The organism is Anaerocaecibacter muris (genome assembly GCF_943192945.1).
GTDB lineage: Bacteria > Bacillota > Clostridia > Christensenellales > Pumilibacteraceae > Anaerocaecibacter > Anaerocaecibacter muris.
Window position 1 is genome coordinate 288,357 of the sequence record NZ_CALPCE010000002.1, and the last position, 57,671, is coordinate 346,027.

The following is a 57,671-nucleotide window of genomic DNA, read 5'->3' on the forward strand; positions in this document are numbered from 1 at the left end:
GCGGCGGGCGCGCAAAAGATGCGGGAAGTTTTGGCAAGCGTGCGCAATAATCCGCCTGCCGAGATAGACGGCTCGGCGGTTGTCGAAAGTATCGACTATCTTACGCAGACCAAATTCGACCTGCCAAAGTCCAATGTTTTGTCGTTCAAGGCGGCGGACGGAAGCAAACTTATCGTTCGTCCGTCGGGCACCGAACCGCTTATCAAAGTGTATATCACCGCGGCGAGCGGCGGCGAACAACGTATCGACGCCATACTCGATCAAGTTAAAAAGTTTATGTGACAATCCGCAACCGCGGAATTTTCGGCAAGGCGACGGATCGGAGTAAATCCGTTCGAGGAGAAAAAATGAACTATTCCAAAAGCGAATTTTTTGATTTTTTAGTCGAGAACGACGTTAAGTTCGTTAAACTTACGTTCTGCGACTTTTTGGGCAGACAGCGCAATATTTCGGTGCTGTCCTCCCAACTCGAAGACGCGTTCGAGCACGGCGTTGCTATTGACAGCGCGGCTATAACGGGCGTTGGCGGCGTTGACTTAAAGTTAAAGCCCGTCAGTTCGTTGCTTTCGGTACTGCCTTGGCGACCGCACGCGGGCAGGGTTGTGAGCGTGTTTTGCAATATCGCCAACATGGACGGAACGCCGTATGTTTGCGATCCTATGGTTTTGCTCGCCGACCAAGTCCAAAAGCTGGGTGCGCTCGGACTCAAAGCGCAGGTCGCAACGGAGTGCGAATTTTATGTGTTTAAGGACGACGGCACGGAGGGGCTTGTGCCGTTCGACACGGCGGACTACTGCGCGTGCTCGCCTTACGACAAGTGCGAAAACCTTCGCCGCGACGTTATTTTGAGTTTGGAGGATATGGGGCTTAAACCCATTTCGTCGCACCACGAACGCGGCAACGGGCAAAACGAAATCGACTTCGAGAGTGCGGATCCGTCGGCGGCGGCGCGCAATTTTATGATGTTTAAAAGTGCGGTCAAAAACGTGTGCGCGCTTAACGGTACGTTCGCTTCGTTTATGCCGCGTCCGCTCGACGGCTCGCCGGGTAGCGGCTTGCACTTGTCTATAACGCTGTCCGGCGACAACTCTGCGGCGGCGTCTGCGGCGTTTGCGGAGGGCGTGTTGCGCAGATACAAGGAAATTACCTGCTTTGCCAATCCCACGCTAAACAGCTATAAGCGGCTTAAAAAGAACTATAAAATTTCGTACAGCGTCAATCGCGGCGCGGCGATGCGCATATTCGGCGATAACGTCGTGCAACTGCGCACGCCCGATTCGACTTGTAATATCTTTAACGTGCTTGCGCTTGTTTTCGCGGCAGGACGCGAGGGCATAGAAAACAAATTCAAACTTCGCGCGGCGGACAGTTCGACCGACTGCCTGTTCGCCTCGATAGAGGAAGCGATAGACTTTGCGGACAAGAGCGAGTGGTTGCGCGCCAACTTTGCGGGCGTGTACGACGACGTTTTGGATTCGATGCGCAAGCGTTACGTTGCGGAAGGTAAGATAAGCTCCGAGCGCGAGCGGTTCGACTTCCACATGGATATATAATCGACGATATAGCCAACATGCGCGGGATTATCTCTCGCGCACACGACGAACGAATTTTTAAAGGAGGCATATTTGGACGCACTGATTGTAGCGAGCACACCCAACCGCCAGCACGCGCTGACGGATGTGTTGCACCACGTAAAGATAAATTGCGTGGTTTGCTCGACTGCCGCCGAAGCGCGGCGTGCGTCGCTATGCCGTCCGTTCGATTTGTTCGTTATATACAGCGGGTTGTCCGACGAACACGGCAACGAACTCGCTATGGCAATTGCCGACGGCAACGACTGCGGCGGCGTGTTTATAGACGACTATATGCGCACCGAGCAGATAGAGAGCGAGCTAAACGACTGCGGAATAATAACGCTTACGCGACCCGTTACAAAGTCCGCGTTGCTCGAAGCGGTCAAGCTGATTTCGGTGTCCAACGCGCGCGTGCGTGCGCTTAAAGCGAAAAACGACGAGCTTACGGCAAAGCTCGAGGACATGAAATACATTTCACGCGCGAAAATAGTGCTCATGCGGTCGCTCGGCTATTCGGAGGAGCAGGCGCACAAGTACATCGAAAAGAAGTCCATGGAAATGCGCGTTTCGCGCGGAAAGGTTGCTATGGATATACTCAAAACTTACGAGGCGATTTAGGGTGATTTATCGAAAACTCAAAGAAGAATGCGGCGTGTTCGGAATAATATCGCCGCGCCCCATACCCGCAGTACCGTTTACGGCAAGCGCATTGATTGCGCTTCAACACCGCGGCGAGGAGAGCGCGGGGATAGCGACGTTTGCGGACGGTGCGCTAAAATGCAAAAAGGGCATGGGGCTGGTGTCGGAAGTGTTTTCGTCCGACTATCTCGAATTTGCGGCGAGCGCCAAGGTTGCGGTCGGGCACGTTCGATATTCGACGACCGGGTCGTGCAATATCGAAAACGCGCAACCGATAGAAACCGTGCACTCCAAAATTTCGCTCGCGCTCGCGCACAACGGCAATCTTACCAATTCCGCGCAAATTCGGCGCGATCTCGTGCAGTCGGGCATGATAATGCACACGACCAACGACACCGAAATTCTTAACATACTTATCGTGCGCAACATGATAGAAACGGGCGACCTCGAACGCGCGATAGTAAACGCAATGAACTTTGTCGAGGGCGCGTTTTCCATAGTAATCGCCACCAAGGACAAACTTATTGCTGTGCGCGATCGCAACGGGTTTAAACCGCTGTGCATGGGCAAGCTGGACGACGCGGTTATATTCGCGTCCGAAACGTGCGCGCTGGACGCGCTCGGCGCGGAGTTCGTGCGCGACGTAAAGGCGGGCGAAGTGGTCAGTTGCGACCTAAAAGGCAACGTCAATACATACATGCTTAACAACGCGTCGCAGAGCGGACTTTGCGCGTTTGAGTTTATATATTTCTCGCGACCCGATTCTGTAATCGACGGGATAAGCGTGTACAAAGCGCGCGAGGCAATGGGCAAGGCGTTGTACGAACAGCGTCCGACCGAAGCCGATTACGTTTGCGGCGTGCCCGATTCGGGCTTGGCGGCGGCGCAGGGCTATTCGCAGGCATCGGGAATACCGCTCGCACCCGCGTTTGTCAAAAACAAATACGTCGGGCGTTCGTTCATACTGCCCGACCAGGTTAAGCGCGAAAACGCGGTTAATATCAAGCTAAACCCCATACGCTCGACGGTGGAGGGCAAGCGGATTATACTTATAGACGATTCGATCGTGCGTTCGACGACAAGCACGCGGATTATTAAAATGTTGCGCAAGGCGGGCGCAAAGGAAGTGCACATGCGCATAAGTTCGCCGCCGTTTAAGTACGAGTGTTATTTCGGCACGGACATAGACGACCGCGACAAACTTGTAGCCAATCATTACGATGTGGACGGCATTTGCAAAAAGATAGGCGCGGACAGTCTGGAATATCTGTCTATCGACAATCTTAAAGCGGTCGCGCCCAAAACGTCGTTCTGCCTGGGTTGTTTTACGGGCGACTATCCCGCGCCCGTCACGCCCATGCTCAAACATACTTTCGACGAAACGAGAACAAACGATTAAGAGGTGGTTATGGAAAGATACCTGATTATGAAAGACGGAACCGTTTTTACCGGTCAAGCCATAGGCGCAAGCGGCACGGTTATGGGCGAGGCGGTTTTTACGACCGCAATGTGCGGATATTTATTGACATTGAGCGATCCCAGCTATTACGGTCAAATAATAACGCAGACTTTTCCGCTTATAGGCAATTACGGCGCAATCGAATCGGATGCGGAAAGCGACAGACCCTATTTGTTCGGCTATATCGTGCGCGAGCTGTGCGAAGTCGGATCCAATTACCGCAAGGAGAGCGAACTCGACGATTATCTTAAAAAGCACAATATCGTCGGCATATCGGGCGTGGACACGCGCGCGCTTACGCGCAAAATACGCAATATGGGCGTTATGAACGCCATGATCACCGACAGTCTTAAAGACCTGCCGCAAAAGATAGCCGCGCTTAAAAAGTACAAGGTTGCGGGCGCGGTGGAAAAAACGTCGTGCACGGAAGCGGAAGAACTCAACCCGATAGACGAAACGCACAAGTACAGGGTTGTGCTGTACGACTTCGGCGCAAAGCGCAATATCGAGCGCATGCTTATAAAGTACGGTTGCAGCGTCGTGCGCGTGCCGTACAACACCACGGCGGAACAGGCGCTCTCTTACAAGCCCGACGGCATTATGCTGTCCAACGGCGGCGGCGACCCTGCGGACAACGTCGAGGTTATAAATCAGCTTAAAAAGCTCAACGAAAAACGTTTGCCCACGTTCGGAATTTGCCTCGGGCATCAGCTTTTGGCGCTGTCGTTCGGCGCGAAAACCACCAAGCTCAAATACGGACACCGCGGCGGCAATCAACCCGTCAAGGATTTGGAAACGGGCAAGACCTACATAACAAGTCAAAATCATGGCTATGCGGTCAAGGCGGACAGCCTCGACCCGTCGGTCGGCAAAGTCAGGTTTATAAACGCAAACGACAAAACGGTCGAGGGTATAGATTATACGTGCGCGCCCGCATTCTCGGTGCAGTTCCACCCCGAAGCGTGCGGCGGACCAAAGGACACGGAGCTTTTGTTCGCTCGGTTTGTCAAGCTCATGGAGGAAAACGGAAATGCCCAAAGATAAAAGCATTAAGAAAGTTCTCGTAATCGGTTCGGGACCTATAACCATAGGTCAAGCGGCGGAGTTCGACTATGCGGGTACGCAGGCGTGCCGAACGCTAAAAAGCCGCAAGATAGAAGTCGTGCTGGTCAACTCCAACCCCGCCACGATAATGACGGATAAGGCAATGGCGGACGCGATCTATATCGAGCCGTTGACGTTGCCCACGCTCGAACGCATAATTCTGCAAGAAAAGCCGGACAGCATACTGCCGAGCTTGGGCGGGCAAACGGGCTTGACGCTGTCCATGGAACTTGCCAAGTCGGGCTTCCTCGCGGAGCACGGCGTGCGGCTTTTGGGCGTCAGACCCGAAACCATAGACAAAGCCGAAGACCGCGAACTGTTTAAACAGGCGATGCTCGAAATCAATCAGCCGTGCGTTCCGTCCGACGTAGTTACCGACGTGGAAGCGGCTGTGACCTTTGCCAATTCGATAGGCTATCCCGTTATAGTGCGTCCCGCGTTCACGCTGGGCGGCGCGGGCGGCGGTATTGCCGCCAACGAAAAGGAGTTGCGCGAAATAGCGCGCGGCGGGTTGGAACTTTCGCCCATACATCAAACGTTGATTGAAAAGAGCATTTACGGCTGGAAAGAAATAGAGTTCGAGGTAATGCGCGACAAACTGGGCAACGTTATTACGGTTTGCTCGATGGAAAACCTCGACCCCGTCGGCATACACACGGGCGACAGTATTGTCGTCGCGCCGACCATGACGTTGTCCGACAAGGACTATCAAATGTTGCGCACCGCCGCGCTCGATATTATATCGCATCTTAAAATCGAGGGCGGTTGCAACTGTCAGTTCGCCCTCGACCCCAATTCCGCCGATTACGCCGTTATAGAGGTCAACCCGCGCGTGTCGCGTTCGTCCGCGCTCGCGTCCAAAGCGACGGGTTATCCGATAGCCAAGGTCACGACGCTCATTGCGCTCGGCTACACGCTCGACGAAATACAAAACGCCGTGACGGGCAAGACCTGCGCTTGCTTCGAGCCTGCAATCGACTACTGCGTCGTCAAGCTCCCCAAATGGCCGTTCGATAAATTCGTGTACGCCAAGCGCACGCTCGGCACGCAAATGAAAGCGACGGGCGAGGTTATGGCGATCGCGCCGAGCTTCGAGGCGGGATTGCTCAAAGCAGTGCGCGGCGCGCTCGGCATGAGCACGCTCGAAAACCCGCACTATGCGGAACTGTCCGACGAGCAGATAGAGAGCATGCTTATGCCCGCAACCGACTACCGTCTGTTTATACTGTACGAAGCGGTCAAGCGCGGAACGAGTGTCGAGCATATCGCGGAAGTCACCAAAATCGATCCGTGGTTCCTCAATAAAATCAAAAACCTTGTCAACTACGAAAACTCGATACGCGGTCGCGCCATTACCAAAGACGAATATATGCGCGGCAAAAAGCTGGGCTACCTCGACGCGTCTATAGAAAAACTTTCGGGCAACAAACTGCCCATGCGCCGTAAAGCCGTGTTTAAAACGGTTGACACTTGCGCGGCGGAGTTCAAAGCGGAAACGCCTTATTTCTATTCGACATACGACGACGAAAACGAAGCGCGCGAATACATTGACGATAAGCGCAGCGATGCCAAGCGCGTTATAGTTTTCGGTTCGGGTCCTATCCGTATCGGACAGGGTATCGAGTTCGACTATGCGTCGGTGCATTGCGTTTGGGAGCTTAAAGAACTCGGTTACGACGTCGCTATCGTAAACAACAATCCCGAAACCGTTTCGACCGACTTTGACACTGCGGACAGGCTGTATTTCGAGCCGCTAACCGAAGAGGACGTGGACAACGTAATAGCTACCGAACGTCCTTACGGCGTAGTCGTTGCGTTCGGCGGACAGACGGCAATCAAACTTACCAAGCACCTGTCCGAAAAAGGCGTGAGAATACTCGGCACGCCCGCGGACTCTATCGACGCGGCGGAGGACAGAGAACGGTTTGACGCACTGCTCGAAAAGTTGGGCATTGCTCGCCCGCAGGGTCACACCGTCAAGACGACGGAGCAAGCGCTCGCGGCGGGCAACGCGCTCGGCTATCCCGTATTGTTGCGCCCGTCCTATGTGCTCGGCGGACAAAACATGATAATAGCGTTCTCGGACGAGGACGTAAAAGAATACATGTCCATCATACTCGACGGCAATCCCGATAATATCGTGCTTATAGACAAGTACGTCATGGGCACGGAAATCGAGGTGGACGCGATATGCGACGGCGAGGATATACTCATTCCCGGCATTATGGAGCATATCGAGCGCGCGGGCATACACAGCGGCGACTCGATTGCGGTGTATCCGTCGCAAAACATTTCCGACAAGAACAAAGAGGAAATTATAGAGTACACGCGTCAGCTCGCGACCGCGCTCAACACCAAAGGGCTTGTCAATATTCAGTACATCATAAGCGACGGCAAGATTTACGTAATAGAAGTAAATCCCCGTTCGTCGCGCACAATCCCGTACATTTCCAAGGTTACGGGCGTGCCCATGATAAAACTCGCGACGGAGTGCATGGTCGGCAAAAAGCTCAAAAAACTGGGCTTCGGCACGGGACTTTATCCGTCCGCGCCATACGTCGCCGTCAAAGTCCCCATTTTCTCTTTTGAAAAACTTACCGACCTCGATACTCACCTCGGACCGGAAATGAAATCCACGGGCGAAGTTTTGGGCATAGGCAAGACGTTGGACGAAGCGTTGTACAAAGGTCTTGTCGCGGCGGGCTACAAGATGAAGCGGAGCGGCGGCATACTCATGACCGTGCGCGACAGCGACAAACCCGAAATAGTCAACGTCGCAAAGAACTATTACGAACTGGGCTTCGAGCTTTACGCGACGCAAGGCACTGCGGAAGTAATCCGTCGCGCGGGCATGCCCGTCACGGTCGCGGAAAAGATAAACGAATCGTCGGGCTACAACACTATGAGCCTGTTGAATTCGGGCAAGATCGACTACCTCGTATCCACGTCCACGCGCGGGCGCATACCTACGCACGACGACGTGCGGTTGCGGTGCAGAGCCGTCACGCGCGGCATACCGTGCCTTACGGCAATCGACACGGCAAACGCCGTTGCTCGCGCGCTCAAAAGCAGATACAGCCAGTATAATACCGAGCTTGTAAACATCAACAATATGCGCACCGAGCGGCAACGACTCAACTTTATAAAAATGCACGGTTGCGGCAACGATTATATATACGTCGATTGTCTTACCAAACCCATTACAAATATGGAATCTGTCGCGGTCAACCTTTCGGACAGACATTTCAGCGTGGGCGGCGACGGCGTTATATTCATCTATCCGTCCGACAAGTGCGACGCCAAAATGCGCATGTTCAATTCCGACGGGTCGGAAGGGAGAATGTGCGGCAACGGCATACGTTGCGTGGGCAAGTACCTGTACGACAACGGCAAGACCGATAAACTCGATATTACCGTCGATACGATATCGGGCGAGCGCAGGCTTAAACTGTTTGCGCGCGACGGCAAGGTCAATTCGGTAAAGGTGGATATGGGCGCGGTCATACTCGACCCGCAAAAAGTGCCCGTCAACCTCGACGGCGACAGAATAGTCGCGCGCGAGATAGAAACGCCGCTCGGCAAAGTGCAAATAACCTGTTCGTCCATGGGCAATCCGCACTGCACGGTTATCGTGCCCGACGTTATGAACTGCGACGTAGAGGCATGGGGCAAGGCGATAGGCGAAAATAAAGCGTTGTTCCCCGACGGCGTGAACGTCGGATTTATGCAGATTATCGACCGTTCGCACGTCAAACTGCGCGTGTACGAACGCGGCACGGGCGAAACCATGGCGTGCGGAAGCGGCGCGTGCGCGGCGGCGGTCGCGGCGGTGCTCAACGGCAAGTGCGACAAGGACGCGGATATTTTCGTCCGACTGCTCGGCGGCGAGCTTACTATACGCTACACCGACGAGACGGTTTACCTCACGGGCGAAGCGTGCGAAGTGTTTCGCGGCACGGTACGACTGTAAGCGTTTTACAATCGAATTCTTACGCAAAAATATAACGGCGGTTTAGATAGTTCCGCATCAGATAAAACATTGGAGAAAATCATGGAAAAATATATTTTCGTTACGGGCGGCGTCGTGTCGGGCTTGGGCAAGGGCATAACGGCGGCGAGCCTCGGACTTATTCTCAAATCCAAAGGGCTTAAAGTAATAGCGCAAAAGCTCGATCCGTACATCAACGTTGACCCCGGGACAATGAGTCCCTATCAGCACGGCGAAGTTTTCGTCACGGAGGACGGCGCGGAAACCGACCTCGACCTCGGACATTACGAGCGGTTTATCGACGAAAATCTTAACAAGTTTTCCAACCTTACCACGGGCAAGGTTTATTCGACCGTGCTTCAAAACGAGCGCGACGGCGTGTATAACGGCGAAACAGTGCAGGTTATTCCGCACATCACCAACCAGATAAAAAAGTTTATCTATTCGGTCGGCAAAAAGATAGAAGCGGACGTTGTAATAACGGAAATAGGCGGCACGGTGGGCGATATAGAGAGCTTGCCGTTTATCGAGGCGATACGTCAGGTGAGCAACGACGTGGGCAGGGAGAACTGTCTGTTCGTGCACGTCACGCTCGCGCCGACGCTCACGTCCAACGGCGAGGTTAAAACCAAGCCCACGCAACACTCCGTCAAGACGTTGCGCTCGCTCGGCATTTCGCCCAATCTTGTGGTGTTGCGCACGAGCAAACCCATTGACGACAAGCTCAAAGAAAAACTTGCCATGTCGTGCAATGTAGAGCCCGACTGCGTTATAGAAAACCGAGACGCGGATTTGCTGTACGAAGTTCCGCTGTTGCTGTTGGACAGCGGCATAGGCGATATTGTAACGCGCGAACTCAACCTGCCCGACAATCCGCCGCAGCTCGACGACTGGCGCGCCATGGTGGAAATGGCGAAGAAGCGCGAGGGCGTTGTGACTATCGCGCTTGTCGGAAAATACGTTCAAATGTTCGACGCGTATTTGTCTGTCGTGGAAGCGCTCACGCACGGCGGAATACACAACGGCGTTAAGATCGACTTAAAGTGGATAGACGCGGAACGGTTGACGGACAGCACCGTTGCGAGCTATCTCGACGGCGCGGACGGCGTTATAGTTCCCGGCGGGTTCGGCGACAGGGGTATCGAGGGCATGGTTACCGCCGCCAAGTATTGCAGGGAAAACAACAAGCCGTATTTCGGCATTTGCTTGGGCATGCAGATAGCGGTTATAGAGTTTGCGCGCAACGTTTTGGGTTATGCCGACGCGACTTCGCGCGAGTTCGACCCCGCGTCCGCGCACAAAGTAATAGACATCATGGAAGACCAAATCGGGTGCGAAAACACGGGCGGCACAATGCGGCTGGGCGCATATGAGTGTATGATTACGCCGAACAGTACGCTCGCTCGGTGTTACGGCGAGGGCGTTACGTCGGTATGGGAACGGCACCGCCACCGTTACGAGTTTAACAACGCGATACGCGAAGACGCGCAAAACGCGGGGCTTACGCTGTGCGGCATTTCGCCCGACGGCAATCTTGTGGAAGCGGTGGAAGTCACCGATAATCTTTTCCATCTCGGCGTGCAGTATCACCCCGAATTCAAATCGCGCCCCGCGCGTCCGCAGCCCATATTCCGCGAATTTATAGCGGCGGCAAAAAAGTACGCGACAGCGCGTAAACCCGCCAAAAAATCAAAGTAACGAATATAAACTCCGCGTCGGCAAACGGTAACGCTCCGCCGACGGGCGGCGTATATTAAAGTGCGTCGCATGCGCAAAAAACGGGAGAATGTCGCAATGAAACTTAACAAGAATTTTAAAAACCTCAAAGAAAACTACCTGTTCGCGGAAGTATCGCGACGTGTGGAAGCGTACTCTTCGGCGTTTCCCAATTCGGATATTATAAGCCTCGGCATAGGCGACGTAACTATTCCGCTGTCGCTTAAAGCGGTGGACGCGTGCAAGGACGCGGCGATCGGGTTGAGCACGAAATCGGGCTTCCGCGGTTACGGACCTTACGACGGCTATGCGTTTTTGAAAAACGCGGTTGTCGATTATTACAAAATGCGCGGCGTGGAAATTCACGCCGACGAGGTGTTTGTTACCGACGGCGCGAAAAACGGAATAGGCAATTTCCTCGACCTTTTCGATTCGGATAATACGGTCATGATCCCCGATCCCGTTTATCCCGCATACGTCGACGCGAATATACTCGCGGGCAACAAGATTGTTTACGTAAACGCTACTGAGGAAAACGAGTTTTTGGCAATGCCGCCCAAAAAGGGCAAGGCGGACATTATATACCTATGCTCGCCCAACAATCCGACGGGCGCGGCGTATAACAAGGAACAGTTAAAACAGTGGGTGGATTTCGCGCTCGAAAACGACGCGGTTATTCTGTACGACGCCGCTTACGAAGCGTATATCGACGACAAGTCGGCGGTGCGTTCCATATTTGAAATTACGGGCGCGCGCGACTGCGCCGTCGAGTTCTGTTCGTTCTCCAAAATGGCGGGGTTCACGGGCGTCAGGTGCGGCTGGACGGTTATACCCATGGCGTCGCCGCTCAACCGTATGTGGTTGCACCGTCAAGCAATCAAGTTTAACGGCACGTCTTACGTCGTGCAAAAAATGGCGGAAAGCATGTTGCGCGGCGGTTACGAGGACTCCAAAAAGATGGTCGCGGCGTACAAAAAGAACGCGAAAATAATAACCGATAAGTTCGACGCGCTCGGCATTAAGTACACGGGCGGAATACACGCGCCGTATATTTGGTTTAACTGCGGCGTGGATTCGTGGGAGTTTTTTGACTACCTGCTCAAAAAAGCGCGCATAGTTTGCACCCCCGGCAGCGGGTTCGGCAAAAACGGAAACGGCTGGGTGCGCCTGACCTCGTTCAATTCGCAGGAGCGCACGGAAGAAGCGATTAAACGGTTCGAGCCGTTCTGGAAGGAATTTATAGACGTGCGTGACAAGCTGTTCACGGCCGTGCGTTGAAAACTACCGTAAAAATCCCCAAAAGCCGCATGATCGCGCCCATAGATTTCGGCGAGGTTTTAACCGCGCATTGCGCGTGCGGCGTCAAGCTGTCGTACACGGAGTACGCGTTTATGCAGTTTGAGAGCAAGCGGGTAACGCTGTTCGACGCATACGCGTCCGCGCACAGATACAGACCGTTAGACGTGGAATGCGGCGTTGTCGCGTTCCCGTTTTATTGCGGGTGCATGACCGACAGCGGCGAGCGCGTGGCGTACTGCGGTCTGCGATTTTGCGAGGAGCGCGCCGCAAGCTGGAAGCTGTTGGGCTTGGAGAGCGCGTTGGGTTTGCTCAATGTGGACGCGACGGCGGCGGGCGTTTCCATAACTTCGGGCGTGTGCTGTATCGCCGACGAACAGGCTTACGACGTTTATCGCAAGCATTTACAGGACGAAGTGCATCCGCTCGCGGGGCTTATCGTGCTAAACGGACAAACGCACACCGCGGTCGAGCTGTACGGCAAAAAGTACGCGGTATTTTCCACGGGCTGGGGCGACGGCAAGTATAACTGTTATGCGGGGTTCACCGCCGACGGAAGGCTCACTGCCGTAATAGCCGATTTCGGCATGATAGACTATCCCGCGACGGACGACGGGATTGCGGAAGTGGAAGTGGAAACCGACGCGGCGGATTTGTACGTTTACGATCCGACCAAAACGGAAAGCGAAAACAACATCATGCGCTGGACGGCGGCGCTCGAAAAAGCGTCCGATCCAGCGGCGCGCTTGCGCGCGTATTCGCGGCGCGGATACGCATATCACTCGGCAAAGAACACCGACGCCGCGCTTGCCGATTACATTTCGGCGGTCAAGTGCAGTAAGCAGGTGACGGACAGGGGCGAGCTGTCGCGCGCGTGGTCGGTGTACGACAACGCCGCGGAGATTTACTGCGAGCGCAGTGATTACGAATCGGCTATCAGGCTGATGAACGACGCGCTCGAAGTAAACGACAGTCTGTATTCGGGTGCGTTCGTAAGGCTGATTGATTTATACAGGCTGACCAAGCGCACGGACAAGGCGACGGAAATTGCGGAGCGCATGCAGAGCCGCCGACCCGACGACCCTGTGGCTAATATGAAATACGCCGAGTGTTGCGTTGATGCGGCGGACTACAAGACCGCGGCGGACATGTACGAGCGGCTCGCGTCCAAATTCATGCTTTACGAAAACTTGTTCGACGAAGCGTCTTGTTATATCGAGCTGGGCGATTACGCGCAGGCGGAGAACGCGCTCGAACGTCATCCGGCAAAAGAAAATTACGAGCAGTATTGGTACTACAAGGCGTATATAGCATATAAAAAACGCGATTTTCGCGCGGCGTTGGACAATGCGGAAATGTCGCACGAACTCGATAAAGAATACATGCCAGCACTGTATTTGCTCATCGATATTGAATCGTTGTTGCAGGAATATCACGCTGTGGCGCGGTACGCGGAGGAGTACAAGCGACTGCGCCCCGAAAACGAATACGGTTACAACGTTTGCGCCGAAGCGCACTTGATGCTGGGCAATTTTTCGGAGTGCGCGCGCAACTACTGCTATCTGTACGACAAAATCAAGCAGGACGATAAGTATGCCGCGCTCGCCGCGCTCGCTTGTTCCAAGTCGGGCGACAAAAAGCGCAGGACGGAAATGTTGCGCACGCTCAAACGCAAACGCAGTATGTATTATTACGGCGCTATGTACGGCGTGTATATATTAAAGTTCAGAGAATTGGACAGCGCGCTCGACAAAGTGGTGTACAACCTGCAATCGGATAAAGACTTTATACTGTTGCTCGCCGTCTACCTGTTTCAGATTAACGTGATATTGCCCGCAACGCATTTGGTGGGCGAGTTGAGCAAGGATAATTATAGGTCGTTCGAGGTGGTCGCGCAACAGATACGCATTGCCGAGAAGATAGGCGACAAGAAACAGTTTTTCAAGTTTTTGGATTACTATGTCGATCATTATATCGCGGAGGACATGCCCGCGCAGGACAAGCGCATTATTGCCGAACGGTTCATGTCGCCCGCGCGCAAACATAGCGGGTGGTTGAGCGAAATAAAATAACCGTCGCGAAAGGCTTTGCGCGACGGGCTTATATCACAAACGCGTTTACTTGTCAATAGGATAGACAAAAATATTGTGCGGAAAATTTTTGCGCGCCCATTGATTTTAATGCGCGAATTGTATATAATATAGGTACATCCTGCGGTGTACGAGATAAAGCCTTATTTATAACCTCACTCAATAAAAGGGATGGCGCGTACTCGGTGCTATGTCGGGCCCCAGTAATTTTGACGCAAGTCAAGCAGGGGAAGACAGAATATCGTGTCAGCCGACCCACCTGCCATAAGGCGGGTTTGAATATGGCTTATTATTATCTGCGGCACAGGCGGGATTTTTTTGTGTATTCATCGGCGGATACGGGCTACGTTCGGCTTGTCGGCTCGGTCGTGTAGGTGGGTCTACACTCCCTTCGCCGTCGCGCCGACAGTTGCCCGTCTGCGCCGCGACTACGCAAAAAAATGCTTTGCGGCGTGTAGTTGGTGTCGCGCCTACGCGCAAAAAGATTTGCGGCGAAAATACACCGTCGCGCCGACAGTTGCCCGTCTGCGCCGCGACTACGCAAAAAAAATGCTTTGCGGCGTGTAGTTGGTGTCGCGCCTCCGCGCAAAAAAGGCTTTACGTCGGTTATTAAATATCGATTTAAAAATCAAATTTTATTTGTTTAAACCGTTTGTAATCAGCAATTTTATTGCGTCGGTAACGGCTTCGGGGTCGGGGCGAGATCCTGCGTTTCGGAAGTCGAAGCAGTCGGCAAACGCGCGCAGTTCGGTTTCGGCGCGGCGCAGGTCGCGCGTCAATCCCGCGGTCAATGCGCCGAGATACGCGCTTGCGCTTTTGCCCGCGTACTGTGCGGCGGCATAAAGATATTGAGCGTGCTTGACGCAATGGCGCGCGGCGGCAAACAATTGGGGAAATTCTTTTTCGTTTTCGTACATTTCGGCGACAGTCATATAATACCGCGACATAGGTTCGCGGAGCGCGTCGCATATTACGCAACCGATATGCGCGTCCAGTTTTTCGGCGTGCTTTTTTGCCGATTTTTTATCGGTCGGGGCTTTTTGCACAAGCTCGCGCAAAGCCGCGGCGCGCGTTTCCAACTGCAATGCAAGCCCGAGCTTGTTTTGACCTTTGTACATTGCGCGGATATGTTCGGGACAAAAACCCACGCTGTTGGACGCTACTCGGAAATCGGGGTCCATTACGTTCTCGTCGAGGTACTGTGCGACGATCCGCTTTTCGCGCGCGGCGAAAATCTTGCACAGCGGACAGCCGTCCGTTTCGCGGTACGCTTCCCATATAGGCGCGGTCTGGATTTGGTATTGCATAATGTCGCTCCCGAAATAATATAATGTCGTATGTTTGCGCGCGCCGGTTCTGTTGTATTCGGCACGCGGCGCATAACGCAATTATAGCACTTTTTTCCCGTAAAGGCAAGGCGAATATGAAGGAATACGAATCGGGCGCTTATCTTGTGTCGCGGCGATACCGCAATCGCAAGCCCGAAAGATACAAATCGCGCCGCCCGCGCAAAGCCGCGGGCGTGCTTATAGCCGTGTTGCTGTTGCTTACGGCGGGGATTTGCGTGCTTGTCGTGTTTTTGCCCAAGCTGTCCGTGCCGACTTCGGGCGCGCCGAGTTTTAAGGGCAAGACGTATTACTTGCTCGCAACGGCGAAAGCGACCGACAGAGCGCAAGCGTCCGTCGCGGCGCAGTACGCGGCGGAGCGGGGCGGCGCGGGCTATATCTATAACGACGGAAACTATCACATAATAGCGGCGGTGTACGAGCGTGAAGCAGACGCAAAAACTCTCGCGTCGATGAACGCCGATTCGCACTATTTTGCATTGACTATTCCGCCGTCGGCGTGCGGTGCGGGCGATAAGCGCGCGCTCGAATATCTGACGGGCGAGTGGTTTCAAACTGTGTCGGCGGCGGCGACCGAGCTTGACCGCGGCAATATTACGGAGTCCGCCGCGGAGCATGCGTTATCGGTTGCGTGTCGGCGACTGTACGACTGTGCGGACGGCGCGGAGTCCGCGCGGTTTAAGCGCGCCGTAACCGCCGTATGCGAATACGTCATGCCGCAGTCGGTCACCGTTCTGTCGTATATCCGTTACGTGCAGACTTATGCCGTGGTGGCGGCGCATATAGCTTTTGCATAAACAATCGCTTGATCGTCGCGCGCGGTTGTGTTATACTGTACGCAGAGGTCAAACGGCATGTATAAAATTCTCGAAAAAACGTCGCTCAATCCCACGGTGTCGCGCATGGTGATTCAGGCTCCGCGCGTCGCGCAAAAGGCGCAGGCGGGCATGTTTATCATACTGCGCGCGGACGCGGACGGCGAGCGTATTCCGCTGACGATAGCCGATTACGACAGAGAACGCGGCACGGTCACTATAATCTATCAGATTGTCGGCGCAACCACGCGCAGGCTGGACAGGCTGGGCGTCGGCGAGTGCGTTTGCGATTTTGTCGGACCTCTCGGCAGACCCACGGAACTGGACGGGCTGAAAACCGTCGCCGTTGTGGGTGGCGGAGTAGGCTGTGCTATTGCTCTGCCCACGGCAAAGCGATTGCACGAATTGGGCGCGACGGTACATTCCGTTATAGGTTTTCGTAACAAGGATTTGGTGATATTGCAGGACGAATTCGCCGCGGCGTCCGACGTGTGCGAGCTTGTGACCGACGACGGTTCTGCGGGCAAAAAAGGGCTTGTGACCGACGCGCTCGAAGCGTTGATTAAAGCGGGCAATGTTTACGACGAAGTTATCGCGATAGGTCCTCTCGTAATGATGAAGTTTGTGTGCAAGCTGACAGAAAAGTACGGCATTAAAACAGTTGTGTCCATGAACCCCATTATGATAGACGGCACGGGCATGTGCGGCGGCTGTCGGTTGACGGTGGGCGGCGAAATGAAATTCGCGTGTGTGGACGGACCCGATTTCGACGGGCACAAAGTGGACTTCGACGAGGCTATCGAGCGCGGGCGCATGTACGCCGAGTTCGAGAAGCACGCTTACGAAAAAGACTGTAATCTGTTTGGCAAAGGGGACAACGCGTAATGAACATGTCAAAAGAAAAAAACGCCATGCCCGTTCAGGACCCGCAAGCGCGCGCTAAAAACTTTGACGAGGTCGCGCTCGGTTACACCGAGGAACAGGCGAAAAGCGAGGCGGATCGGTGCTTGAACTGCAAGACCAAGCCGTGTAAATGCGGTTGTCCCGTCGGCATCGATATACCGGAATTTATACAAAAAATCAAGGTCGGCGATTACGAGGGCGCGTATCGCGTAATATCCCAATCGAGTTCGCTCGCCGCAGTATGCGGCAGAGTTTGCCCGCAGGAAACGCAGTGCGAAAGCAAGTGCGTGCGCGGCAAGAACGGCGAACCCGTCGCGATAGGTCGGCTGGAACGGTTTGTCGCCGATTGGCACAACGCGCATAAATCGGGCGAGGCAACGCGCACGCCGAGCAACGGGCACAAAGTCGCCGTCGTCGGGTCGGGCCCTGCGGGGCTGTCGTGCGCGGGCGAGCTTGCGGGGCGCGGATACGAAGTAACCGTGTTCGAGGCGTTGCATACCGCGGGCGGCGTGCTTGTCTACGGCATACCCGAATTCAGATTGCCCAAGACGATAGTCGCGGACGAAATAGAAAACTTAAAATCGCGCGGCGTTAAGTTCGAGCTTAACACCGTTATCGGCAGAACGCTGTTTGTTGACGAACTGTTTGACGACGGGTTCGAAGCGGTGTTTATCGGCAGCGGCGCGGGCTTGCCCAACTTTATGAGGATAAAGGGCGAGGACTTAAAGGGCGTGTATTCCGCCAACGAGTTCTTGACGCGCGTCAATCTTATGAAGGCATACCGTGAGGACAGCGCAACGCCCGTAAAGCGCGGCAAACGCGTCGCAGTAGTGGGCGGCGGAAACGTTGCAATGGACGCCGCGCGTTGCGCGCTTCGTTTGGGCGCGGACAGTGTTACTCTTGTCTATCGCAGGAGCGAGGCGGAATTGCCCGCGCGCAAAGAGGAAGTGGAACACGCCAAGGAAGAGGGCGTGGAGTTTACCATGTTGACCGCGCCCGTGGAGGTGCTGGGCGACGAACATAAAAACGTGCGTGCGCTCAAATGTCGTAAAATGACTTTGGGCGAGCCGGACGCGTCGGGCAGGCGCAGACCCGTGCCTATCGACGGCAGTGATTTCGAGTTGCAAGCGGATGTAGTTATTGCGGCTATCGGCACGTCGCCCAACCCGCTCATAAAGAACACTACGGCGGGCATAGACGTTCAAAAATGGGGCGGCATAATAACGGACGAAAACGGCGCAACCACGCGCGATATGGTGTACGCGGGCGGCGACGCCGTTACGGGCGCGGCGACCGTCATACTCGCCATGGGCGCGGGCAAGGACGCCGCAGAGCATATAGACGTTGCGATAAAAGCCAAACACGCTCGGCGTTAAAACTAAAAATTCTATATTATATTCATTACGACGCGCGCGGGCAGATCGCCCGCGCGTAAACGTTTAACATTGCTCGGATAATAGTTAGCGGCGGCGAACTTTGTCGAAATTTCCTTATAGCGCTTGAAAATATGTGAACAATGTGTTATTATATTTAAGTACGGCGATCGCGCGCTTTTTTACATATCTTGCGGGAGGTGAAGGGGAGCGCGCTATGCGCGTTACGCACCGCCGAATTTCAATAGGTAAAACCCAAAAAGGAGTACATATAACAATGACCGACGAAAAAGACAAGCAGTTTGCCGAGGCGCTGGAAAGTTTGAAAAACGTTCCGGGACCCGTCATGATGGCGATGCAAAAAGCGCAGGACATTTACGGATATTTGCCGCTTAAAGTTCAGCTTCAAATCGCCGATTATTTCGACGTGCCGCTTGCGACCGTTTACGGAATAGCGACGTTCTATTCCCAGTTCCGCCTCGAACAGCCCGGACAGATTAAGATTGCCGTTTGCTTGGGCACGGCGTGCTATGTCAAGGGTAGCGGCGGCGTTATAGAAAAGTTCGGACGCATACTCGGCGTGGAGCCGGGGCACACGACGCCCGACGGTCGGTTTACTCTCGAAGCGACGCGTTGTATCGGTTGTTGCGGACTTGCGCCCGTTCTCACGGTGAACGGCGAGGTGTACGGCAAAGTTACCGAAGACAGCGTGGACGAGATTCTCGCTAAATACAATAACGCTTAATAAGTCGGCGCAAGTTGCTTCGGCGAATATGCGGGGCGGGTCACGGTTTTAAACCCGACGCAATCTGCACTGAAAAAATCCGCCGACGGTAAATCACTCACGTTAAAATCAAGGAGTTTACAATCATATATGAAAACTTTACAGCAGTTACAGGAAATACGCGATAGTCTTAAATCCACCATTGCCGAGCGTCAAGAGGGCGCGGCGGTGGCGGCGGGCGACCCGCGTCTTTACGTCTTGGTGTGCGGCGGCACGGGTTGCACGTCGGGCAACAGCAAAATCATTTACGAAAACTTTAAAAATCAGCTTGCCGCACGCGGTCTGTCGGACGAAGTAAAAATCATCTTGACGGGTTGTTTCGGTCTTTGCTCCAAAGGACCTATCGCGGTCGTTTATCCCGACGGCGCGTTCTACACGCACGTTCAGCCGGACGACGTTGCGGAAATCGTGGAAAAGCATATCGTCGGCGGCACGCCCGTAGAGCGTTTGCTCCACGCCGAAAAGGATATTCACGGTCAGCTTAAAAGCATTAACGACACCGATTTCTATCGCAGTCAGCGCCGCGTAGTGTTGCGCAACTGCGGCGTTATAGACCCCGAAAATATCGACGAATATATTGCGACCGACGGTTACAAGGCTTACGAAAAAGCCGTTACGTCCATGACCCAACAACAGGTTATCGACGAAATCAAAAAGAGCGGTTTGCGCGGCAGAGGCGGCGCGGGATTTTCGACCGGCATGAAGTGGCAGTTCACCCACGACGCGGCAGGCGCGGAAAAATACGTTGCCTGTAACGCCGACGAGGGCGACCCCGGCGCGTTCATGGACAGATCGTTGCTCGAAGGCGACCCGCATGCGGTTATCGAAGCAATGATGATTGCGGGCTATGCGGTCGGCGCGGAGCACGGCGTTATTTACGTGCGCGCGGAGTACCCGATAGCCGTTCACCGCTTGGAAGTAGCTATCGCGCAGGCGCGCGAGTACGGCATACTCGGCGACAACATTATGGGGTTGGGCAAAAAGTTCGATTTGGAACTTCGACTCGGTGCGGGCGCGTTCGTCTGCGGCGAGGAAACGGCGCTTCTCAATTCCGCAGAGGGCAAGCGCGGCGAGCCGCGCCAACGCCCGCCGTTCCCCGCGATTAAGGGATTGTTCGGCAAACCCACGCTTATTAACAACGTGGAAACTTACGGCAATATCGCGCAGATTATTCTTAACGGCGCGGACTGGTTCGCGTCGGTCGGCACGGAAAAGAGCAAGGGAACCAAGGTGTTCGCGCTCGGCGGCAAGCTCGAAAACGTCGGGCTTGTGGAAATCCCCATGGGCACGCCGCTCCGCACGATAGTGGAAGACATCGGCGGCGGTTGCCCCAACGGCAAAAAGTTTAAAGCCGCGCAAACGGGCGGACCGTCCGGCGGCTGTATTCCCGCGTCGCTTATCGATACGCCCATAGATTACGACAATCTTATGGCTATCGGCTCGATGATGGGTAGCGGCGGTCTTATCGTCATGGACGAGGACAACTGCATGGTTGACATCGCCAAATTCTTCCTCGAATTTACGGTTGACGAGTCGTGCGGCAAGTGCACGCCCTGCCGTATCGGCAATAAACGGCTTTTGGAAATGCTCGACAAGGTCACGAAAGGCGACGCTACGCTCGAAGACCTTGACAAAATGGAAGAGCTTTGCTACTACATAAAAGAAAATTCGCTGTGCGGACTCGGTCAGACCGCGCCCAACCCCGTACTTTCCACGTTGCGATATTTCCGCGACGAGTACGAAGCGCACTGCCAAGGCAAATGTCCCGCGGGCGTGTGCAAGGCGCTTGTAAGCTACAAGGTAGACCCCGAAAAATGTATCGGTTGCACTATCTGTGCGCGCAACTGCCCCGTCAACGCCATCAGCGGTTCGGTCAAACAGCCGCACGAAATCGACCCGAAAAAGTGCATTAAATGCGGGGTTTGTGCGTCGAAGTGCCCGAAGGGCGCCATATCGAAATAGGACGCTCAAAGCAACTTGCATAATGTCTTGCTTGTCTTTTGCTCCGTAAATGCGTTGCTCGCTCTCGACGTAGCGCTGCTACGACTTCGAGCGACGCGCCTTTTTACGAAGCAAAATGTCTGCGCAATCCGATTATGCCGTTGTTTTTCGCGACCTTAACGCGTTGAATAGCCATAGAGCAAAACAACATATTTATTTCCGTTTTTGGTCATAACTATAAAGTCTATAATCTTTCCCAATAATTCAGGAGAATTACATGAAAAACGTTAATTTAAAAGTGAACGGCGTATCTGTTACCGTACCCGAGGGCACGCGCATACTCGACGCCGCGGTCAAAGCAGGGTTTAAAGTTCCCACGCTTTGCTATATGAAAGATCTTTGCAACGAGAGCAGTTGCCGTATTTGCGTTGTGGAAATCAAGAACAATCGCAAACTCATGACGGCTTGTTCGACGGTTGTCGCCGAGGGCATGGAAGTGTTTACAAACACGCCCAAGGTAAGAGCGTCGCGTAAAATTACGCTCGAACTCATGTTGAGCAATCACCACAAGGAATGTTTGAGTTGCGTGCGGAGCGGCAAATGCGAACTTCAAGCACTTGCCACTGAATACGGTTGCGACGCAAGTAAGTACGACGGCGCAATGAATTCTTACGACGTGGACGACGTTACAGAATATCTTGTGCGCGACAATAACAAGTGCATACTTTGCCGCAGATGCGTCGCGGCATGCAATACTATCCAGACCGTCGGCGTTATCGACGCGGGCAACCGCGGCTTTGCTACGCGCATAGCCAGTCCGTTCGACAAGACGCTAAAAGAAGTGCCGTGCGTTGCTTGCGGTCAGTGTATCAACGTTTGCCCGACGGGCGCGCTTCGCGAAAAAGACAGCGTCAAGGACGTGGAAAAACTGCTTGCCGACCCGAGCAAAACGGTTATCGTCGGCACTGCGCCCGCCGTTCGCGCCGCGCTCGGCGAGGAGTTCGGCTATCCCATCGGTACGGACGTCGAGGGCAAAATGGTCGCCGCGCTCAAAGCAATCGGCTTTAACAAAGTGTTCGACGTCAATATGACCGCGGACATGACCATAATGGAAGAGGGCACGGAGTTCATTTCTCGGCTCAACGATCCCAACGCGACGTTGCCCATGATAACATCGTGCAGCCCCGGTTGGATTCGTTTTATAGAGTACAATTATCCCGATCAGCTCGCGCACCTGTCGTCGTGCAAGTCGCCGCAACAGATGTTCGGCGCGATCATGAAAACTTATTACGCGCAAAAACTCGGTATCGACCCGAAAGACATGGCGGTCGTTACGGTCATGCCGTGCATTGCCAAAAAGTTCGAGCTTACGCGCGACGATCAGGCGGCGGCGAAAGTTCCCGACATTGACGTGTCTATCACCACACGCGAGCTTGCGCGCATGATCAAAAACTACGGCATTGACTTTAAGGCGCTCGATCCCAAAACGCAATTCGACGATCCTATCGGTATCGGCAGTACGGCGGGGCTTTTGTTCGGCGCGACGGGCGGCGTTATGGAAGCGGCTCTGCGCACCGTTGCCGAAACCGTCACGGGCGAAAAGCTGGAAAATGTGGACTTTAAAGCCGTGCGCGGCGTTAAGGGCATTAAGGAAGCGAGCGTTACGCTCAACGGCAAGCAGATAAATATCGCCGTTGCGAGCGGCTTGTCCAATGCGCGCAAGATAATGGACGATATTAAAGCGGGCAAGAGCAAGTATCACTTTATAGAAATCATGTGTTGCCCCGGCGGTTGCGTTAACGGCGGCGGTCAGCCGATAGTGGACGCGGCGACGCGCAATCTTGTGGACGTTCGCAGTGCGCGCGCGAAAGTGCTTTACGGCAAGGACAAAAAGTCCGATCTTCGCAAGAGCCACGACAATCCCGTCGTCAAAACACTGTATTCCGAGTACTTCGGCGAACCCAACAGTCATAAGGCGCATGAAATACTGCACACTTCTTACGTCAAGCGCGAAAGATACTAAACATCGATAAATAAAGCAAGCGGCTTGCCTAATCGAACGGGCGAGCCGCTTTTTGCATTTAATTGACAACATGCGCGCGGTTTGGTATAATACCGAAAATATTTGCGTGTATTGACGGCGACGGGGCGAAGCGCGGAGGGTGTATTATGTGGGTTGCTATATTCGGAATTGTTATAATAATGGCTATCGGCGCGGGGGCATACCTTTGCAACCGCGTGTATCGCTTTGCCGACGTCGGTAAAAAAATCGCGTTTCGCGCTAATCGCCGTTTACGCATGTTCCAAAGCGTTATCGGCGTGCTTGTCGCGATAGACCTTTTGTGTATTGCCGTCGGATACGTCAACGCCGTAATAATTATTATTCACTTGGTCGTGTTTTGGCTGTTGTCCGACCTGCTGTTCTTTATTATCAAAAAAGTGCGGCGCGCGGGCTTTTCGTATAATTTTGCGGGCGCGCTTGCCGTTATGACGACGGCGGTGTATTTTTCCGTTGGCTGGGCGCTTGCGCACGACGTAAGGGTTACGCGGTACGAAATCGGCACGGATAAAGCGGTGGGGGATTTGCGTATCGTCATGTTTGCCGACGCGCACGTCGGATCGACTTTCGACGGTGACGGCTTTGCCGAGTACGTGTCGCAAATGCAGTCTTACAATCCCGACGTAGTTATTATTGCGGGCGACTATGTGGACGACGACACGCCGCGCGACGATTTGGAAAAAGCGTGCCGCGCGCTCGGGACGCTCAAAACAAAGTACGGCGTTTATTACGCTTTCGGTAACCACGATAAGGGGTACTATTCCGATTCGCACAGAAGCTATACCGCGGCGGATCTTATTGCGGAGCTTGAAAAAAACGACGTAATTATACTTCAAGACGAAGTCAAGCTAATCGACGACAGGTTCTACATAATAGGCAGGCAAGAGGCGGAGGAGGCGAGGCGCGGCAACGGCAATCGTGCGGAAATTTCCGAGCTTACGAAAGACTTGGACGACGGCAAGTATCAGATCGTCATCAACCATCAGCCCACCGATTACGCCAACGAAACAGCGGCGGGCGTGGACTTGGTTTTGTCGGGACACACGCACGGCGGGCAGATGTTTCCGATAGGTTTAGTCAGCGATTTGTTCGGGCTTAACGATATGGTTTACGGTCATGAAAAGCGCGGCGCGACAAACTTTATAGTCACTTCGGGAATATCGGACTGGGCGATAGATTATAAAACGGGCTGTTTTTCGGAGTTTGTCGTCATAGACGTAAAGGGCAAATAAAATAGATTTGAGCATGGGCACAATAAAGCAGAGTATCGGCGCGCTGTGTTTTTGCGGTGCGCGGCGTGTCGGTGAATATAAGTTTACATGCGCAAGGGCTTTTTTAATTTTTATTGCGACAAAATACATTTTTAAAAACAGTTGATTTACGGCGCGGATTGTAGTATACTTATAATCGGCGGTGTATAGCATGGATTCGGACGAACTCAAACGAAACGTCGATCGCGCGTTAAGCAGTATTGCGCGCGCGGCGGATAAGCAGAGCAGTCGAGTTACGCTTGTCGCCGCCGTTAAAACCGTGCCCGCCGACGTAATTAACGCCGCAGTAAGTTACGGCGTCACGGATGTGGGCGAAAACCGCGTTCAGGAGTTTGTCGCAAAGCGCGACGGCGTACAGGGCGCAAAATGGCACTTTATAGGCACGTTGCAACGCAACAAGGCAAAGTACCTCGTCGGCAAAGTATCGCTTATTCAGTCGGTAAACTGTGCGGCGCTCGCCGCGGAAATCGACAGGCTTGCGGGACTGCGCGGCGTTACGCAGGACGTTCTTATAGAGGTCAACGCCGCGGGCGAGGCGAGCAAAACGGGCGCGCCGCTGTGCGAAGCTGACGAGCTTATAGGCTATGCGCGGACGCTTAAAAACGTGCGGGTGCGCGGACTGATGTCCGTTCCGCCGATCGGCGCGGACGCTTCGGTGTACGAACGGCTGTACCGACTGTATCAAGAGCATGCGGGCAAGCAGTTCGACGTTTTGTCGGTAGGCATGAGCGGTGATTACGAAAAGGCAATCGAGTGCGGAAGCAATATGGTCAGGCTGGGCACTGCGATTTTCGGACGGAGAAAACAATAGGAAGGTAGCGATATGGCAAACGGAGATTTCTTCGATACGTTCTTGCGTAACGCAAGCAACTATAACGGCGGAGAGCCCGAATATTACGAGGACACGCACGACGCTAACGGTAAGTATGTCGGCAACTCCCGCGGCAATGTCGGCGGGTACGTTCCGCCGCAACAGCCGCCGCTTTTCGCGCCGCAACAACCGCCCGCACAGCCTTCTTACGTTCCGCCTCAAAACAGCGGATACACTCCGCCGCCGTCGGGTTATTCCGCGGCGCAACGCACCGAGCAGAGTTTGAGCAACCCCACGCAGTTCGTGCACGTGCAAAAACCGATAAACGCGCCGCCGCAGGCAATGCCGTTGCCGACGGTCGATCAGTATATATCTCCGCAGTTAAATCAGAACTTTGTTATTTATCGTCCGCGCACTACCGCGGATGTGGAACAGCTTATAGCGTACTTGCGGCGCAGAGAGCCTGCGCTCGTAGATCTCGACCCCATGGCGGATTCGCCCGACGCGCAACGGCTTATGGACTTTACGTCGGGCGCGGCATACGCGCTCGGCGACAGGGTAATGACCATTCGCAGAAATTTGTTTTTGATTACTCCCGATACGATAGACGTGTTAAAACCCGAAAACGATAGGTAGGAATTTAATTGCAGGACAACGCTTTTACAAACAAGGTCAAACAGTTTTGGGCTTTTATAAAACGCATGGCGGTGCGGACGTGGGAGTACCTGAAAGTCGCAAAGATGGAGTGGATTGTCATGATCTGCCTTTTTGCGGCGGATCTCATTTCCAAATCCATAGTTGATGCGACCGTCGATCGCGGCGAAACCGTTGTTATAATTCCCAAGTTTCTCAACGTTCACAACATATACAATTACGCCGCGGCGTTCGGCACGAGCTTTATAAAAGACTTGCTCGGCGGCATAGGCGCGCGCATATTTTTCAGCGTTTTCGCGGTTGCCGCATCGGTCGCATTCGTGCTTGTGCTTATTAAAAATAAGGGCAAGAGCAAGTGGTTCCGCGTAGCTGTTGCGATGTTTGTCGCGGGCGCAATGGGCAACTGTATCGACCGCATGTTCTTGGGCTATGTGCGCGACTTTATTGAGTTTGAATATTTCGGGCTTACCATTTGGGGCAGAACGACTTGGTATGTGTTTAATATCGCCGACGTCGCGTTGGTCGTGGGCGTTATTATGATTGTCATTTACTTCTTGTTTATGTATAAAGATACGGGCAAGAAAAAAGAACAAGCCGAGCTTTTGACGGACGAACTGGGCGACGTTCACCCCGACGCGTTGGAATCCGTCGAGGTAGTCAAAAAGCAAGCCGATAAAGACAATGAAAACGGTGACGGTACCGACCTCGATAAAACGCCCGACGAGCAGTCAACAGCCGGCGAGGGCGAAGCAGTTGTCGTTGCTAACGATAGCGCGGACGGCGCGGACAATGCGCAAGAAATAAAATCGGACGGCGACAATTCGGATAAATCGAAAAGCGTCGAGCGTTCCGTAAATGCGGATAGCGTCAACGCCGAAACAGTGGAAACGGACGTGAATATAAATAACGCTGAAATCGCGGAAGTCAAAGACGACAAAAAGTCGGATAGCGACGTTAAGCCTACGGCGCGGCGCACCGCTACCGCTGCAAAGAGCGGCGGGCAGGCGGCAAAGCGCAAGCCGACCGCAACTAAAAAAGCAACAACCAAAAGCACGACAGACAATCCTGCTACACCAGATAAAGACGAGGTTGCGCCGTAATGACGACCGTTTACTGCACCGAGGGCGGCGCGAGGCTGGACGTATTCTTGACCGACGAAACGGAGTTTACGCGCTCGCACATAAAGAATTTAATCGACGGCGGCAGAGTTTTTATCGGCGGCGTTCCCGCGTTCAAAGCGGGACAAACCGTCAAAACGGGCGACGAGGTTGCGTTTGATGACGAGGCGGAAAATTCGGACTTAAAGCCGCAGGATATTCCGTTGCATATAGTATACGAGGACGACGAAGTCGCTGTTATAAATAAACAGCGCGGGCTTGTCGTTCACCCCGGCGCGGGCAATCCCGACGGCACGCTTGTAAACGCGTTGATGTACAGATACGGCGACGCGCTGTCTTGCATGTACGGCGCGGCGCGAGCGGGCATTGTGCACAGGCTGGACAAGGACACGACGGGGCTTATAGTCGTCGCAAAGACCGACTTTGCGCACGCGCGGCTGGGCGAGCAGTTTGCGGCGCACACTGTTAAAAAGTTGTACCGCGCCGTTCTCGACGGCAATTTGCGAAATGACGACGGCGTTATCGACGCGCCTATCGGCAGGGATAAAAAGAACAGACTTAAAATGGCGGTAGCCGCGGACGGTCGGCGCGCCGTTACCAAGTATAGGGTTTTGGAGCGGTTTAAAAGCAACTGTTACGTCGAGTTCGAGTTGTGCACGGGCAGAACGCATCAAATTCGCGTGCACTGCGCGCACCTCGGACACCCCGTATCGTGCGATCCGCTGTACGGCGGAAACGCGCAAAAATTAGGCGTGAACGGACAGCTTTTGCACTCGCGAACCTTGGCGTTCGACCACCCGAAAAGCGGCGAGCGGTCGGAGTTTACGGCAGAAGAACCGCCCGATTTTTTGCGCGTGCTCGGAGTTTTGCGCGCGCGGGCTAACTGAACAAAAGGAGAGTATATGAAGCGTAAGGACATACTCGGCATTAAGGATTTGTCCAAGTCCGAGGTCAACGAAATCTTATCGACGGCGAACGCCATGCGCGAAACGATTGACCGCAACGAGCGTTCGACGGTGTTGCGCGGCAGGACGGTCGCAACGCTGTTTTACGAAAACTCGACGCGCACGCGCAATTCGTTCGAGTCGGCGGCAAAAAATTTGGGCGCGACGACAATGAGCATTTCCGTTGCGGCGTCGTCGGTGCAAAAGGGCGAGTCGCTTGTGGACACGGGCAAGACGCTCGACGCGCTTAAAACGGACGTGATTATCATACGTCACTCGGTTGCGGGCAGTCCCAGACTGCTTGCGGAAAACGTAAAAGCCTCGGTCATCAACGCGGGCGACGGTATGAACGAACACCCGTCGCAGGCGTTTTTGGACGCGCTCACCGCGCAACGCAAGTTCGGCAGTCTTGCGGGAAAAAAGATAGTTATAGTCGGCGACGTCAAGCACTCGCGCGTTGCGCGAAGCGACGTTTTGCTGTTCGGCATGCTCGGCGCAAACGTTACGGTTTGCGCGCCGTACACGCTGTTGCCGCAGGGCATTGACAGCATGGGTTGCGACGTTGACAGCGATTTCGACAGGGCGATCGAGGGCGCGGACATAGTCTTGCCGTTGCGGTTGCAACTCGAACGCATGGATCAGGCGTTCTTCTCCTCGCGCGAAGAATACAGCTATTATTACGGCGTTACGCAAAAGCGGCTCGCCGCGTGCGCCGACGATTATATCGTCATGCACCCCGGTCCTATCAACCGCGACGCGGAAATCACCGGCGAGGTTGCCGACGGCGATCACAGCGTTATAGAAGAACAGGTGACCAACGGCGTGGCTGTGCGCATGGCTATGTTGCAATTACTAACCGCAAACGTCGGAGGTGAATTATGATACTGCTTAAAAACGCCACGGTTGTAAACGCCGACGGCATGTGCGAAACGGACGTGCTTATCGACGGCGAAACCATTTCGCACGTTACGCCCAATATCGAGTGTTTCGGCGCGGAAATTATAGACTGCGAGGGCAAACTCGTTTTCCCCGGGTTTATCGACATGCACTGTCATTTGCGCGACCCCGGGCAGACTCATAAAGAGGATATGGAAAGCGGCACGCGCGCCGCGCTCGCGGGCGGGTATACGACGGTATGTTGCATGCCAAACACCACGCCGCCGCTCGACAACCCCGCAATGATGAATTATATTCGCACGCGTTCCGCCGCGCTCGATAACGCCGATGTTTACCCGATAGGCTGTATAACCAGAGGACAAAAAGGCGCGGAGCTTTGCGAGTACGGGCGTATGAAAGAGGCGGGCGCGATAGCCGTGTCCGACGACGGCTTGCCAGTATCGAACGGCGCGGTTATGCTGAATGCGCTTAAATACGCCAAGACGTTCGGGCTTACCGTGCTGTCGCACAGCGAAGACAAGAGCATATCGGGCACAGGCGTTGTCAATGCGGGCGAAAACGCGACGGTCTGCGGGCTTCGCGGCATACCCAAGGCGGCGGAGAGCGCGGGCATAGCGCGCGACGTATTGCTTGCCGAGGAAGCGGGCGCGCGCTTGCATGTTTGTCACGTTTCTACGGCGGAGTCGGTGGACATTATACGTCAAGCCAAAAAGCGCGGCGCGTCAGTCACTTGCGAAACGTGCCCGCATTACTTTGCGGCGACCGACGACGAAATTTTGTCTTACAACACCAACGCCAAAATAAATCCGCCCCTGCGCGCGTCCGACGACGTGGACGCGATTATAGAGGGTATTGCGGACGGCACTATCGACGTAATAGCGACAGACCATGCGCCGCACGGCTTTGACGAAAAGAACAAGGAATTCGATTACGCGCCGTTCGGAACGGTGGGGCTTGAAACCGCATTCTCGGTCGCATACACGCGTTTGGTGCTTACCGACGCGATAAAACCGACCGACCTGTGTAGGCTCATGAGCGCCGCACCCGCAAACATATTGGGGCTTACGGACCGCGGCAGGATAGAGGCGGGCGCGCGCGCGGATATAGTCATTGTCGATCCCGACGCGGAATATACGGTGGACGCGCGCACGTTCAAGTCCAAGGGTAAAAACTCGCTGTTCGACGGGTGGCGGCTCAACGGACAAATAACCGACGTGTTCGTAAAAGGAGAACGCAAAACATTATGAAGAACATCACCGATCTGCTTATAGATAAAATCGAGACAATGAACAACCCGACCGTCGCGGGACTTGATCCGCGGTTGGAGTTTTTGCCCGACGATCTTCGCAAGACGGCAACGGACGCGCAAAGCTCGGCAAAAGCTGTTGCGGAGTTCAACTGCCGCATAATCGACGCAATTAAGGACATTGTTCCCGCGGTTAAAATTCAGTCTGCGTTCTATGAATTGTTTTCGCATTACGGCGTGCGCGCCATGGATGAAACGGCGCGCTATGCCAAGGACAGCGGGCTTATCGTCATGGCGGACGTAAAGCGCAACGACATAGGTCCGACGGCGGAAGCCTACGCCTCCGCATACCTTGACGGCGGACTGTACGATTATATCACCGTCAATCCTTATGCGGGCGTTGACGGAATAAAACCGTTCACTAACCTGTGCGCGCAAAAGAACAGGGGGATTTTCGTGCTTGCGCGCATGTCTAATCCGTCGGCGGCGGATATTCAAAACATGACGCTGTCAAACGGCGAACCGCTGTACTTGCATATCGGCGGGCTTATAGAAAAGTGGGGCGAAAGTTTGACGGGCGAATACGGTTACAGCGCGGTCGGCGCAGTAGTCGGCGCGACCAACCCCGACGAGGCGCGAAAACTGCGCGCTCGGCTTAAATCGGTGTTCTTCCTCGTGCCGGGATACGGCGCGCAGGGCGGCAAGGGCGCGGACGCGGCTGCGTCGTTCGATGAGAACGGGCGCGGCGCGATTGTCAATAATTCCCGCGGAATAATCGCGGCATACAAGACCGATAAGTACAAAGGCATGACATATTATGCGGCGGCGCGTGCGGCGGCTACCGCCATGGCGGAGGATTTATCTGCCGCGCTCAAACGCAAATAAATCAAATATAAACCGTAACGGGAAACACGAATGAAACCTATCAAAGCTCAACTTGTAATAAAATCGACAGAAAAGCACGCGAGCAATCTTTATCGCGTGACCTGCGAAAGCAAAGCGCCGCTACCGCGTATCGCGGCGGGGCAGTTTGCGCACTTGAAAGTGCCCAACAAGAATTTGCGCCGACCGGTGTGCGTTTACCGCAACACCGACAATACGATTACTTTTATAATCGCGGACGTCGGCGAGGGAACGGCGGCTTTCGTCGCGCAAAAAGCGGGTGCGGAGTTTGACGCGCTGTTGCCGCTCGGCAACGGTTTTCCCGTACTCCCCGACAAGACGAATATCGCTTTGCTCGGCGGCGGCACGGGTTGCGCCCCGCTCTTGAAAATAGCCGAGGACAACCCGTCGCTCAACTGTACGGCTCTGCTCGGTTTTAACAGCGGCGCGGCGCGCGATACATACGGCGACGACTTTGACAGGTTTTGCAAAAAGGTGTGTTATTGCACCGACGACGGGAGCGTCGGCTATCACGGCTATCCCACGGACCTGCTTACCGAAATCGCGCCCGAAGTGCTTTACGTTTGCGGCGCGACGGGCATGATGAAGGTCGCGCGGGAATACTGCCGCAAGCTCGGCGTTATCGGTTTTGCGAGCATGGAACAGCGCATGGGTTGCGGTGTGGGCGCGTGCCTTGTCTGTTCGGTGCGCGTTATGCAGGACGGAAACGAAAAGCTGTTGCGTGCGTGCGCGGACGGTCCCGTTTTCCCGATAGAAGACATTGTATTTTAACCGCGCCGCGGCGCGCATAACGGTCGGTTGCGAAAAGTATGGCAATCGGCATTGGAGCATTTTATGAATATGAAAACGACAATAGCGGGCGTCGAGTTTAAAAACCCGATAATCGCCGCGTCGGGAACGTTCGGTTTCGGCAGAGAGTACAACGATTTTTACGACGTGGGCAAGCTCGGCGGAATAAGCTCGAAGGGCTTGACTTTACTGCCGCGACAGGGCAACCCGCCCGTGAGGATAGCCGAAACGCCGTCGGGCATGCTTAACAGCGTGGGACTTCAAAACCCCGGCGTGGAGTATTTTATACAGAACGAACTGCCGTTTATGAAGAGTTTGGGCACGGTGGTTATAGCCAACGCCGCGGGCGCGACCGAGGAAGACTACGTGCGTATCGCCGAGGTTTTAAGCGAGAGCGACGTGGATATGATAGAGCTTAATATATCGTGTCCCAACGTAAAGAAAGGCGGCATGGCGTTCGGCGTAGATCCCGACGGCGTGTCGCACATAGTTAAAGCCGTGCGCAAGGTCTGTAAAAAGCCGCTTATAGTCAAGCTCACGCCCAACGTGTCTGACATTACCAAAAACGCGCTCGCCGCGGAAAACGCGGGCGCGGACGCTATAAGTCTTATTAACACGATTACGGCAATGGCGGTTGACTTTAAAACGCGCAAGCCCGTGCTGAAAGTAGTGACGGGCGGATTGAGCGGCCCTGCGGTCAAGCCCATCGCGCTCCGCATGGTTTACGAGTGTCACAAAGCCGTTAAAATCCCAATTATCGGTATGGGCGGCATTATGACGGGCACGGACGCGGGCGAATTTATGCTGTGCGGCGCGTCGGCGGTGCAGGTGGGAACAGCCAATATTTTCGATCCTTACGCCGCGCTAACGGTTGTAAATGAGTTGACAAGTCTGTGCGAAAGTGATAAAATTAACAACGTACAATCTTTAATCGGAGGTTTGTCTGTTGACTGACAACGTAATGCAACTGTTCGAGCAGTCGGGAGCGGTGCTTCACGGACACTTTATACTTACTTCGGGGCTGCACTCCGATACGTACATGCAGTGCGCCAAGCTGTTCGAGCATGGCGATATTGCGGAAGCGCTTTGCAAAAAGGCGGCGGATAAACTCCGCAAGTACAACGCAGACGTGATAGTTTCGCCCGCTGTCGGCGCGATAATATTCGGTTACGAGCTGGGCAAACAGCTCGGCTTGCCCAATATGTTCGCCGAGCGCGAAAAGGACGGCAATTTTGCGCTTCGCAGAGGGTTCGAGCTTAAAGCGGGTAGCAAGGTGATTATCGCCGAAAACGTCGTCACGACGGGCGGGTCGGTTATGGAAGTTATCGAGCTTGTCAAGAGCTTGGGCGCGGAAGTAGTCGCGGTTGCGGAAGTGGTCGACAGAAGCGGAGGCAAAGTCGATTTCGGCGTGCCTAACGAGAGCTTGCTCCAAATCGAAGTCAAAACGCACAAGCCCGAAGATTGCCCTATGTGCAAGGCGGGCACGGTAGCCGTAAAACCCGGTTCCAAGGGATTAAAATAATTATTTGGCGCAAGCTAACAGGGAAGTATTTTTCGGGAGGCTGTAATGGCTAAAAGAACGAAAAAAACAAAAACAACAACGACGAGAACGACGTCGGGCGGCAATAGGTTTTCGCTCAACAAGTTCGCGTTTTGGCTGATAATAATTATCGGCATAGCTATGGCGGTGTCGGGCTTCTTCAACTTCTTCGATTGGGATTGGGTGAATAAGTTTTCGGCGTGGGTACAGAGCATTTGCTTTGCGCTCGCAATGTTTATCCCGATTGTGCTGTCGTACCGCGCGGCGTGCAACAAAAGCACGGCTTGGTTTATTCTCTGGATAATATTCGTCGTACTGGTAGCGTTCGGCGTTGTGGCTAACTTGGTCGGCTTACTCAAAGTATTCTAAATTAACACTCGGTCGGCGGCGACCGACATAAGGAAATTGCAAATGGCAACAGCACGTAAAAAGAAAAACATATTCGTCCGTTATTTCACTCCGTTCGGACTGCGGCAAGTCTGCGATCTTATTATGCTCGCGGGCTTTGTTCTGCTTATAGTCGGACTTTGCACGGTGGACGGCGTACTGCTCGCAGGCTTTATCTGCTATGCGCTCGGCGCCGGCATATCCATTGCGCGTTGCTGTTTGGTGCTGTTTTCAAAAAAGGTAAACCACCGCGATCCCGCTTACAAGTCCGCGATAATAAATGCGTCCATCATGGGCGTGCTGTTCGCGCTGGCGGTGTTCGGGCTTGTCTGGACGATTGTAGCGTAAATAAGTTGCCGCGCAATAATGCTTGCGCGGTTTTTATTTGCTGATTTTACGGAGTTTGTAGCTATGGTAAAAAAATACAAAAAGACCGACGAGCGGTCGTATGCGCTCGGCGCAACGGTGACTATGGAATTGTTAAACGCCCGACCCGACCGCGCGCGTTGCGTTTACGTTTCGCCAAAGTCGCAAGTTTCGGCGGTGGTCGATAAGGCGCGAGCACTCGGCGTGCCCGTCGTCGAGAGCGAAAAAGCGTTCAACATTTTAAGCCCCAAAGAAAACTGTTTTGTCATCGGCGAATTCGATAAATTCGAGGAGCGGACGAGCGGCGCGCGCAATCATATAGTGCTTGTACAACCGTCCAACAGCGGCAACCTCGGCACTATCATGCGCGACGTTGCGGCGTTCGACTGCGCGGATTTGATTATAATTCGCCCCGCGGTCGATCCGTTCGACCCCAAGACCGTGCGCGCGAGCATGGGCGCGGTGTTCAATATAGCGTTTAAATGCTTCGATTCGTTCGACAACTACATAGCCGAGTACGGCGACAGGGAAGTCAAGCCGTTTATGCTTTGCGGCGCGCCGTTCAAGCAGTTTGACTTCGACGCGAATAAAAAATATGCGCTTGTTTTCGGCAACGAAGCGACGGGCTTGCCCGACGAGTTTGCTCGGTTCGGCGCGGTGCGCATAGAGCAATCGCATAAAGTGGACAGCCTTAACCTGTCCGTCGCCGCGTCCGTCGCGCTGTATAAACTTTATACCGCATAACGTTGTTGGCAGGTTGGAGTAACCGATATGAAAAAAATGCTGTTTGTAACCGATTTGGACGGAACGCTGTTAACTCCGAACCAAATGTTGTCGGAATACACTCTGTGCACGGTCAACGCGCTTGTAGACTCGGGTATGGCGTTTACTTACGCAACCGCTCGGAGTGCGGAAACAGCCGCGCAGGTGACGCGCGGCCTTAAAACGAGCGCGCCGCGCGTGCTGTATAACGGTGCGTTCATCATGGATAGCGACGATAGAGTTATGCTGTCGCGCGTGTTTTCGCAACAGGATAAGCATGCAATAATAGACGAGCTTGTCGCCGCGGGGCTATGTCCCGTCGTGTATGCGATTATCGACGGCGCGGAAAAATTTACGTTTTTGCCCGACGCAATATCTACGGGGTGTAAGCGGTTTTTGGACACGCGCAAACATTGCGTGAGATACAATCCGACAGCGCAAAAAGGGGATTTATACGTCGGCGAAACGTTTTACATACTGTGTATTGACGAGCATAGCAAGCTCGCGCCGTTTTACGAAAAGTATAAAGACAAATTCCACTGCGTGTTCCAGACCGACATATATTCGGGCGACGTGTGGTTGGAAATTATGCCGAAATCGGCGACAAAAGCAAACGCTTTGGTAGAGCTTAAACGCATGCTCGACTGTCGGTTGGTCGTGTTCGGCGACGGAAAAAACGACATGGATATGTTTCGCGTCGCAGACGAAAGCTATGCCGTCGAAAACGCTTGCGAGGAACTTAAATCGTTAGCGACTGCCGTAATCGGTAAAAACTCGGACGACAGCGTTGCAAAACACTTGCAAAAGTTATTCTATAAGTAACGCTGTACGACGGCTATATATCTTTGAATTTAAATATACAAAGTTAATAACGTGATAATCAAAAATTTAATTTTTTGGCGTGACGTATACCGTCTTATATTCTTTGTAATCGACCTTGCCGCCGCCGTGCGGAAATACGTGTTTTATAAGCGTGTAATCGACGGCGACGTTTTCGGACGCGCGCGACTGCGAATAGTACGCGGCAATTTCCGCCGCGCGACGAATTTGCGCCTCGGTGGGCGAGGGCGTTTTTAAAACGGCGTGCGATCCGTGCGCATCTTTTACGTGCAACCATGTGTCGACGCGTTGCGCGCCGCGCGTAATCCTGTCGTTCTGCGCGTGGTTTTTACCGACGAGAAGTTGCGCGCCGTCTATATCGAACGAGTACGGTTCGGATGGCACGGGCTTGTCTTTTTTGCGCTTGTTTTCGGGTTTGATAAGCCCGAGCGCGACGAGTTCGCTACGTACTTCGTCCAGCTCGCGTTTTTCGGTGCATAGGTCGAGTTCGGCGGAAATTCCGTCCAATACGTACAGCGCGGCTTGCGCTTTTTCTATCGCGTCCTGTGCGTAAATCACAGCCTTTTTCTTTTTGTTATACGCCTTGTAATGCGCCGCGGCGTTTTGTTGCGCGTTTTTGGTGACGTCGAGCGCGATTGTAATTTCGCCGCCGTTTTCGTCGAAAAAGTTATCTACCGTTACGGATTTGTCGCCGCGTTTTATCTTGTAAATATTCGCAGTCAAAAGGTCGCCGATTATTCTGTCGTTGTCGGCGGTCGCGCTTTCGTCGAGTTTCGCCGTTGCGTCGGCGAGACGTTTTTTGTTTTTTGACACCGCTGTTTTGACCGCGGCGCGAAGCGGCTTGACATACGCTTTAAGATCGGCGGCGGCGAACAATGCGGAATAGTATGCGTCCATTGCGGCGTTGACCGTGGCGTATGTTTTAGCCGTTCCGCCGCACGTCTTGTACGATTCTGTAAAATAATCGATAGGCTTGCCGTCGTTGCCGTCGAACGTGACGACGGGGGATAGCGGCGCGGCGTAAAGCTCTTGCGCGGCGGTTATAAATCGGTCGGCTATCGCCTCCGTCGGCGATTGATCGTCGGGTATTCCGAGTCGAAAAAACAGCTCGTCTACCGTTACGTTGGACAGCCCCGCAACGCACTTGTTTGCCGCGGCACGCGCCGAAACGTCTTTAAACGCCGTTATACGGGCTTTTAGCTCGTCGCGGTCAAATACTCCGACTCTGCCGGTCGGGTTGGGCGGAGCGTAAGTCAAGCCCTGTAAAACGGCGCGCTTGCCCTCCGCCTCGGAAGAAATGCGGCGCAATGCGTAACCTATAACGCCGTTCTGTTCGACAAAGACTATATTGGCGCACTTGCCCGTGAGTTCGACTTTAAGACTGTATTTAACGCGTTCGCGCAGTTCGTCGAGCGCGGACAGTTCAAGACAAATCATGCGTTCGCATTTGTCTTTGGTAATGCCTGTAAGCACTGCGCCCGTAAGACGTTTGCGAAAATACATGAGCGTGCCCGAAGCGGTTTCGGGGCTTTTGTATTGCATAGTCGTTATGTGCGCGCGCGGCAAGGACGGGTTGCAAGACAATAGCAAGCGGAAATTGCCCGCGTTCGTATGGAACAGCAGGATTAGCGTGTCGGCGTTGGGCATGGTCGCTTTGTCTATGCGCCCGCCTATCAAAAAGTCCAGCTCGCACGCCGCGCGGTAGATTGTAAGTGCGTCCTTCGGCATGACTATATTGTAGCACGAAAAAACATTTTTGTAAACGGTTTATATGCTATAAAAGATTGACAACAACCGCGCGCCGTGGTATAATTTTAAGGTTATGAAAAGTCTATTGGAGGCATAAATGAAGTCAACATTCGAGAAAAACCTTAACGAAGCGGTTTTCAGAGAAGCTCTTAACAACGAGGAATGGAACGCGGAAATAGAAAACGCGTACAACCGTACCAAGGGTAAGTATAAAGTCCCGGGCTTCCGTCCCGGCAAAGCGCCCCGTCGCTTTATAGAAATGCACTACGGCGCGGGCGTGTTCTTCGATGCGGCGGTCGATATGTGCATCAACCGCGTTTACCGCGAGGAACTTAATAAGCACCCCGAACTCGAAGTGTTCGGTCAGCCCGAGGTTTCGTTCGAGAAAGCGGAGGAAGGCGAGGCGTTTGCGTTTACGTTTAAAGTCACGCTCTATCCCGAAGTAAAACTCGGCGATTATAAAGGTATTAAACTGCCCAAGATTGAGTATAATGTAAGCGACGAGGATGTCGATACGCGTATCAAAGCCGATCTTGCGCAGGCGGCGCGCAATGTGTCAAAGGACGGCGCTGCGGCTAACGGCGATATTACCGTAATCGATTACGTCGGCACTGTGGACGGTGTGGAGTTCGAGGGCGGCAAAGCCGAAAAGTACGAGCTTAAACTCGGCAGCGGTTCGTTTATCCCCGGTTTCGAGGACGGGCTTATCGGTGCGGTAAAAGGCGAGGAGCGCGACGTAAAAGTCAAATTCCCCGACGAATATCACGCGGAAAACCTCAAAGGCAAGGACGCTGTGTTCCACGTAAAAGTGAACGACGTTATGACCGAGGAAATCCCCGAGCTTACCGACGAATTCGTCAAAGACCGCGGCAGGTACGAAACCGTTGCGGAATACAAAGCGGGCATACGTGAAGCGCTCGAAGTTTCGGCTAAATCGCGCGAGCGCAACGAGCGCGTTGACGCCGTAATGAAAGCCGTCACCGAAAAAGCGGAGTGTACAGTGCCCGAAAAGATAATCGCGGCGGAAGTCGAACGTATGTACGCGGAGTTCGAGCATCAAATGTCGCATTACGGCATCAGCCCCGAGGACTACCTCAAATACAACAATTCCAGCCCCGCGCAATTCCGCGAGGAGCGCAAGGAACCCGCCGAGCGCAATATTAAAATGCGTCAGGTCATGAAAGCGATTATCGCCGCCGAAAATATCGAAGTATCGCAGGACGAGGTCAAACAGAAACTGCGCGACCCCAACGTCCGCGCCGAACTCGAACATGCGGCAAAGCACAACGGCGGGTATGCGGAAGAATACGCGTATAACGATTTGCTCACCGATAAATTCTTTGATTTCCTGCTCTCAAATAACGAGTTTACGCTCGAAGCGGAAAAGACGGACGATGCGGAAAAGAAGCCCGCAGCAAAGAAGCCCGCGGCTAAAAAGCCTGCGGCTAAAAAGCCTGCGGCAAAGAAAACGGTCAAAGCGGATAAGCCCGAGGAAGAAAAAGCCGAATAGTTGTTTTTTTGCGGAGGAAGCATGAATAAATTTCATATAATGAACGACCTTGTTCCTATGGTCGTGGAACAGACCAACCGCGGCGAGCGGTCGTATGACATCTTTTCGCGTTTGCTCGAAGATCGCGTTGTGTTTTTGACGGGCGAAGTGACGGACGTCACCGCAGACCTTGTTGTGGCGCAACTCATGTACCTCGAAAGCAAGGGCGACGATAAAGACATATCGTTGTACATCAACAGCCCCGGCGGTTCCGTTACCGCGGGCATGGCGATTTACGACACAATGAATTATATTAAGTGCGACGTGGAAACCATCTGCGTGGGCATGGCGGCAAGCATGGGCGCGTTCCTGCTATCGAGCGGGGCAAAGGGCAAGCGTTTTGCGCTTCCCAACAGCGAAATCATGATACACCAGCCGTCGGGCGGCGCGCAGGGTCAGGCGAGCGATATAGCCATAACCGCCGAACACATTTTACGCGTGAAAAAGCGCATGAATATGATACTTGCAAAAAACTGTAATCAGCCGCTCGACCGCATAGAACGCGACGTCGATCGCGACCATTACATGTTCGCCGAGGAAGCCAAGGCATACGGCATAATCGACGGCATAGTAGATAAGCGCGCATAACTAAATTAGGAGATTTTATAGCGTAAATGGCAAAAAAGAATATCGGAAACGACGAGCCCTGTTGCTCGTTCTGCGGTAAATCGGAATCCAAAGTCGAGCATTTGATTGCCGCGCCCGGTGACAACGTCTATATTTGCAACGATTGCGTCGCTATTTGCCGCGAACAGTTGCAAGAGCACTCGGAAACATTGCCCGACAAAGTGGCGTTGCTTCCGCCGGAAGAGCTTAAAACCGAGCTCGACAAATATATAATCGGTCAGGACGACGCGAAGCGCGTTTTGTCCGTCGCGGTTTACAATCATTACAAACGCGTCAACTACAATCTACGCAATGTCAAGGGCAATTCCCGCGAGCGCGACGACGAACGCACCGTCGCGGAACGCAACAACGGCGACGGCGTGGAACTCAACAAGAGCAATATTTTGATGTTCGGACCGTCGGGTTGCGGCAAGACTTTGCTTGCGCAAACGCTCTCCAAAATACTCAAAGTCCCGTTCGCAATGGTAGATGCAACCACGCTCACGGAAGCGGGGTATGTCGGCGAGGACGTGGAAAACATACTCCTGCGCCTTATAAAGAACGCGGATTACGACGTTGCGGCAGCGGAACGCGGAATTATTTATATCGACGAGGTCGATAAAATTGCGCGCAAGAGCGAAAACGTGTCTATAACCCGCGACGTGTCGGGCGAGGGCGTGCAACAGTCGTTGCTTAAAATTATCGAGAGTACGGTGTCGAGTATTCCGCCCAACGGCGGCAGAAAGCACCCGCAACAAGAGTTCATACACATGGACACGACCAACGTCTTGTTCATACTCGGCGGCGCGTTTGTCGGGCTGGATAAGATAGTGTCCGACAGGCTCGGAAAAACGCGAATTGGCTTTGGCGGCGCGCTCAAAAGCGAAACGACCGACCCCGACGCTATACTACCGCAAGTACAGCCTCAAGACCTTATCAAGTTCGGCTTGATACCGGAGCTTGTGGGCAGAGTGCCCGTAACCGTCGCGCTTAAAGACTTGAAGTCGGAAGACCTTGTGCGTGTGCTTACCGAGCCGAAAAACGCGATAGTCAAACAGTACGTCAAACTTCTTGACCTCGACGGAGTGCAGTTGGAATTCGACAATACCGCGCTTAAAGCGATTGCGGATAAAGCTATTTCGTTGCACACGGGCGCGCGCGGCTTGCGCACGATAGTGGAGAACGCAATGCTCGACATCATGTACAAAGTCCCGTCGGATAAAACAATCAAAAAGATAATAATCACGTCCGAAACAATCGAGCGCGGCGCGCCGCCCAAGGTTGTGAAAGACGCGGCATAACCAAAAACCAAATCGCAGGCAGTCACAGCCTGCGATTTTAAATATTTGATGTTAATATTAGAAAATATTGGTGCAGGACGCTTAACAGTATACGGGAATACGCGCAAAAAAGCGTGTGGGCTTTGCGCGAGCGCAAGCGCCTAACGAACCATGCGCCGAAATGTCTTTAATGTAATATGTTGTTTGATTGTTCTTTTTCAAGTATTATGGTAAGTTTGCAAGACTTCGGCGCAGGGTTGATTTCGGGGTAATATCAAAAAATGCAGGACGCTATTAAGCGTCCTGCATTTTTTGGCACCACCACCGGGAATCGAACCCGGGTCTTCGGCGTGAGAGGCCAACGTCCTAACCTCTAGACTATAGTGGCAAATTCTTGATTATTATATCATGTCGGGCGCAATAAATCAACCGTTTTAATGCGGTATGTCGAAAAAATTTCGGCGCGCGTTCGGTCGGGCAAAATGCTGTACAAATTGTATGTATTGTGATATAATCTATGTAATATATCGAGTTGGCAATCTCGCAGGGTTGCTTAATCGTTAATCATAGGAGAATTATGACAAAAGAAGAATTATATGCGTTTATAGCCGAACAAAAAACAGCGTTCATTTCGTCTATTGACGCGGACGGTTATCCTTGCACGCGCGCTATGCTCATGCCGAGAAAGATTGACGGCAACGCTATTTATTTTTCTACCAATACGTCGTCGCGCAAGGTTGCGCAGTTCGGTCAAAACAGCAAAGCGTGCGTGTATTTTTACAAGCGCGGCAGGTTTAAATATCAAGGCGTTATGATTAAAGGCGACGTAGAAGTATGTACCGATCAGCATACAAAGGACATGATTTGGCGGTTTGGCGACAAGCTGTTTTACAAAAAGGGCGTTACGGATCCGGACTATTGCGTTTTGAAGTTTACGGGCTACGAGGCGGAGTACTATTGCGATTTCAAGACGGAAATCATTGCGCTTTAATATATTTTACGGATAGGATTATGGCTACTTCAAAGGAATTTCTTAATTTCGTGCTCGAAAGTTTTGACCCGTCGGACGGCGTGACTGCGCGCGCAATGATGGGCGAATACTGTTTGTACCGTCAAGGCGTATTGTTCGGCGGGCTGTACGACGGGCGAGTGCTTGTCAAAATTACGGAGAACAACGCGCAATTCTGCATGCCTACGGCTATCCCGTACAACGGCGCGAAGCCCATGTATTTTGTTGATGCCGACGACAGAGAACTTATGCGCGAAGTGGCGCGCGTTACAAGCGTGGATATGGCGCGCGTTAAGTCCAAGAAAAAGAACTAAACGACTATTCGGGTTGTTCCGTATTTTCATCGGCGGGCGCAGAAATATTTTCGTCGTCCGTCGATATATTGTTTTCGCAATCCGTATCTTGTTTGGCGCGTTGGTTTTTACGCATTTTCGTCCAGCTTGCAAACCCGTAAAAGTCGAGCAACAGGAACAGCGAAAAGCAAATTATCATGGGCAAGTACGCGATATTTTTCGACGTTGCGAGCGCCCACAGCGCTATCAACACAACGTCGTTGGCGGCATACGCCAAGCCGTATAACGGACTGCGTAAAAACACGAGCGACGCGGCAAGTACGCTTGTTGCGACAGATACGGTGCTTACTGTAAGATTGGCTGTGCCCATTGCGCGCAGGATAAAGTAAAACGCGACAGTCGTCGCCGCCGTCACGGCTACAAGCGCGACGGCTTTTTTTACCGTCATTGCGCTCACTTCGACTTGTGCGCTCTCGCTTTTTTTGTACGGGTGGCGCAACCATGAAATTGTCGCCATCACTGCGGCGGGCGCGCTCATGCCGAGGTATGTTATCATTTCGCCGTAGTATTTAAAGAAGAACGACACCACGCCGTAAAACACCGCGAAAATCACGGTTAGTATTTGACCCGCGACGTGTCCTTTTACTATGAACATAAGCGCGGTTACGCCTATCACCGACGAAGTAAGCGTCAAATAGTCGCGGTTGGGTGACAGTGTGAACGACAGTATTATAGTGACGATCGAAACGACCCACAGTGCAATATCGAAAATAGAAAATAGTTTGAATAGTTTTTTCATACGGTTGCTTTAAATTAAAACAGCACCCGTTTGCGCATCTTCAAAGACCTAACGACGTGCAACGAATGCTCTTGCATTGCTTCTACCCGGTGGCAGATATTTAACTTACTCGATTATATCACCGCCGAATGAATAAGTCAACTGTTTCATAATGCAAAGCCCCGTCGCTTTTAATTTTGCAACGGGGCGTTCTCTGTCGATTATTTATGCTGTTCTTTGCGTTTGGCTATTTCATAAAAAATCTAATCATTTTGTCTTTGCCCTTTGAATACGGCGTGTAGCGTATGGGCAGGTCGATTGTATTGGATTTTTTCAGTACCGACTTCATGTGCGAAAACGTTTCAAAGCTCTTTGCGCCGTGATAACTGCCTATGCCCGATCCGCCCACGCCGCCGAACGGAATATAAGTCGAGGCGATATGAATAATCGTGTCGTTTACGCAACCTCCGCCAAACGCAACGCGCGGGAGCAGACGTTTTTCGGTTTTCTTTTTGCTTGTAAACAGATAAAACGCGAGCGGCGTAGGGTGTTTGGAAATTATTTCGAGCAGTTGTTCTTCGGTGGAGTAGGTGAGCACGGGAAGAACCGGTCCGAATATTTCCTCTTGCATAGCGGGGTCGTCAATCGTGGCGGGATATATAACGGTCGGTTCGATTTTGCGTTTTTCGTCGTCGAAATCGCCGCCGCACACAATGCTGCCGCCGATAAGGTTTTTGACGCGGTCGTAATGGCGCGCACTTATTATTTTGCCGTAACTGTCATTGCCGAGCGCGTCGGGGTAGAACTTGGCGATATACTTTTTTAAGCATTGGACAAACTTGTCCGCAACGCTCTCGTGCGCTATAACATAGTCGGGCGCAACGCAGGTCTGACCGACGTTGAGGAACTTGCCGAAAACGACGCGTTTTGCCGCGAGATCGATTTTAGCCGTTTTGTCTATGACGACGGGGCTTTTGCCGCCGAGTTCGAGCGTTACCGGCGTAAGGTTTTTGCTTGCCGCCTCGTAAACTTTTTTGCCGACGTCCTTACCGCCCGTAAAGAAAACATAGTCGAACTTATAGGTTAAAATTTCGTCGTTTATGCCGTCGGTGCCGTAAACGCACGCCGCAAGCCCTTGCGGAAATACAGATTCAATCAGTTCTTTCATTACTGCGCTTGTCGCGGCGGACGCACGCGACGGCTTTAAAAGCGCCGTATTGCCCGCGCCGATTGCGCCGACAAGCGGTTGCATGGACAGCAGGAACGGATAATTCCACGGCGAAATTATCAGCGTGTTGCCGTAAGGCGATGGCAGAATATAACTCTTTGACGGGAATTGCGCGAGCGGCGAGCGGCGACGCTTGGGCTTTGTCCATTTTTTCAAATGCTTAATGTGGCAACTCAAATCTTCGAGTACCATGCCGATTTCGGTCATGTACGATTCAGACGGCGATTTGCCGAGGTCGGTTTTGAGCGCGGCGGCAATCTTGCTCTCGTTGGCGACGATGGCTTTTTTGAGCGCTTTAAGATAGGACAGGCGAGTGCGCACGTCCAGCGTTTTGCCGTCGTCAAAGTATTTGCGTTGCGTTTCGATAATGCTTTCTATCATAATTTCACCTTGTAATATAATTGTTTGAGTTGTTTGCGCCCGTACAGCTTGGGCACGGGGTAGAGCGGATTGCCTTCCTTGTCGGCGTACTCGGACATTTTGTCAACGTCCTCGTCGCGGATTTCTTCGAAACCTTTGGGTATGCCCAAATATTCGTTTGTTTCGTAAATCCATGCTATAAACTTTTCCGCCGCATTGCGTTTTTCGTCGGTCGCGTCCGCAACGCCGCAGGCGCGGGCGAGCTTTGCTAACTTTTTGTGCGCCTTTTTGCCGTAACTTTCGAGCACGACGGGGAGTAGAACAGAGCAGGTAAGCCCGTGCGGTAAGCCGTAACGCCCGCTCAACGAATGTGCCACTGCGTGAACATATCCGACATAACTTTTGGTGAACGCAATGCCCGCATAGTGCGCGGCGAACAGCATGTTTTTGCGCGCTTCGGCGTTGTCGGGCCGATCGTAACAAAGTTTGAGATTGTCGTGAACGAGTTTGACCGCCTCCGTAGCTTTTTTGCGCGTGTCGCGCGTTGTGGAACGCCCTATGTATGCCTCCACAGCGTGAGTAAGCGCATCCATGCCCGTAAACGCGGTAATGTTTTTAGGCAGACCGATAGTCAGCTTGTAATCGAGCACGGCGTAATGCGGTATGAGCGGGAACGAATTTATAGCGTACTTGCGGTGTGTGCGCCCGTCGGTGATTACAGCCGCGATCGTGGTTTCGCTACCCGTGCCTGCGGTCGTGGGAACGGCAAATAACGGCGGAAGTTTTTTGCGAACGTGCAATATGCCCGCCATTTTGTCGAGTCTCTTTTTGGGATATACGATGCGTGCGCCGCACGCTTTGGAAAGATCCATTGCGCTGCCGCCGCCGACCGCTATTATTGCTTTGCAGTTTTCCGCAACGTATTGCGCCCGCGCGTCCTCCACCGCGTCGGCAGTGGGGTTGGGCATGGTCTTGTCGTAAATTGAATATTCGATACCGTTTTGGTCGAGAGCGGCGGTAAGCCCGTCGCACAGCCCGCAACCGCGCACGCCCGCGTCCGTCACTATAAACGCCTTCCCGACGTTTTTGCTTTTGAGTATGTGCGCGCAGTCCTCGACAGACTGCAATATTTTCGGTTGTCTGTACGGCAAAAGCGGTATCGCAACTTTAAAGAAAAATTGAAACGTCCTGCAATAAATTCTTTTAAAAATATTCATAAGTCACTCCTTTGGCATCGAAAAAATTATACACCGACTTGTTGACTATTCAAAGTGTTTTAACACATAAAATACATAAATATTAGTTAAACGGCTAAAAATGCCACAAAAATAGCAATTTGAAACATATTAAAATATGCGACAAAAAAGAAAAGCAAAAATCTGAAACGCTCAACAATCGACGCAATTATCGGTAACGGTGCGCGGTAAAATAAAATACATGTTAAACAGTTGACAAACCGGTTGCGGCGTGATAGAATATAAAAGCCTTTTGGGGGTATAGCTCAGTTGGTAGAGCGCTTGAATGGCATTCAAGAGGTCAGCGGTTCGAACCCGCTTATCTCCACCAGTGTCGTTAAAGTTTGAACACCTAAAAACGGAATACATTTTCGTGAACGGTGTCGCGGGCTTTATCGCATACCAGTAAAAGAAAAAGCGCAAGGCAAATAGCCTTGTGCTTTTTCTATTGCCCCACCCAAGAAGGAACCCACCCTATAAGCCGTTAAAACGGCAAGTCGCTGTCGTCGTCGATAGGTATGAGCGAAAGCGGCTTTTTTAATTCGCCCGTATGCTTATTTACGGGCGTTTCCTTGCTTATGTCAAAATTATATACCGCCGTAATACGCCGTAAAAACGCCGCCCACGTTTTAGGCTCGTTGTCTTGTATGTTCTTGTATTGCTCCATAAGCGGTATATTAGAAACGATATACACCGTATCATAGCAAGCAACGCGGTTATAATTTCGCCCCCGTATTCGTATCGGTTGCCCGTCCAAGTAGTCCAATATTTCCGAGATTTTGAACGAACTGCGGAACTCGTCCAAAAACAAAATCTTTTCGCCGTTGTAATCGTCAACCCAGCCGAACTCATAATTTGTCGTTCTGTAAACGTCGTCATAGCCGTGCTTATTGAAAACGTAACTTGTCTTGCCGCACCCAGCAGAGCCGTAAATATAGTAAACTTTCATATCGCGGAATACTCTTTTGTATTTGTTTTCCAAATGCGACTGTCTAAATTCCCGCGCCCAATTTATAACCTTAATAAAGCGGTTGCCGTGTTTTTTAGATAGGTCGTAAAAGCACATACCGCTTTCAATATCTTTCATAATGTCGGTTAGGTCGGAGCGTTCGCCGATTTCCGCATACTCGCCGTATTCGTAGTATTGAGGACTAATGCGCGTTTCCTCGTCCATACAGTATAAACGGGCTTGTGAGCGTTTTCCTCTGCGTTGTTCAATATGCGCGTCAACGCCGATAGTTTCTTTTGATAGGTACTTTTTAATCGTTGTAAACCATTTAGGTTGAGTAAACTCGAAATACCCTTGATAATGTTCCGTTCCCGTTTCGGGTGCTTTTTCTCTTTGAAAAACCACATAGCGCAATTCGGGTAAAGACTGTAAATAGGACATAAATTCTTGTTCACTTTGTACGGGGTTGTTTACGGTAAAGCACCAATCGCGGGCTTGTGTGTTCCGTTTCGTTTCGGGTTGTTCTTCCGTGATAGATAGGTCAATTTTTATTTTATCGTCCATAATACCCCCAAAAGTGTTACAGTGTTACATAGTGGCGTAAAGGTAATACTATTTACGCCAGCGCGGGCGGCGTTCGCCGCCCGTGTGTTGCGTGTTGCTATGAGTGAATGAGCGCGGCGGGCGCAACGTAGATGAGCGTTTCGCGCTTGCGCCGGCGGCGTTGCTCCGCTTGCCGCTTGCGCTGATCGCGCCGCAATAACTTAAAGTCTTTCATAAGTTCGCGCGTAACGAATTTAGTATTCTTATTGAGAATAACCATTTTCGCCTTGTAGTCTAAAATCGTATCGTCGATTATTTCACGGAAAAAGCGCGGCGGCAGTTGCGTGTCGCTTTCTTTCATTGCCGTAAGCACGTCTATATTCTCGAATATGACCGCTAACTTTTCCTTGTGTAGTTCGGTAAAGTCTAATTTCTCCATAGTTCCGTAACCTCGCCGTTATTGTTTTTTTGCTCGTTCAGATTGAAAAGCGGGTAACGCTTGCACCGCGCCAGCATAGCCGCCTTGTCGTTGCCCGTGAGCGTGGCGGGCGTGGTATGGTAGTTGCCCGTCATACCGTTGTAAAAGTATTCTTTGCCCGAATAACTGTCAACGCAGTTGTAAATATTGCCGTAGTGCGTGTATGCCGTTTTAACGCCTATTTTCGCGTTGCCGCTGTCTTTGTAACGTGCGTATTGCCGAACGCCCGAAAACTCCAAGCAGTTCCATACGGTTTTTATAAGCCGCCCGTAATAGTCGTAATAATCGCGTTTGCCTTGCACCTCTATGAGTTTGTCCGAGAGCGAACGAAAGCGTTTGTCCGCGCTGTCGTCTATTTGCGTGTCAGCCCACATCTGAACGCCGACTTTTCTTTGCCGTTCAATATACCGCAGAAAGTAGTCCGCAACACGTTCCGCTGTCATTGATTTTCTACTGTCTAACTTGCTTTGTATTTCGGGCAGAAAGATTTTTGCATACGGCAAGAGATAGTCCACAGCGTGAACGCCGTCGTATAGTCCTATGCGTTCAAATTGCAGTTCCATAGATATGCGCGGCTTATACCCAAGCCCCCGCGCTATGAAAGTATCGTCAACGACATAGACAAGGTGTTGAACGTGCGGCGCGAGAGATAAGTTTTCCCAACCGCCAGCCCGCAGCCGCTGAATTTCTTGTTTGCAAATAGATAGGTCGGTGATCGAGCGCGGCGGTATCATATACTCGGTTGCAAAATGCGCCAATAAAGTTGTTTTACCAACGCCGCGCTCGCCGACAACGTAGGTAAGATAGTATGTTTTGTTTTCCATAAATGCCCCCGCAAAAAGTAAGAGAGCGGACAAAACGCCCGCTCCCTCGTAACTTGAATTATTTGTTGCCCGATTTTCTGCCGTTTCCTTTGGGCTTGCTTGCGGGCGGCGGCGTGGGCGGCGTCGCCTCGTTCTTTTTCAGATTGTCGTAAATAAAAAACGAATTGCGCTTGCCGATATTCCCCATATGCGCGTATGCGCTTTGCTGTCCTTTACGGTACGACTTGATTTGTTCGGGGGTAAACTGCTTTGCGTATTCTTTTTTCTGCTCGGTGGTGTACGGCGTATAACGGGCTTGCGGTTGCTCGTCCGTCATACTCATTTGCTGTTGCGTAGGTTGATTTGCCATAGGCTTATGCTCCTTTTTGTCGGTATAGTCCGCTATGCTGTCGGAACGCGACACCATAATAAGGGTTGCCGAACCGTCGGCGGCGCGGGCGTATGTTCCTTGATAGCCTTGCGGTATTTTCGGGTTTGCCATAGATTACGCCTTTTTCGCGGGCGCGGGCGTTTCGTCCTTTGCGGCTTTTGCGAGTAACAATTCGACAATGGTATTTGTTGCGCGGGGCAGAAAGTAAAAGTATTCGTCGTCGTTGAACATTTTCAAAACAACCGCGATATATTCCGCGCCGCTTTTGTCGCTCGTTCTCTTTTCGAGCGTAAAACTCTTGAACGGCTCAACGCCCAATTCCGTGCAGGTCTGTATGAGTTCGACAACCTCTTTATCGCACCACACGTCAGCCGAACGCCCGTTAATGAGTTCCACGCGCACAAAATGATTTTTGCCGCCGCGTTTAGAGGGCTTTGCCACAATCTTGATTTCCTTGACTACCTTGTTTAAGTTTTCCATTTTTAACTCCTATAAGATTATTTTTCAGCCGCCGCAAATCACGTTGCGCACCGTAATTTCAAGCGGCTAATGGCGGGGCTTTTTGCGCTTACCCCAAGCGTTATAATTAAGTTGTAATTTGCCTTTGTTTATCTCATAACGTACAATTCCCACATTGTCATCATCTCGATATAAAAACCCGCATTGTCCGACCACTCAATAGTCAGATAGCCGTCGCGTTTGCAAGATATTGTTATGGTAAATGTGTTTTCCGTTCCGTATTCCACAAGTCCGAGCGTTGCTGAGAACGGCGCAAGGCTTGTCAATTCTTTGTCGCCAGCATTGCCGCCGTCGCCCTCGTATTGCAGTTGTTGCCATTGTCCGTCATAGCCGTATTCGTAGCCGTAGCAACTGTTTCCGTCGGGCGAGTTATACCAAAAACTGTTGTTTCCGTCGTCGCGTATATTCGCCTTGATATAGTTCGCCGTAACCTTGATTTTGTCGCCCGCTTTCAGACCGCTAACCGCTATGTCAACGCTGTTCATAGTGCTGTCGCCGTAAACGTAAAGCATATCGTCGCCCAAGCGCGTCCAAGTTCCGAATTTTGCCGTAAAAGTCGTGTTTGCGGTTATCTTGTAGGTTGAAAGATTTACAACCGTTTTTCCGTCAACCGTCCAGCCCACAAACGTATCGCTGTTGAACGTAGGCATAGTTGCATAGCCGCCGTTTTGCACCTCTTGCGTTGCTACCGTCGTATTGCCGTTTTTGAACGTAACCGTGAATTTATCAACGCGGAATAACGCAGTAAATGTTACGTTTTCGGTAACGGTGTAATTGCCTACGTTGACGGTGTTCGTTCCGTCAATAGACCAGCCGACAAATACATAATTCGGCTTTGTAGGGTTGGCGGGTACGGTGGGCTTGCCGTTGCGCTCGACTATCTGCGTATTATGCGTTTTTCCGTCCGCCATAAATTTCACGTCGTACTTGTACGTTATATCTGCGACAAATACGGTATCGCTTGTTATGCGGTATTCGCTAACGTTGACCGCAACGCCGTTTACTTTCCAGCCGTTAAACACTTTGTACGCCGTGCTTGTTGCCGTCGGAGCGGTTGCGTAGTTGCCCGATTTTACGGTTTCGTTTTTCAGCGTGGTGTCCTCGTACTTGAATACAACGGAATACTGCTTTGTGAATTTTGCCGTAAACGTTACGTTCTGCGTTACGGTGTAAGCGTTAAGATTTACAACCGAATTGCCGTCTATCGTCCAGCCCTCGAACACATAGCCGTTTTTCGTAGGCGCGGCGGGCGGCGTTACGTTTGCGTTTTTCAGTACGATTTCGTTGTGGTAGTTTTCGCCGTCAACCATAAAATTGACCTCGTATTTGTGCGTTACGTCGGCAACTATTTTTGTGTTCGCCGTTATGCGGTAAGTGGCAAGGTCGATAGGCTCGCCGTCAACCGTCCAGCCGTTGAATATAACGTAAGCCGTAGAGGGCGGCGTTGCGACTGTCAAAAGACTGTTCTTGTTTACTACTTGTATGTTGTAAACGCTCCCGTCAAACTCGAACGTGGCAACGACTTGCTCGCCGCTTTCCAATGTAGACAGATACTGTTCGTAATAACTCACGGACTTTTGCAGTTCCGCAATTTTGGCGTTCAGAGCATTGACCACCGAAGAATTGTTTTGCGTTTGCAATGTCAAATCGGCAATTTGATTGTTCAAACTTGCAATTTGCGCGTTCAGTCCGTTTATCGTCTTTGCGTTCAGAGCGTTGTTTTCTTGCAACTGCGTATTGAGATTTTGCAAGTTCGTTAATTGCTCCGTAAGCGCGGCGATTTGCCGTTCGTTCTCGTCCTTATTGCCTTGCAGCGTAAGTATCTGCGTTGACAGTTCGGCAATTTGCCCGTTCAGTTCCGTAATGGTAATTTCGTTGCTTGCCTTGATTGTGTTCAGCGTTTCTATTTGCGCCTCGATTGCCGCTTTTTGTTCGTTCAACGTGGCGACTTGCCCTTGATAGTCCTTGATAGTATTATTGAGGGCGGTTGCCTCGCTCGTGTACTGCGATATTAAATCGTTCTGCGTGGTGATTGTGTCGCGGTAACTGTTGATTAGTTTGTCGTATTCCTCTTTATCTTTGAGGGCGGTGGAATAGCCGTCCTCGTAGGACTTTTGCACGTCCTCTTGCGTATAAAGACCGTTGCCCGCCATTCCGTCCTTGACCTTCGACCAATTTATAATGCCCCAAGTCAATAGGAACGCGAACGCGCCGATTATGAGAATACTGAAAATAATTGTTAATACTTTCCTTGTCGTTGACATATTCGCTCCTTATAAAATTTCGATAATGCGTAGGCGTATGCCGTTGTCCGCAAAATACTGTTCAAGAAAACTTGCGTTTTCCTTGCCCGTCGTAGCCAGCGTTAAAGTCGTTTTGTTGCTCAAAAACTTGACCGATATTTTCATAACCGCGCTGTTTACTACGTTGCCGTTCGTGTCGTAAAAGTCCATATCTACCGTTGCGAAAACCGAGCCGGCGTTTATTTTCGTATTCAGCAAAACGTAATCGTTGAGTATAACCTGATAGGTCTTTTTCTTGCCGTCAAAGTTTTCCACTTTCAATAAGTCTTTTTCAAATGCGTATGTGTCGGTGTCGTCGTATAAATCGTGATAGAATACCGCGCTCGTGGACGAATAGTTAAAACTTTCTTGCGTGAATCGGTTGCTTATATCTATTGAGCCGTTTATATAACTTTCTGCCTTGATTTCCTTATACAACCGAATCCCGCAAAATACCGCAACGACGATTATGACGAACGAAAGCAAGTAGAGAATAACCATACCTATGATTTTTTTCATAATACCACCTCGCCGTACTCGTTATTGATTGCCTTTTCCAAGCCGTCCAGCGTAATGCCGCGACTGCGTTTTAGTGTTTTCAACTGCGTATCGTTCAACGATTTTTCCAATAGGTAAAATGTTTGCGTACCGCCGCGAATAGTGAGCGTGTCTATTTCCAGACCGTCAAAAGCGTTGTAGTCCAAGCCGATTATGCTATGCTCCAAAAACGGCGTGTCTATGTCCAGCGTTATATTGACCTTTGCGCGGGGCATATCTGCGAATAACTTTTTGCCGTCCATAGAGAGCGAAACAAAATACCCGTCGTATATTTCGCTGTACCTATACACGAACAGCGGCGCACCGTTCAACTTGCTTGTGTCGGTAAGCGTGTAAGTCATACGTTCTTGCCAATAGGTAGTGTCAACTTTTTCGTCGCTCGTATCGTACTTTGAATTGCACTCGATAGAGCCGAATATACTTTGCGTACTGTTCCGCGCTCCGTTCTCGTCGTAGTGGAATTTAAGCACGGCATAGTTTTTGATTATGTCGGTTACATCGTCGTTTTTGAATTTGCCGCTCGTGCCGTCGTATTCTCTGATAGAAAAATATTGCGATAAGTCCAGCGTAATGTAATAATCGCCGTAGCCTTTATCGTTCGACTTTATAGCCGAGAAAACCGCGTCGAACACGTCGCCGTAATCGAAATACGTTGTGCTTTGTTTGACCGTCCATAAAAAGCCCCACAGTCTGCCGTATGTGTCGTATTTGCCGTCTAACTGAATGGAAAACGGGCGGTTGTCTATCTTGATAATAAACTGTTGGTTGCGGTTGAGTACGGTTGACACGCTCCCGTATTGACCTTTGAAACCGCTCCAATTTATGCCGTTTGTCGTATCGTAGTAGTAAAATTCCGATAATACGCGCTCGTTTGCCTCGCTTTCCTTGTGTACCTCTTTTCGATTTTTCTTTGAGGCTTGCAAAATATTCGCTCAACTGTTTTTCATACCGCTTTATCATTATTTCGGTTATTCGGCTAATCGTCTTTTCTTGCGTTTCCGTCATACCGTCCTTGTTCAAATCGCTCACTTTAACGTATAAAGGCACGTTCAGCATTAAAGAGCCGTCTTGTTTTTGCAAGCCGATATATGCGACCTTTTGAAAAAACTCTTGCGCCATAATTTACCCCTTGCCGATATTCGGTATTGATTTTCCCAACGCCGCCCAATCTATCATTTTGATTGCCTCGTCCGCGCCGAAATAGTAAATGAATTTCCGCGCCGTTGCCTCGTTTACCGCGCCGCCGTCTAACAGCGTTTGTATTTCTCTTTCGTCAACGCCGATTTCACGCGCCAGCATAGCCGCAGTTATGCCGTACTTGTCTAAAAAGGCTTGCAATAATTCTTTTTTGATTATCACTTTTTCACGCTCCCGTTTCAGTAGTAGGCGGTTTTTGCGCCTCTACCTATACCCACGAAAACGGGGCAACTATAAGGTTTTTTGCAAAAGTTTTTTTAATTTTTTCAAAACGGTTGCAAGTTGTTGAGTAATAGCGGGTTGCGAAACGCCTTTTTCTTTCGCTATGGCGGTTAGTGTCATACCCTCGAAAAATACTTTTTGCGCTAATTCCCGTTGCTTGTCCGATAACCGATTTACGGCGTTATGTATTCGCTCCTCGTCGTCGCGCCGGATAAGCACAGAAAGCGGGTCGGCGGCGTTACTTTCAAACTCTATTCCCAAATCTTCAAAATAGGTTAGTGAGGTATGCCGCCGCGTTTCGCGCTTATTGTTGCGCTTTTCCTCGTTCGCCAATTCTATATGCACCGCGTAAATTTCGTCCGTTACCTCGATTTCGCTTTCCGTTCCGTCCGCAAATTCGTATTTGATTATTTGCATTTTGTTGTCCGTCCTTTTCGATTTCCCGTTTTTTGAAAATCGGCTTTAACGGACAAATTTCGCAAAAGTAAGCCCGCCAGCCGAGAACTAAATCTCAACCGACGGGCAGAAAAAACGTAATAAAAAAGCCCGACAAACTTTTGAACTAAACCGAGATTTAGTCCTAAAAAATTTGTCGGGTTTTTACTCTTTCATAGAGAGTTTTAACACCTAAAACAAACGCCAGCCGTCCGCGAACGTGCGCCAAACAGCCCCATATAGTTAGTGGGTAGTATGTAGTGCGTTTGTTATGAGGTGTCAAATAAAAAAAGAATTGAGTGCGCCATTTACTGCTCCCGAAAGTTTAATTTATCGTTTTCCTTTCGTACACTCAATTCTTTATTTTTGATAAAGTTTTATTCGGTTGTTATGCCTTGTCTGATAGTATTTTTTGAATAATAATTTTGCCGTCCTTGATTTCTATTTGCAATTTTAATTTGCATTTCGGGCAATAGATTTCCGCGTTTGAGCTGTCGCCCAATTTGAATAATTTATACCCGCATTCGGGGCATACAATGTAGTTTGTCATAGTACCTCGATATAGTCGGAAAGATTGCGCCGCAGCCCGCAGTTTGCGCCGTATTCGTCCACATAGCCCAACCGCAAAATCATTTGCACGGGTGCGGCAACGCCTAAATCGGTTTGTATAGACGAACAAAACGGTTGAGTTTCCAATGCGGCGGAAAAGGGTTGAACGGCTATATTGTTTTCGGTACAGTCAAACCAAAACGCTTGCGTTTTTCTACCCGTGTTTATCAATTCTTCAAATGTATTGCCGCCCGTAATAACGGCGAACGCGCCGCAATTATTCAGTTGCTTTTTCGCCGTGTCAATTCCTTGTTTTGCAAATTTATCGCCTTTTGCGCTTTCTCTTGTAGTCGTCCAATAGTAGAAAGTTTTGACTATGCCTTTTAAGCCTATCATATCGGCGGTTATGCCGTCTAATTTGCTTGCGGCTTCTTTATCGGAAAAGCGCATCCATTCCGCTAATTCGTCGCGGTATGCTTGATTTGCCGATTGCACCGTAACCGCGTCCATTGAAATGCGTTTTACATAATCAAAATTTTCGTCGCCGTTTTGATAGAGCGAAATAGCCGAATATTTATTTAATAAGGCAGTTGCCGTTTCTTGCTTAATTTTACTGTTTGAAAACGCCGATTTATCGGTATGCCGTTTATCTATCAATGAAAGTTTGGCGGTATTGACAGTTGCATTATCACGTTTGGAATAGGTAACATTTACCGTCATATCGTGGCAATTTACTTGCGTATCATAGCCATATGCGCCGAACGCAACGCTCATTGTTTCGATATAGCAACCGAGCGAAATATACGCCTCGCGTTTTTCACTATCAACCACATTTAATACGCGACTTTCGTCTATTGAAATTTGCAAGCGGTTTTCGTTGGGGTAAAGTTTAACGCTCCACATTTGCGTATTATGTGAGTTAGCCGCAATAGAGGAATACCACAGCGCATTTTGAATATCGTCGTTTACACCGTCTAATTTACGTGACGGATTGACTTTTAACGGTCTGCCCATAATTGCCGCCGCAGTCAGAACAGCGGAAAGCGCGATAATGACCGCGCCTAAAATCGAAAATACAATAATCATAACTTTCTTTTTCCTTGTCATAGTTTTTCCCCTTATTTGCAAGCACACAGCAGCCGTTCAAAACAAAACGCCGAAAAGTCTTTTTCATTTAGTTGCAACATTTTCAAATAGTCTTTTTTGTGATTTATCATTCTGATTATGCCCGCAACCGAACTCCAAACGAATAGCAGAATTGCCGAATTGTCAAGCGCAATATTGATAATTCCTTCGTCCTTTCCTTGCTGTAATAAAGCAATTAGTTTTTCGTTTAATGCCTCGCCCAAATGATATATGTCTTTATAAATTTGCGGCGTGTCGTCGGCTTTTATGTTTACGTTAATCGTTCCTATAAGCCCCTCGAAATAAAGCGGGTAACGGGTGGCAAGCCGAAAAACATCTTGACATATTTTTGTGAACGTATCGCTAAAAGCGGTATTTTCGTCTATTGCTTTATCTATTTTAACGACTATTTTTTCCATAAACTCCAAAACAAGCGCAAAATACACCTCATCTTTATCTTTGAAATAGCCGTATAAGGTGGGCTTGCTATAACCAGCCTCTGCCGCAAGTTGTTCCATTGTTGTCTTTTCAACGCCGTTTTTGCAAAATAATTTGTCGGCGGCGTCTAAAATGTTTCGGCGGTTAAATGCTATCGTTCTTTGTGTTCTTGTGTTCATAATGCGCTCCTAAACTTTACTATCGGTAAAATTATAATACTTTCGGTAAAGAAAAGTCAAGCGTTTTGCTTGGCTTTTCGTTTGGTATTTGCTATAATGTCAATGTAACACAAAAGATTTTCCCATAAGAATTTTATAGATTTGTTATTCGCTTGTGCTTACCGCCTATGGCGTGGGTATCACCGCCTTGCAAAATTGTCAAGGGCGGCTATTTATCTCCCGTTAGGCATAAACCGCCGTCCCCTACGGGGCAAACCCTTGACAATTTTTCTTCGGCGGCGTTTTTTGCTAATTAAGGCGGGTAAGCACCAAAGCGAACAACAAAATTTTTAAGCCGCAGTCCGCACACACGCAGACAGCGCAAAGGAGCAGACAATGGAAAACGCAGTTATCTATGCACGTTTCAGTTCACACGGGCAGAACGAAATGACAATCGAAGGGCAAGTCCGCATTTGCCGCGAATATGCCGAAAGTCAAGGCTACAATGTTTTGAACATTTACCCCGAAAAGGCAAAGACGGGAACGAACGACAGCCGCCCGTCGTTTCAGCGTATGATAAAAGACGCCGCCAGCGGCACGTTTCAATACATAATCGTGTATATGTTTGACCGTTTCGCCCGCAATCGGCACGACAGCATTTTATACAAGGAAATGTTAAAGCGCGATTACGGCATTAAAGTTGTATCGGCGACACAGCCCATCAGCGACGACGAGGGCGGCGAGTTCTACGAAATGTTTTTGGAGTGGAACGACGAAAAGTATAGCAAGCGGCTTTCAAAGCGCATCAAAAACGGGCTTGACACTTGTGTAGCGAATGGCACATTTACGGGTTCGCGCGTTCCGTTCGGGTATAGGCTAATCGACACCGACCGCAAGGGCAAGAAAGGCACTATACACAAAGTCGCTATCGACGAGGAGCAAGCGGAAATCGTCCGTTACATTTTCGCCGAGTACGCGAAAGGCACGGACAAAAAGGTTATTGCCGACGCGCTCAACGCACAAGGCAAGCGCATAAACGGTCAGCCGTTCAAATTCCGCACGTTTGAAAAGTGGTTGACTAACGCCAAGTACACGGGCGAATACTATTTCGGGGAAAGGCTATGCACAAACACATACCCCGCTATAATCGACAAGTTGACGTTTGCGAAGGTGCAGGAGCGGTTAGCCGAGAACAAGCATTTAGCGGGCGCAAATTCAGCGGTTGAGCCGTATTTGCTCACGGGCAAATTGTTTTGCGGGCATTGCGGCACGGCTATGGTATCGGACGGCGGCACGAGCAGAAACGGCAAAAAGCATTATTA

Annotated in this window: 53 protein-coding genes, 2 tRNA genes and 1 other RNA gene (2 of these 56 cut by a window edge); 38 read left to right on the plus strand and 18 right to left on the minus strand. The window is 51.6% G+C overall.

Annotated features, from left to right (window positions below; translation table 11 throughout):
- From NFR57_RS02780 to ssrS, 10 genes are all read left to right on the plus strand, one after another.
- Nucleotides 1-282, plus strand: partial view of a phospho-sugar mutase gene (locus NFR57_RS02780; protein WP_251182305.1) — the final stretch only. 1,347 nt of this gene lie to the left of the window's left edge; the window shows 282 of its 1,629 coding nt (coding positions 1,348-1,629); its start codon lies beyond the left edge, outside the window; its stop codon occupies nt 280-282.
- Nucleotides 283-347: 65 nt separating this feature from the next.
- Nucleotides 348-1,553: a glutamine synthetase family protein gene (locus tag NFR57_RS02785; protein ID WP_251182306.1), complete on the plus strand. Its 1,206-nt coding sequence runs from the start codon at nt 348-350 to the stop codon at nt 1,551-1,553.
- 72 nt (nt 1,554-1,625) lie between these two features.
- The gene (locus tag NFR57_RS02790; RefSeq protein ID WP_251182307.1) at nt 1,626-2,192 is read left to right on the plus strand and encodes an ANTAR domain-containing response regulator; all 567 of its coding nucleotides are present in this window, start codon (nt 1,626-1,628) and stop codon (nt 2,190-2,192) included.
- 1 nt (nt 2,193) lies between these two features.
- Nucleotides 2,194-3,612 (plus strand): amidophosphoribosyltransferase, encoded by a 1,419-nt coding sequence (gene purF / locus NFR57_RS02795; protein ID WP_338022261.1) that lies wholly within the window; start codon nt 2,194-2,196, stop codon nt 3,610-3,612.
- Nucleotides 3,613-3,621: 9 nt separating this feature from the next.
- Nucleotides 3,622-4,716, plus strand: coding sequence for a carbamoyl phosphate synthase small subunit (locus NFR57_RS02800; RefSeq protein WP_251182308.1), 1,095 nt, complete (start codon nt 3,622-3,624; stop codon nt 4,714-4,716).
- Entirely contained in the window at nt 4,703-8,746 is a 4,044-nt protein-coding gene (gene carB, locus NFR57_RS02805) for a carbamoyl-phosphate synthase large subunit (protein WP_251182309.1), read from the plus strand. Before NFR57_RS02800 ends, carB begins: the two co-directional genes overlap by 14 nt.
- Nucleotides 8,747-8,827: 81 nt before the next feature.
- Complete coding sequence (locus NFR57_RS02810) at nt 8,828-10,462, plus strand: CTP synthase (protein WP_251182310.1); 1,635 nt, start codon at nt 8,828-8,830, stop codon at nt 10,460-10,462.
- A gap of 96 nt (nt 10,463-10,558) precedes the next feature.
- Nucleotides 10,559-11,758, plus strand: coding sequence for an LL-diaminopimelate aminotransferase (locus NFR57_RS02815; protein ID WP_251182311.1), 1,200 nt, complete (start codon nt 10,559-10,561; stop codon nt 11,756-11,758).
- Complete coding sequence (locus NFR57_RS02820) at nt 11,755-13,848, plus strand: DUF4241 domain-containing protein (protein WP_251182312.1); 2,094 nt, start codon at nt 11,755-11,757, stop codon at nt 13,846-13,848. Before NFR57_RS02815 ends, NFR57_RS02820 begins: the two co-directional genes overlap by 4 nt.
- 133 nt (nt 13,849-13,981) lie before the next feature.
- A non-coding RNA gene (gene ssrS / locus NFR57_RS02825) (6S RNA) lies at nt 13,982-14,184 on the plus strand.
- 317 nt (nt 14,185-14,501) lie between these two features.
- Here ssrS and NFR57_RS02830 read toward each other — a convergent pair.
- The gene (locus NFR57_RS02830; RefSeq protein ID WP_251182313.1) at nt 14,502-15,173 is read right to left on the minus strand and encodes a DUF6062 family protein; all 672 of its coding nucleotides are present in this window, start codon (nt 15,171-15,173) and stop codon (nt 14,502-14,504) included.
- A 116-nt stretch (nt 15,174-15,289) separates the two neighbouring features.
- Between NFR57_RS02830 and NFR57_RS02835 the strand changes: the two genes are divergently transcribed.
- From NFR57_RS02835 to NFR57_RS02935, 21 genes are all read left to right on the plus strand, one after another.
- Nucleotides 15,290-16,009, plus strand: coding sequence for a hypothetical protein (locus tag NFR57_RS02835; RefSeq protein WP_251182314.1), 720 nt, complete (start codon nt 15,290-15,292; stop codon nt 16,007-16,009).
- A 57-nt stretch (nt 16,010-16,066) separates the two neighbouring features.
- Nucleotides 16,067-16,912 (plus strand): sulfide/dihydroorotate dehydrogenase-like FAD/NAD-binding protein, encoded by an 846-nt coding sequence (locus NFR57_RS02840; protein ID WP_251182315.1) that lies wholly within the window; start codon nt 16,067-16,069, stop codon nt 16,910-16,912.
- Nucleotides 16,912-18,306, plus strand: a complete 1,395-nt coding sequence (gene gltA / locus NFR57_RS02845; RefSeq protein WP_338022262.1) for an NADPH-dependent glutamate synthase — start codon at nt 16,912-16,914, stop codon at nt 18,304-18,306. The genes NFR57_RS02840 and gltA overlap by 1 nt, the downstream gene beginning before the upstream one ends.
- A gap of 274 nt (nt 18,307-18,580) precedes the next feature.
- The gene (locus tag NFR57_RS02850) at nt 18,581-19,048 is read left to right on the plus strand and encodes an NADH-quinone oxidoreductase subunit NuoE family protein (RefSeq protein WP_251182316.1); all 468 of its coding nucleotides are present in this window, start codon (nt 18,581-18,583) and stop codon (nt 19,046-19,048) included.
- Between the two features lie 129 nt (nt 19,049-19,177).
- The gene (locus NFR57_RS02855) at nt 19,178-21,049 is read left to right on the plus strand and encodes an NADH-ubiquinone oxidoreductase-F iron-sulfur binding region domain-containing protein (RefSeq protein ID WP_251182317.1); all 1,872 of its coding nucleotides are present in this window, start codon (nt 19,178-19,180) and stop codon (nt 21,047-21,049) included.
- 256 nt (nt 21,050-21,305) lie between these two features.
- Entirely contained in the window at nt 21,306-23,051 is a 1,746-nt protein-coding gene (locus tag NFR57_RS02860; RefSeq protein WP_251182318.1) for an NADH-dependent [FeFe] hydrogenase, group A6, read from the plus strand.
- 146 nt (nt 23,052-23,197) lie between these two features.
- Nucleotides 23,198-24,319 (plus strand): metallophosphoesterase, encoded by a 1,122-nt coding sequence (locus tag NFR57_RS02865; RefSeq protein WP_251182319.1) that lies wholly within the window; start codon nt 23,198-23,200, stop codon nt 24,317-24,319.
- 190 nt (nt 24,320-24,509) lie between these two features.
- Complete coding sequence (locus NFR57_RS02870) at nt 24,510-25,169, plus strand: YggS family pyridoxal phosphate-dependent enzyme (RefSeq protein ID WP_251182320.1); 660 nt, start codon at nt 24,510-24,512, stop codon at nt 25,167-25,169.
- Nucleotides 25,170-25,181: 12 nt separating this feature from the next.
- The gene (locus NFR57_RS02875; RefSeq protein WP_251182321.1) at nt 25,182-25,805 is read left to right on the plus strand and encodes a cell division protein SepF; all 624 of its coding nucleotides are present in this window, start codon (nt 25,182-25,184) and stop codon (nt 25,803-25,805) included.
- An 8-nt stretch (nt 25,806-25,813) separates the two neighbouring features.
- Nucleotides 25,814-26,923, plus strand: a complete 1,110-nt coding sequence (gene lspA, locus NFR57_RS02880) for a signal peptidase II (RefSeq protein ID WP_251182322.1) — start codon at nt 25,814-25,816, stop codon at nt 26,921-26,923.
- Entirely contained in the window at nt 26,923-27,828 is a 906-nt protein-coding gene (locus tag NFR57_RS02885) for an RluA family pseudouridine synthase (RefSeq protein WP_251182323.1), read from the plus strand. The genes lspA and NFR57_RS02885 overlap by 1 nt, the downstream gene beginning before the upstream one ends.
- Nucleotides 27,829-27,843: 15 nt before the next feature.
- Nucleotides 27,844-28,767, plus strand: coding sequence for an aspartate carbamoyltransferase catalytic subunit (locus tag NFR57_RS02890; RefSeq protein WP_251182324.1), 924 nt, complete (start codon nt 27,844-27,846; stop codon nt 28,765-28,767).
- The gene (locus NFR57_RS02895) at nt 28,764-30,029 is read left to right on the plus strand and encodes a dihydroorotase (RefSeq protein WP_251182325.1); all 1,266 of its coding nucleotides are present in this window, start codon (nt 28,764-28,766) and stop codon (nt 30,027-30,029) included. The genes NFR57_RS02890 and NFR57_RS02895 overlap by 4 nt, the downstream gene beginning before the upstream one ends.
- On the plus strand, nt 30,026-30,913 hold the full coding sequence (gene pyrF, locus NFR57_RS02900) for an orotidine-5'-phosphate decarboxylase (RefSeq protein WP_251182326.1): 888 nt from the start codon (nt 30,026-30,028) through the stop codon (nt 30,911-30,913). Before NFR57_RS02895 ends, pyrF begins: the two co-directional genes overlap by 4 nt.
- Nucleotides 30,914-30,943: 30 nt before the next feature.
- The gene (locus NFR57_RS02905; RefSeq protein WP_251182327.1) at nt 30,944-31,702 is read left to right on the plus strand and encodes an iron-sulfur cluster-binding protein; all 759 of its coding nucleotides are present in this window, start codon (nt 30,944-30,946) and stop codon (nt 31,700-31,702) included.
- A gap of 63 nt (nt 31,703-31,765) precedes the next feature.
- Nucleotides 31,766-32,674, plus strand: a complete 909-nt coding sequence (locus NFR57_RS02910; protein WP_251182328.1) for a dihydroorotate dehydrogenase — start codon at nt 31,766-31,768, stop codon at nt 32,672-32,674.
- Nucleotides 32,667-33,242, plus strand: a complete 576-nt coding sequence (gene pyrE / locus NFR57_RS02915) for an orotate phosphoribosyltransferase (RefSeq protein WP_251182329.1) — start codon at nt 32,667-32,669, stop codon at nt 33,240-33,242. Before NFR57_RS02910 ends, pyrE begins: the two co-directional genes overlap by 8 nt.
- A 45-nt stretch (nt 33,243-33,287) precedes the next feature.
- Complete coding sequence (locus NFR57_RS02920; RefSeq protein WP_251182330.1) at nt 33,288-33,629, plus strand: hypothetical protein; 342 nt, start codon at nt 33,288-33,290, stop codon at nt 33,627-33,629.
- A gap of 42 nt (nt 33,630-33,671) precedes the next feature.
- The gene (locus NFR57_RS02925; RefSeq protein WP_251182331.1) at nt 33,672-33,995 is read left to right on the plus strand and encodes a hypothetical protein; all 324 of its coding nucleotides are present in this window, start codon (nt 33,672-33,674) and stop codon (nt 33,993-33,995) included.
- Nucleotides 33,996-34,058: 63 nt separating this feature from the next.
- Nucleotides 34,059-34,757 (plus strand): TrmH family RNA methyltransferase, encoded by a 699-nt coding sequence (locus NFR57_RS02930; RefSeq protein WP_251182332.1) that lies wholly within the window; start codon nt 34,059-34,061, stop codon nt 34,755-34,757.
- Nucleotides 34,758-34,784: 27 nt separating this feature from the next.
- Complete coding sequence (locus NFR57_RS02935) at nt 34,785-35,597, plus strand: HAD family hydrolase (RefSeq protein WP_251182333.1); 813 nt, start codon at nt 34,785-34,787, stop codon at nt 35,595-35,597.
- 66 nt (nt 35,598-35,663) lie between these two features.
- Here NFR57_RS02935 and NFR57_RS02940 read toward each other — a convergent pair whose 3' ends face one another.
- Entirely contained in the window at nt 35,664-37,343 is a 1,680-nt protein-coding gene (locus tag NFR57_RS02940) for an Rqc2 family fibronectin-binding protein (protein WP_251182334.1), read from the minus strand.
- A 118-nt stretch (nt 37,344-37,461) separates the two neighbouring features.
- Here NFR57_RS02940 and tig point away from each other — a divergent pair, with 118 nt between their 5' ends.
- From tig to clpX, 3 genes are read left to right on the plus strand one after another with little or no spacing between them, the layout of a single operon-like run.
- Entirely contained in the window at nt 37,462-38,874 is a 1,413-nt protein-coding gene (gene tig / locus NFR57_RS02945) for a trigger factor (protein WP_251182335.1), read from the plus strand.
- A 39-nt stretch (nt 38,875-38,913) separates the two neighbouring features.
- The gene (gene clpP / locus NFR57_RS02950; protein WP_251182395.1) at nt 38,914-39,501 is read left to right on the plus strand and encodes an ATP-dependent Clp endopeptidase proteolytic subunit ClpP; all 588 of its coding nucleotides are present in this window, start codon (nt 38,914-38,916) and stop codon (nt 39,499-39,501) included.
- 26 nt (nt 39,502-39,527) lie between these two features.
- The gene (gene clpX / locus NFR57_RS02955) at nt 39,528-40,820 is read left to right on the plus strand and encodes an ATP-dependent Clp protease ATP-binding subunit ClpX (protein WP_251182336.1); all 1,293 of its coding nucleotides are present in this window, start codon (nt 39,528-39,530) and stop codon (nt 40,818-40,820) included.
- A gap of 292 nt (nt 40,821-41,112) precedes the next feature.
- On the opposite strand, the gene NFR57_RS02960 is transcribed toward clpX, so the two are convergent.
- A tRNA-Glu gene (locus tag NFR57_RS02960) sits at nt 41,113-41,187 on the minus strand.
- A 189-nt stretch (nt 41,188-41,376) separates the two neighbouring features.
- On the opposite strand from NFR57_RS02960, the gene NFR57_RS02965 reads away from it, so the two are divergent.
- Nucleotides 41,377-41,790, plus strand: a complete 414-nt coding sequence (locus tag NFR57_RS02965) for a pyridoxamine 5'-phosphate oxidase family protein (protein ID WP_251182337.1) — start codon at nt 41,377-41,379, stop codon at nt 41,788-41,790.
- A 20-nt stretch (nt 41,791-41,810) separates the two neighbouring features.
- The gene (locus tag NFR57_RS02970) at nt 41,811-42,122 is read left to right on the plus strand and encodes a TfoX/Sxy family protein (RefSeq protein WP_251182338.1); all 312 of its coding nucleotides are present in this window, start codon (nt 41,811-41,813) and stop codon (nt 42,120-42,122) included.
- A gap of 4 nt (nt 42,123-42,126) precedes the next feature.
- Here NFR57_RS02970 and pnuC read toward each other — a convergent pair whose 3' ends face one another.
- From pnuC to NFR57_RS02985, 3 genes are all read right to left on the minus strand, one after another.
- Nucleotides 42,127-42,900 (minus strand): nicotinamide riboside transporter PnuC, encoded by a 774-nt coding sequence (pnuC, locus tag NFR57_RS02975; RefSeq protein WP_251182339.1) that lies wholly within the window; start codon nt 42,898-42,900, stop codon nt 42,127-42,129.
- A 226-nt stretch (nt 42,901-43,126) separates the two neighbouring features.
- Entirely contained in the window at nt 43,127-44,488 is a 1,362-nt protein-coding gene (locus NFR57_RS02980) for an aldehyde dehydrogenase (protein WP_251182340.1), read from the minus strand.
- Nucleotides 44,485-45,684: an iron-containing alcohol dehydrogenase gene (locus NFR57_RS02985; RefSeq protein WP_251182341.1), complete on the minus strand. Its 1,200-nt coding sequence runs from the start codon at nt 45,682-45,684 to the stop codon at nt 44,485-44,487. Before NFR57_RS02985 ends, NFR57_RS02980 begins: the two co-directional genes overlap by 4 nt.
- 273 nt (nt 45,685-45,957) lie before the next feature.
- Between NFR57_RS02985 and NFR57_RS02990 the strand changes: the two genes are divergently transcribed.
- A tRNA-Ala gene (locus tag NFR57_RS02990) sits at nt 45,958-46,033 on the plus strand.
- A 153-nt stretch (nt 46,034-46,186) separates the two neighbouring features.
- Here NFR57_RS02990 and NFR57_RS02995 read toward each other — a convergent pair.
- From NFR57_RS02995 to NFR57_RS03050, 12 genes are all read right to left on the minus strand, one after another.
- Nucleotides 46,187-47,215, minus strand: coding sequence for a hypothetical protein (locus tag NFR57_RS02995; RefSeq protein ID WP_251182342.1), 1,029 nt, complete (start codon nt 47,213-47,215; stop codon nt 46,187-46,189).
- A gap of 97 nt (nt 47,216-47,312) precedes the next feature.
- Nucleotides 47,313-47,633: a hypothetical protein gene (locus NFR57_RS03000; RefSeq protein ID WP_251182343.1), complete on the minus strand. Its 321-nt coding sequence runs from the start codon at nt 47,631-47,633 to the stop codon at nt 47,313-47,315.
- Complete coding sequence (locus NFR57_RS03005) at nt 47,621-48,496, minus strand: hypothetical protein (protein WP_251182344.1); 876 nt, start codon at nt 48,494-48,496, stop codon at nt 47,621-47,623. Before NFR57_RS03005 ends, NFR57_RS03000 begins: the two co-directional genes overlap by 13 nt.
- Nucleotides 48,497-48,554: 58 nt before the next feature.
- A complete protein-coding gene (locus NFR57_RS03010) occupies nt 48,555-48,977 on the minus strand; it encodes a hypothetical protein (protein ID WP_251182345.1) in 423 nt (140 codons plus the stop codon).
- A 3-nt stretch (nt 48,978-48,980) separates the two neighbouring features.
- Complete coding sequence (locus NFR57_RS03015) at nt 48,981-49,346, minus strand: hypothetical protein (protein ID WP_251182346.1); 366 nt, start codon at nt 49,344-49,346, stop codon at nt 48,981-48,983.
- Between the two features lie 128 nt (nt 49,347-49,474).
- On the minus strand, nt 49,475-51,649 hold the full coding sequence (locus NFR57_RS03020) for an InlB B-repeat-containing protein (protein WP_251182347.1): 2,175 nt from the start codon (nt 51,647-51,649) through the stop codon (nt 49,475-49,477).
- Nucleotides 51,650-51,658: 9 nt separating this feature from the next.
- On the minus strand, nt 51,659-52,186 hold the full coding sequence (locus NFR57_RS03025) for a hypothetical protein (protein WP_251182348.1): 528 nt from the start codon (nt 52,184-52,186) through the stop codon (nt 51,659-51,661).
- A complete protein-coding gene (locus NFR57_RS03030) occupies nt 52,183-53,148 on the minus strand; it encodes a hypothetical protein (protein ID WP_251182349.1) in 966 nt (321 codons plus the stop codon). Before NFR57_RS03030 ends, NFR57_RS03025 begins: the two co-directional genes overlap by 4 nt.
- A 199-nt stretch (nt 53,149-53,347) precedes the next feature.
- Nucleotides 53,348-53,584 carry a hypothetical protein gene (locus tag NFR57_RS03035; protein WP_251182350.1) on the minus strand — a complete coding sequence of 79 codons (237 nt, stop codon included), beginning with the start codon at nt 53,582-53,584 and terminating at the stop codon, nt 53,348-53,350.
- 69 nt (nt 53,585-53,653) lie between these two features.
- Entirely contained in the window at nt 53,654-54,061 is a 408-nt protein-coding gene (locus tag NFR57_RS03040; RefSeq protein ID WP_251182351.1) for an RNA polymerase sigma factor, read from the minus strand.
- Nucleotides 54,062-54,625: 564 nt separating this feature from the next.
- Nucleotides 54,626-55,714, minus strand: coding sequence for an Acg family FMN-binding oxidoreductase (locus NFR57_RS03045; protein WP_251182352.1), 1,089 nt, complete (start codon nt 55,712-55,714; stop codon nt 54,626-54,628).
- A 32-nt stretch (nt 55,715-55,746) separates the two neighbouring features.
- Nucleotides 55,747-56,370, minus strand: a complete 624-nt coding sequence (locus NFR57_RS03050) for a TetR/AcrR family transcriptional regulator (RefSeq protein ID WP_251182353.1) — start codon at nt 56,368-56,370, stop codon at nt 55,747-55,749.
- A gap of 375 nt (nt 56,371-56,745) precedes the next feature.
- Between NFR57_RS03050 and NFR57_RS03055 the strand changes: the two genes are divergently transcribed.
- Nucleotides 56,746-57,671 carry the 5' portion of a recombinase family protein gene (locus tag NFR57_RS03055; RefSeq protein WP_251182354.1) on the plus strand. It continues 625 nt past the right edge of the window, so only the first 926 of its 1,551 coding nucleotides appear in the window; it begins with the start codon at nt 56,746-56,748; the stop codon falls past the right edge of the window.

Coding starts and splice junctions, on each gene's coding strand:
- NFR57_RS03020 (WP_251182347.1), bottom strand. CDS start 51,649: ATGTCAACGACAAGGAAAGTATTAACAATTATTTTCAGTATTCTCATA.
- NFR57_RS02850 (WP_251182316.1), top strand. CDS start 18,581: ATGACCGACGAAAAAGACAAGCAGTTTGCCGAGGCGCTGGAAAGTTTG.
- NFR57_RS03040 (WP_251182351.1), bottom strand. CDS start 54,061: ATGCAAATAATCAAATACGAATTTGCGGACGGAACGGAAAGCGAAATC.
- NFR57_RS02895 (WP_251182325.1), top strand. CDS start 28,764: ATGATACTGCTTAAAAACGCCACGGTTGTAAACGCCGACGGCATGTGC.
- NFR57_RS02815 (WP_251182311.1), top strand. CDS start 10,559: ATGAAACTTAACAAGAATTTTAAAAACCTCAAAGAAAACTACCTGTTC.
- NFR57_RS02890 (WP_251182324.1), top strand. CDS start 27,844: ATGAAGCGTAAGGACATACTCGGCATTAAGGATTTGTCCAAGTCCGAG.
- carB (WP_251182309.1), top strand. CDS start 4,703: ATGCCCAAAGATAAAAGCATTAAGAAAGTTCTCGTAATCGGTTCGGGA.
- NFR57_RS02980 (WP_251182340.1), bottom strand. CDS start 44,488: ATGATAGAAAGCATTATCGAAACGCAACGCAAATACTTTGACGACGGC.
- clpX (WP_251182336.1), top strand. CDS start 39,528: ATGGCAAAAAAGAATATCGGAAACGACGAGCCCTGTTGCTCGTTCTGC.
- NFR57_RS03005 (WP_251182344.1), bottom strand. CDS start 48,496: ATGGAAAACAAAACATACTATCTTACCTACGTTGTCGGCGAGCGCGGC.
- NFR57_RS02785 (WP_251182306.1), top strand. CDS start 348: ATGAACTATTCCAAAAGCGAATTTTTTGATTTTTTAGTCGAGAACGAC.
- NFR57_RS02870 (WP_251182320.1), top strand. CDS start 24,510: ATGGATTCGGACGAACTCAAACGAAACGTCGATCGCGCGTTAAGCAGT.
- NFR57_RS02810 (WP_251182310.1), top strand. CDS start 8,828: ATGGAAAAATATATTTTCGTTACGGGCGGCGTCGTGTCGGGCTTGGGC.
- clpP (WP_251182395.1), top strand. CDS start 38,914: ATGAACGACCTTGTTCCTATGGTCGTGGAACAGACCAACCGCGGCGAG.
- NFR57_RS03015 (WP_251182346.1), bottom strand. CDS start 49,346: ATGGAAAACTTAAACAAGGTAGTCAAGGAAATCAAGATTGTGGCAAAG.
- NFR57_RS02830 (WP_251182313.1), bottom strand. CDS start 15,173: ATGCAATACCAAATCCAGACCGCGCCTATATGGGAAGCGTACCGCGAA.
- NFR57_RS03000 (WP_251182343.1), bottom strand. CDS start 47,633: ATGGAGAAATTAGACTTTACCGAACTACACAAGGAAAAGTTAGCGGTC.
- NFR57_RS02940 (WP_251182334.1), bottom strand. CDS start 37,343: ATGCCGAAGGACGCACTTACAATCTACCGCGCGGCGTGCGAGCTGGAC.
- tig (WP_251182335.1), top strand. CDS start 37,462: ATGAAGTCAACATTCGAGAAAAACCTTAACGAAGCGGTTTTCAGAGAA.
- NFR57_RS02835 (WP_251182314.1), top strand. CDS start 15,290: ATGAAGGAATACGAATCGGGCGCTTATCTTGTGTCGCGGCGATACCGC.
- NFR57_RS02800 (WP_251182308.1), top strand. CDS start 3,622: ATGGAAAGATACCTGATTATGAAAGACGGAACCGTTTTTACCGGTCAA.
- NFR57_RS02905 (WP_251182327.1), top strand. CDS start 30,944: ATGAAACCTATCAAAGCTCAACTTGTAATAAAATCGACAGAAAAGCAC.
- NFR57_RS02840 (WP_251182315.1), top strand. CDS start 16,067: ATGTATAAAATTCTCGAAAAAACGTCGCTCAATCCCACGGTGTCGCGC.
- pyrF (WP_251182326.1), top strand. CDS start 30,026: ATGAAGAACATCACCGATCTGCTTATAGATAAAATCGAGACAATGAAC.
- NFR57_RS02970 (WP_251182338.1), top strand. CDS start 41,811: ATGGCTACTTCAAAGGAATTTCTTAATTTCGTGCTCGAAAGTTTTGAC.
- gltA (WP_338022262.1), top strand. CDS start 16,912: ATGAACATGTCAAAAGAAAAAAACGCCATGCCCGTTCAGGACCCGCAA.
- NFR57_RS02855 (WP_251182317.1), top strand. CDS start 19,178: ATGAAAACTTTACAGCAGTTACAGGAAATACGCGATAGTCTTAAATCC.
- NFR57_RS02920 (WP_251182330.1), top strand. CDS start 33,288: ATGGCTAAAAGAACGAAAAAAACAAAAACAACAACGACGAGAACGACG.
- pnuC (WP_251182339.1), bottom strand. CDS start 42,900: ATGAAAAAACTATTCAAACTATTTTCTATTTTCGATATTGCACTGTGG.
- NFR57_RS02935 (WP_251182333.1), top strand. CDS start 34,785: ATGAAAAAAATGCTGTTTGTAACCGATTTGGACGGAACGCTGTTAACT.
- NFR57_RS02910 (WP_251182328.1), top strand. CDS start 31,766: ATGAATATGAAAACGACAATAGCGGGCGTCGAGTTTAAAAACCCGATA.
- NFR57_RS02965 (WP_251182337.1), top strand. CDS start 41,377: ATGACAAAAGAAGAATTATATGCGTTTATAGCCGAACAAAAAACAGCG.
- NFR57_RS02995 (WP_251182342.1), bottom strand. CDS start 47,215: ATGGACGATAAAATAAAAATTGACCTATCTATCACGGAAGAACAACCC.
- NFR57_RS02885 (WP_251182323.1), top strand. CDS start 26,923: ATGACGACCGTTTACTGCACCGAGGGCGGCGCGAGGCTGGACGTATTC.
- NFR57_RS03045 (WP_251182352.1), bottom strand. CDS start 55,714: ATGATTATTGTATTTTCGATTTTAGGCGCGGTCATTATCGCGCTTTCC.
- NFR57_RS02865 (WP_251182319.1), top strand. CDS start 23,198: ATGTGGGTTGCTATATTCGGAATTGTTATAATAATGGCTATCGGCGCG.
- NFR57_RS03050 (WP_251182353.1), bottom strand. CDS start 56,370: ATGAACACAAGAACACAAAGAACGATAGCATTTAACCGCCGAAACATT.
- NFR57_RS02930 (WP_251182332.1), top strand. CDS start 34,059: ATGGTAAAAAAATACAAAAAGACCGACGAGCGGTCGTATGCGCTCGGC.
- NFR57_RS02985 (WP_251182341.1), bottom strand. CDS start 45,684: ATGAATATTTTTAAAAGAATTTATTGCAGGACGTTTCAATTTTTCTTT.
- NFR57_RS03025 (WP_251182348.1), bottom strand. CDS start 52,186: ATGAAAAAAATCATAGGTATGGTTATTCTCTACTTGCTTTCGTTCGTC.
- NFR57_RS02860 (WP_251182318.1), top strand. CDS start 21,306: ATGAAAAACGTTAATTTAAAAGTGAACGGCGTATCTGTTACCGTACCC.
- NFR57_RS02925 (WP_251182331.1), top strand. CDS start 33,672: ATGGCAACAGCACGTAAAAAGAAAAACATATTCGTCCGTTATTTCACT.
- NFR57_RS03010 (WP_251182345.1), bottom strand. CDS start 48,977: ATGGCAAACCCGAAAATACCGCAAGGCTATCAAGGAACATACGCCCGC.
- NFR57_RS02875 (WP_251182321.1), top strand. CDS start 25,182: ATGGCAAACGGAGATTTCTTCGATACGTTCTTGCGTAACGCAAGCAAC.